Annotated in this window: 54 protein-coding genes (2 of these 54 only partly in view); 45 read left to right on the top strand and 9 right to left on the bottom strand. The window is 54.8% G+C overall.

Annotation, left to right across the window (positions count from 1 at the left end):
- Positions 1 to 240, bottom strand: the beginning of a protein-coding gene (gene flgA, locus RVY89_RS10665; protein ID WP_484827792.1) for a flagellar basal body P-ring formation chaperone FlgA. The gene continues 420 nt to the left of window position 1, outside the view; the window shows 240 of its 660 coding nt (coding positions 1–240); its start codon is at positions 238 to 240; its stop codon lies off the left edge, out of view.
- Positions 241 to 397: 157 nt separating this feature from the next.
- On the opposite strand from flgA, the gene flgB reads away from it, so the two are divergent.
- The 11 genes from flgB (at position 398) to flgL (ending at position 10294) form a co-directional block, all read left to right on the top strand.
- Positions 398 to 814 carry a flagellar basal body rod protein FlgB gene (gene flgB, locus RVY89_RS10660; RefSeq protein WP_023311135.1) on the top strand — a complete coding sequence of 139 codons (417 nt, stop codon included), beginning with the start codon at positions 398 to 400 and terminating at the stop codon, positions 812 to 814.
- A 3-nt stretch (positions 815 to 817) separates the two neighbouring features.
- On the top strand, positions 818 to 1222 hold the full coding sequence (gene flgC, locus RVY89_RS10655) for a flagellar basal body rod protein FlgC (protein WP_008500814.1): 405 nt from the start codon (positions 818 to 820) through the stop codon (positions 1220 to 1222).
- An 11-nt stretch (positions 1223 to 1233) separates the two neighbouring features.
- Complete coding sequence (gene flgD / locus RVY89_RS10650; protein WP_371897761.1) at positions 1234 to 1944, top strand: flagellar hook assembly protein FlgD; 711 nt, start codon at positions 1234 to 1236, stop codon at positions 1942 to 1944.
- 26 nt (positions 1945 to 1970) lie between these two features.
- Complete coding sequence (flgE, locus tag RVY89_RS10645; RefSeq protein WP_371897760.1) at positions 1971 to 3221, top strand: flagellar hook protein FlgE; 1251 nt, start codon at positions 1971 to 1973, stop codon at positions 3219 to 3221.
- A gap of 20 nt (positions 3222 to 3241) precedes the next feature.
- Positions 3242 to 3997 carry a flagellar basal body rod protein FlgF gene (locus RVY89_RS10640; protein ID WP_023311138.1) on the top strand — a complete coding sequence of 252 codons (756 nt, stop codon included), beginning with the start codon at positions 3242 to 3244 and terminating at the stop codon, positions 3995 to 3997.
- Positions 3998 to 4008: 11 nt separating this feature from the next.
- A complete protein-coding gene (gene flgG / locus RVY89_RS10635; protein ID WP_008500810.1) occupies positions 4009 to 4791 on the top strand; it encodes a flagellar basal-body rod protein FlgG in 783 nt (260 codons plus the stop codon).
- 57 nt (positions 4792 to 4848) lie between these two features.
- A complete protein-coding gene (flgH, locus tag RVY89_RS10630) occupies positions 4849 to 5547 on the top strand; it encodes a flagellar basal body L-ring protein FlgH (RefSeq protein WP_024909015.1) in 699 nt (232 codons plus the stop codon).
- 12 nt (positions 5548 to 5559) lie between these two features.
- Positions 5560 to 6657, top strand: coding sequence for a flagellar basal body P-ring protein FlgI (locus RVY89_RS10625; protein ID WP_029740346.1), 1098 nt, complete (start codon positions 5560 to 5562; stop codon positions 6655 to 6657).
- A complete protein-coding gene (flgJ, locus tag RVY89_RS10620; protein WP_484827791.1) occupies positions 6657 to 7610 on the top strand; it encodes a flagellar assembly peptidoglycan hydrolase FlgJ in 954 nt (317 codons plus the stop codon). The genes RVY89_RS10625 and flgJ overlap by 1 nt, the downstream gene beginning before the upstream one ends.
- A 75-nt stretch (positions 7611 to 7685) precedes the next feature.
- A complete protein-coding gene (gene flgK, locus RVY89_RS10615) occupies positions 7686 to 9326 on the top strand; it encodes a flagellar hook-associated protein FlgK (protein ID WP_484827790.1) in 1641 nt (546 codons plus the stop codon).
- A 14-nt stretch (positions 9327 to 9340) separates the two neighbouring features.
- Entirely contained in the window at positions 9341 to 10294 is a 954-nt protein-coding gene (gene flgL, locus RVY89_RS10610) for a flagellar hook-associated protein FlgL (protein WP_484827789.1), read from the top strand.
- Between the two features lie 75 nt (positions 10295 to 10369).
- Here flgL and RVY89_RS10605 read toward each other — a convergent pair whose 3' ends face one another.
- Positions 10370 to 11584, bottom strand: a complete 1215-nt coding sequence (locus tag RVY89_RS10605) for an MFS transporter (RefSeq protein WP_484827788.1) — start codon at positions 11582 to 11584, stop codon at positions 10370 to 10372.
- Positions 11585 to 11729: 145 nt separating this feature from the next.
- Between RVY89_RS10605 and RVY89_RS10600 the strand changes: the two genes are divergently transcribed.
- Complete coding sequence (locus tag RVY89_RS10600) at positions 11730 to 12632, top strand: LysR family transcriptional regulator (RefSeq protein WP_052119531.1); 903 nt, start codon at positions 11730 to 11732, stop codon at positions 12630 to 12632.
- Between the two features lie 41 nt (positions 12633 to 12673).
- Here RVY89_RS10600 and rne read toward each other — a convergent pair whose 3' ends face one another.
- Positions 12674 to 15820, bottom strand: coding sequence for a ribonuclease E (gene rne / locus RVY89_RS10595; RefSeq protein WP_484827787.1), 3147 nt, complete (start codon positions 15818 to 15820; stop codon positions 12674 to 12676).
- 572 nt (positions 15821 to 16392) lie between these two features.
- Between rne and rluC the strand changes: the two genes are divergently transcribed.
- On the top strand, positions 16393 to 17340 hold the full coding sequence (rluC, locus tag RVY89_RS10590) for a 23S rRNA pseudouridine(955/2504/2580) synthase RluC (protein WP_021240761.1): 948 nt from the start codon (positions 16393 to 16395) through the stop codon (positions 17338 to 17340).
- Positions 17341 to 17473: 133 nt separating this feature from the next.
- On the opposite strand, the gene RVY89_RS10585 is transcribed toward rluC, so the two are convergent.
- Positions 17474 to 18058 (bottom strand): Maf family protein, encoded by a 585-nt coding sequence (locus RVY89_RS10585; protein ID WP_484827786.1) that lies wholly within the window; start codon positions 18056 to 18058, stop codon positions 17474 to 17476.
- 140 nt (positions 18059 to 18198) lie between these two features.
- Here RVY89_RS10585 and yceD point away from each other — a divergent pair, with 140 nt between their 5' ends.
- The 14 genes from yceD to ptsG all read left to right on the top strand — a co-directional run bounded on the left by yceD (position 18199) and on the right by ptsG (position 30523).
- Complete coding sequence (gene yceD / locus RVY89_RS10580; RefSeq protein WP_014883375.1) at positions 18199 to 18720, top strand: 23S rRNA accumulation protein YceD; 522 nt, start codon at positions 18199 to 18201, stop codon at positions 18718 to 18720.
- Between the two features lie 16 nt (positions 18721 to 18736).
- A complete protein-coding gene (rpmF, locus tag RVY89_RS10575) occupies positions 18737 to 18910 on the top strand; it encodes a 50S ribosomal protein L32 (protein WP_003857964.1) in 174 nt (57 codons plus the stop codon).
- Positions 18911 to 18990: 80 nt separating this feature from the next.
- Positions 18991 to 20025 (top strand): phosphate acyltransferase PlsX, encoded by a 1035-nt coding sequence (plsX, locus tag RVY89_RS10570; protein WP_484827785.1) that lies wholly within the window; start codon positions 18991 to 18993, stop codon positions 20023 to 20025.
- A gap of 6 nt (positions 20026 to 20031) precedes the next feature.
- Positions 20032 to 20985, top strand: a complete 954-nt coding sequence (locus RVY89_RS10565; protein WP_008500797.1) for a beta-ketoacyl-ACP synthase III — start codon at positions 20032 to 20034, stop codon at positions 20983 to 20985.
- 15 nt (positions 20986 to 21000) lie between these two features.
- Positions 21001 to 21930 carry an ACP S-malonyltransferase gene (gene fabD / locus RVY89_RS10560; protein ID WP_484827784.1) on the top strand — a complete coding sequence of 310 codons (930 nt, stop codon included), beginning with the start codon at positions 21001 to 21003 and terminating at the stop codon, positions 21928 to 21930.
- Positions 21931 to 21942: 12 nt separating this feature from the next.
- Complete coding sequence (gene fabG / locus RVY89_RS10555) at positions 21943 to 22677, top strand: 3-oxoacyl-ACP reductase FabG (RefSeq protein WP_008500795.1); 735 nt, start codon at positions 21943 to 21945, stop codon at positions 22675 to 22677.
- Between the two features lie 153 nt (positions 22678 to 22830).
- The gene (acpP, locus tag RVY89_RS10550) at positions 22831 to 23067 is read left to right on the top strand and encodes an acyl carrier protein (protein WP_003857954.1); all 237 of its coding nucleotides are present in this window, start codon (positions 22831 to 22833) and stop codon (positions 23065 to 23067) included.
- A gap of 91 nt (positions 23068 to 23158) precedes the next feature.
- The gene (gene fabF / locus RVY89_RS10545) at positions 23159 to 24400 is read left to right on the top strand and encodes a beta-ketoacyl-ACP synthase II (protein ID WP_484827783.1); all 1242 of its coding nucleotides are present in this window, start codon (positions 23159 to 23161) and stop codon (positions 24398 to 24400) included.
- A 120-nt stretch (positions 24401 to 24520) separates the two neighbouring features.
- Entirely contained in the window at positions 24521 to 25330 is an 810-nt protein-coding gene (pabC, locus tag RVY89_RS10540) for an aminodeoxychorismate lyase (RefSeq protein WP_484827782.1), read from the top strand.
- A 2-nt stretch (positions 25331 to 25332) separates the two neighbouring features.
- Positions 25333 to 26355 (top strand): cell division protein YceG, encoded by a 1023-nt coding sequence (gene yceG, locus RVY89_RS10535; protein ID WP_484827781.1) that lies wholly within the window; start codon positions 25333 to 25335, stop codon positions 26353 to 26355.
- Positions 26345 to 26986, top strand: coding sequence for a dTMP kinase (gene tmk, locus RVY89_RS10530; protein WP_484827780.1), 642 nt, complete (start codon positions 26345 to 26347; stop codon positions 26984 to 26986). The genes yceG and tmk overlap by 11 nt, the downstream gene beginning before the upstream one ends.
- Positions 26983 to 27987 carry a DNA polymerase III subunit delta' gene (gene holB, locus RVY89_RS10525; RefSeq protein ID WP_484827779.1) on the top strand — a complete coding sequence of 335 codons (1005 nt, stop codon included), beginning with the start codon at positions 26983 to 26985 and terminating at the stop codon, positions 27985 to 27987. Before tmk ends, holB begins: the two co-directional genes overlap by 4 nt.
- A gap of 10 nt (positions 27988 to 27997) precedes the next feature.
- Positions 27998 to 28792 carry a metal-dependent hydrolase gene (locus tag RVY89_RS10520; protein ID WP_371897747.1) on the top strand — a complete coding sequence of 265 codons (795 nt, stop codon included), beginning with the start codon at positions 27998 to 28000 and terminating at the stop codon, positions 28790 to 28792.
- Positions 28793 to 29089: 297 nt separating this feature from the next.
- Complete coding sequence (ptsG, locus tag RVY89_RS10515) at positions 29090 to 30523, top strand: PTS glucose transporter subunit IIBC (protein ID WP_023311158.1); 1434 nt, start codon at positions 29090 to 29092, stop codon at positions 30521 to 30523.
- A 143-nt stretch (positions 30524 to 30666) separates the two neighbouring features.
- On the opposite strand, the gene fhuE is transcribed toward ptsG, so the two are convergent.
- Complete coding sequence (gene fhuE / locus RVY89_RS10510; protein ID WP_484827778.1) at positions 30667 to 32856, bottom strand: ferric-rhodotorulic acid/ferric-coprogen receptor FhuE; 2190 nt, start codon at positions 32854 to 32856, stop codon at positions 30667 to 30669.
- A 350-nt stretch (positions 32857 to 33206) separates the two neighbouring features.
- On the opposite strand from fhuE, the gene hinT reads away from it, so the two are divergent.
- From hinT to RVY89_RS10470, 8 genes are all read left to right on the top strand, one after another.
- Entirely contained in the window at positions 33207 to 33566 is a 360-nt protein-coding gene (hinT, locus tag RVY89_RS10505) for a purine nucleoside phosphoramidase (protein ID WP_008500786.1), read from the top strand.
- A 1-nt stretch (position 33567) separates the two neighbouring features.
- Positions 33568 to 33942, top strand: a complete 375-nt coding sequence (locus RVY89_RS10500) for a YcfL family putative periplasmic lipoprotein (RefSeq protein ID WP_024909034.1) — start codon at positions 33568 to 33570, stop codon at positions 33940 to 33942.
- Positions 33943 to 33952: 10 nt separating this feature from the next.
- On the top strand, positions 33953 to 34600 hold the full coding sequence (gene lpoB, locus RVY89_RS10495) for a penicillin-binding protein activator LpoB (RefSeq protein ID WP_045326975.1): 648 nt from the start codon (positions 33953 to 33955) through the stop codon (positions 34598 to 34600).
- Entirely contained in the window at positions 34581 to 35405 is an 825-nt protein-coding gene (thiK, locus tag RVY89_RS10490; RefSeq protein WP_484827777.1) for a thiamine kinase, read from the top strand. The genes lpoB and thiK overlap by 20 nt, the downstream gene beginning before the upstream one ends.
- An 11-nt stretch (positions 35406 to 35416) precedes the next feature.
- On the top strand, positions 35417 to 36442 hold the full coding sequence (gene nagZ, locus RVY89_RS10485; protein ID WP_484827929.1) for a beta-N-acetylhexosaminidase: 1026 nt from the start codon (positions 35417 to 35419) through the stop codon (positions 36440 to 36442).
- 34 nt (positions 36443 to 36476) lie between these two features.
- Positions 36477 to 37019, top strand: coding sequence for an alpha/beta hydrolase YcfP (gene ycfP, locus RVY89_RS10480; protein ID WP_008500781.1), 543 nt, complete (start codon positions 36477 to 36479; stop codon positions 37017 to 37019).
- Positions 37020 to 37257: 238 nt separating this feature from the next.
- The gene (locus RVY89_RS10475) at positions 37258 to 38562 is read left to right on the top strand and encodes an NAD(P)/FAD-dependent oxidoreductase (RefSeq protein ID WP_024909038.1); all 1305 of its coding nucleotides are present in this window, start codon (positions 37258 to 37260) and stop codon (positions 38560 to 38562) included.
- Positions 38563 to 38755: 193 nt separating this feature from the next.
- Positions 38756 to 39295, top strand: a complete 540-nt coding sequence (locus RVY89_RS10470) for a glycine zipper 2TM domain-containing protein (protein ID WP_008500779.1) — start codon at positions 38756 to 38758, stop codon at positions 39293 to 39295.
- Positions 39296 to 39354: 59 nt separating this feature from the next.
- On the opposite strand, the gene comR is transcribed toward RVY89_RS10470, so the two are convergent.
- Complete coding sequence (gene comR / locus RVY89_RS10465; protein WP_484827776.1) at positions 39355 to 39990, bottom strand: TetR family copper-responsive transcriptional repressor ComR; 636 nt, start codon at positions 39988 to 39990, stop codon at positions 39355 to 39357.
- Positions 39991 to 40234: 244 nt separating this feature from the next.
- Between comR and bhsA the strand changes: the two genes are divergently transcribed.
- The 9 genes from bhsA (at position 40235) to RVY89_RS10420 (ending at position 50366) form a co-directional block, all read left to right on the top strand.
- Positions 40235 to 40492 (top strand): multiple stress resistance protein BhsA, encoded by a 258-nt coding sequence (gene bhsA / locus RVY89_RS10460; protein WP_023616599.1) that lies wholly within the window; start codon positions 40235 to 40237, stop codon positions 40490 to 40492.
- An 830-nt stretch (positions 40493 to 41322) separates the two neighbouring features.
- Positions 41323 to 43836, top strand: a complete 2514-nt coding sequence (locus RVY89_RS10455) for a type VI secretion system Vgr family protein (RefSeq protein WP_484827775.1) — start codon at positions 41323 to 41325, stop codon at positions 43834 to 43836.
- The gene (locus RVY89_RS10450; protein WP_484827774.1) at positions 43833 to 45974 is read left to right on the top strand and encodes a T6SS effector phospholipase Tle3 domain-containing protein; all 2142 of its coding nucleotides are present in this window, start codon (positions 43833 to 43835) and stop codon (positions 45972 to 45974) included. The genes RVY89_RS10455 and RVY89_RS10450 overlap by 4 nt, the downstream gene beginning before the upstream one ends.
- A gap of 3 nt (positions 45975 to 45977) precedes the next feature.
- Positions 45978 to 46673 carry a T6SS immunity protein Tli3 family protein gene (locus RVY89_RS10445; protein WP_484827773.1) on the top strand — a complete coding sequence of 232 codons (696 nt, stop codon included), beginning with the start codon at positions 45978 to 45980 and terminating at the stop codon, positions 46671 to 46673.
- 2 nt (positions 46674 to 46675) lie between these two features.
- Complete coding sequence (locus RVY89_RS10440) at positions 46676 to 47368, top strand: T6SS immunity protein Tli3 family protein (protein WP_484827772.1); 693 nt, start codon at positions 46676 to 46678, stop codon at positions 47366 to 47368.
- A gap of 2 nt (positions 47369 to 47370) precedes the next feature.
- A complete protein-coding gene (locus RVY89_RS10435) occupies positions 47371 to 48060 on the top strand; it encodes a T6SS immunity protein Tli3 family protein (protein ID WP_484827771.1) in 690 nt (229 codons plus the stop codon).
- Between the two features lie 2 nt (positions 48061 to 48062).
- A complete protein-coding gene (locus tag RVY89_RS10430; protein ID WP_484827770.1) occupies positions 48063 to 48722 on the top strand; it encodes a YidX family protein in 660 nt (219 codons plus the stop codon).
- A gap of 10 nt (positions 48723 to 48732) precedes the next feature.
- A complete protein-coding gene (locus RVY89_RS10425; RefSeq protein WP_459920622.1) occupies positions 48733 to 48990 on the top strand; it encodes a PAAR domain-containing protein in 258 nt (85 codons plus the stop codon).
- Positions 48990 to 50366 carry a hypothetical protein gene (locus tag RVY89_RS10420; protein ID WP_484827769.1) on the top strand — a complete coding sequence of 459 codons (1377 nt, stop codon included), beginning with the start codon at positions 48990 to 48992 and terminating at the stop codon, positions 50364 to 50366. Before RVY89_RS10425 ends, RVY89_RS10420 begins: the two co-directional genes overlap by 1 nt.
- 312 nt (positions 50367 to 50678) lie before the next feature.
- On the opposite strand, the gene ldtC is transcribed toward RVY89_RS10420, so the two are convergent.
- The 3 genes from ldtC to RVY89_RS10405 all read right to left on the bottom strand — a co-directional run bounded on the left by ldtC (position 50679) and on the right by RVY89_RS10405 (position 56462).
- The gene (gene ldtC / locus RVY89_RS10415) at positions 50679 to 51644 is read right to left on the bottom strand and encodes a L,D-transpeptidase LdtC (protein ID WP_484827768.1); all 966 of its coding nucleotides are present in this window, start codon (positions 51642 to 51644) and stop codon (positions 50679 to 50681) included.
- A 148-nt stretch (positions 51645 to 51792) separates the two neighbouring features.
- Positions 51793 to 55239: a transcription-repair coupling factor gene (gene mfd, locus RVY89_RS10410; RefSeq protein WP_484827767.1), complete on the bottom strand. Its 3447-nt coding sequence runs from the start codon at positions 55237 to 55239 to the stop codon at positions 51793 to 51795.
- 149 nt (positions 55240 to 55388) lie between these two features.
- Positions 55389 to 56462 carry an acyltransferase family protein gene (locus RVY89_RS10405; protein ID WP_484827766.1) on the bottom strand — a complete coding sequence of 358 codons (1074 nt, stop codon included), beginning with the start codon at positions 56460 to 56462 and terminating at the stop codon, positions 55389 to 55391.
- Between the two features lie 256 nt (positions 56463 to 56718).
- Here RVY89_RS10405 and lolC point away from each other — a divergent pair, with 256 nt between their 5' ends.
- A protein-coding gene (gene lolC, locus RVY89_RS10400; protein WP_484827765.1) for a lipoprotein-releasing ABC transporter permease subunit LolC crosses the window boundary here: on the top strand, positions 56719 to 57671 show its 5' portion. It continues 247 nt past the right edge of the window; the window shows 953 of its 1200 coding nt (coding positions 1–953); the start codon lies at positions 56719 to 56721; the stop codon falls past the right edge of the window.

Raw genomic sequence — 57671 nt, 5'->3', positions numbered from 1 at the left:
GCAGCGTGCCAGCACGTTCACATTCCCCCACAGCCTGGTGGTCCCCGTCACGCTGAATGACGGTTGGTCACAGCCAGGGTATAGATTCGGTGGCGTGCGCACGGTAACGGTAACGTCATCGCTAAAGCCTGCCAGCTTTTCAGCAAAGAAAGTCGTCAACTGATCCTGTAAGCCTTCAGCCTGCACCAGCGGGCTTAACAGCAAGAGAGCCGCCACCAGACCCCGTTTTAACGTTTGCATCGCAAGTTCCACCGTTTCCAGAGTTGAACGAATTCTACCTGCAGTGGTTTTGCATCAACGGAATAAATAGCGACGCATTTTGCGCTTATTCCGTCGATAGGGGAGACCGGGTGAGATTTAAGCTGTGAACTGAAATTTTGCCATCAGCGGAGGAGACATGCTCGATAAACTCGACGCCGCGTTACGTTTTCAACAGGAAGCGCTCAATTTACGCGCCCAGCGGCAGGAGATTTTAGCCGCCAACATCGCTAACGCCGATACCCCAGGGTTTCAGGCGCGCGATATTGATTTTTCCAGTGAACTCAAAAAGGTGATGGAGCGTGGACGTGCCGAAGGAACGGGTGTTGCACTTGCCATGACATCCTCTCGCCATATTCCTGCTCAGGCGATGACTGCGCCAGCGACCGATTTACTTTACCGCATTCCCGATCAGCCCTCACTCGACGGTAACACCGTGGATATGGACCGGGAGCGTACCCAGTTTGCCGATAACAGCCTGAAATACCAGACGGGCCTGACCGTACTCGGCGGACAAATCAAAGGCATGATGAACGTCCTGCAGGGGGGGAACTGATAGATGGCCTTGTTGAATATTTTTGATATTGCCGGTTCGGCGTTAACCGCGCAGTCCAAACGCCTGAACGTGGCCGCCAGTAACCTGGCGAACGCCGACAGCGTAACCGGACCCGACGGCCAGCCTTATCGTGCCAAACAGGTTGTCTTTCAGGTCGATGCTGCGCCGGGCGCGGCGACGGGCGGCGTGAAGGTCTCTGATGTGGTAGAGAGCCAGGCGCCGGACAGGCTGGTGTATGAGCCGGGTAACCCGCTTGCGGATGCCAGCGGATACGTGAAGATGCCAAACGTGGATGTGGTGGGTGAGATGGTGAACTCCATGTCGGCATCCCGTAGCTACCAGGCCAACGTCGAAGTGCTTAATACCGTGAAGAGCATGATGCTCAAAACACTCACTCTCGGCCAGTAAAGGAGACATGCATGTCCATCGCCGTAAATGTGAATGATCCTACGAACTCGGGTGTTAACAACACAAAGAGTACGACGGGTTCTAACTCCCTCACCGGGAGCAATGCCGCCGATCTTCAGGGCAGCTTTCTGACGCTGCTGGTGGCGCAGCTTAAGAACCAGGATCCCACTAACCCGATGCAGAACAACGAACTGACCACGCAGCTTGCGCAGATCAGTACCGTGAGCGGCATTGAGAAATTGAACACCACCCTCGGTTCCGTCTCCGGACAGATTAACAGTGCCCAGTCTCTGCAGGCGGCAAGCCTGATTGGTCACGGGGTGATGATCCCGGGGACTACAATCCTGGCGGGCACCAGCACCACCGATGGCAACGCCACCACGACCACCACGCCGTTTGGCGTTGAGCTGCAGCAGCCAGCAGAGAAAGTTACCGCAACCATTACCGATGGCAACGGCACGGTCGTGCGCACCATTGATATCGGCGAGCTGAAGGCGGGCGTTCACACCTTTACCTGGGATGGCAGCCTGACCGACGGCACTAAAGCACCAAACGGATCCTACAAAGTGGCAATCAGCGCCAGTAACGGGACGACCCAGCTGGTGGCGCAGCCGCTGCAGTTCGCGCTGGTCCAGGGCGTAATTAAAGGAAGTGACGGCAACAAACTGGATTTGGGAACCTCTGGTTCCACCACACTCGACGAAGTTCGGCAGATTATCTAAGCCTTAACACTTATCAGGAGTAAGTCATGGCCTTTTCTCAAGCGGTCAGCGGCCTGAATGCTGCGGCCACCAACCTGGACGTCATTGGCAACAACATCGCCAACTCCGCGACCTATGGTTTTAAATCCGGTTCTGCTTCCTTTGCAGACATGTTTGCCGGTTCCAAAGTCGGCCTGGGCGTGAAAGTTGCGGGCATCACTCAGGACTTTACCGACGGCACCACCACCAACACCGGTCGTGGTCTGGACGTCGCCATCAGCCAGAACGGTTTCTTCCGTATGGTTGATTCCAACGGCTCTGTGTTCTACAGCCGTAACGGCCAGTTCAAGCTGGACGAAAACCGTACGCTGGTTAACATGCAGGGCATGCAGCTGACGGGCTACCCGGTAGCGGGTACGCCTCCAACCGTTCAGACCGGTGCGAACCCTCAGGCGATTACTATCCCGAATACCCTGATGGCGGCGAAATCGACCACCACCGCGACGCAGCAGATCAACCTGAACTCAACCGATCCTGTTCAAACCGCTCCCTTCGATGCGACTAACCCGGATACCTACAACAAAAAAGGGACCGTGACCGTATTCGACAGCCAGGGTAACGCCCATAACATGTATGTCTACTACGTTAAGACAGCTAACAATAAATGGGATCTTTACACTCAGGACGGCAGCGTTGCGGGTTCTACAGCAGCGAAAGCGGCGCAGATGAACTTTGATGCGAACGGTAACCTGGCGGGTGTCTATAACTACGACGCGGCGGGTGTACTGAGCGCAACGCCAAACGCCACTCCGGCCATTAACATCACCACGGGTTCTGTCAGCGGTGCGACGGCGGCGACTTTCTCCCTGAGCTTCCTGAACTCTATGCAGCAGAACACCGGTGCGAACAGCGTGGTGGCAACCAATCAGAACGGCTACAAGCCTGGCGATCTGGTGAGCTACCAGATCAACGACGATGGCACCGTGGTGGGAAGCTACTCTAACGAGCAGTCACAGGTTCTGGGTCAGATCGTACTGGCAAACTTTGCCAACAACGAAGGTCTGAAATCGGAAGGCGACAACGTCTGGTCTGCATCTCAGGCCTCCGGCGTGGCGCTGCTGGGTACCGCAGGCACCGGTAACTTCGGCAAGCTGACCAACGGCGCGCTGGAAGCTTCCAACGTGGATATGAGTAAAGAACTGGTGAACATGATCGTCGCGCAGCGTAACTATCAGTCGAACGCGCAGACCATCAAAACCCAGGACCAGATCCTCAACACGCTGGTTAACCTGCGTTAAGCGGCTAACAGGAAAGCGCAATGGATCACGCAATATATACCGCGATGGGCGCGGCAAGTCAGACGCTCAATCAGCAGGCCGTTACCGCCAGCAACCTGGCAAACGCCTCTACGCCGGGCTTTCGTGCGCAGCTTAATGCGCTGCGCGCGGTGCCGGTAGAAGGGCTTTCCCTGCCGACCCGTACGCTGGTGACGGCATCAACCCCTGGCGCAGATATGACGCCAGGGCAGATGGACTACACCTCACGCCCGCTGGACGTTGCCCTACAGCAGGACGGCTGGCTGGCGGTGCAAACGGCGGACGGCAGCGAAGGCTATACCCGTAACGGCAATATCCAGGTGAGCGCGACGGGCCAGCTGACGATTCAGGGTCATCCGGTGATGGGGGAAGCGGGTCCGCTGACCGTGCCGGAAGGCTCTGAGCTGACTATCGCCGCGGACGGCACCATTTCGGCGCTGAACCCGGGCGACCCGGCCAACACCGTTGCGCCCGTCGGGCGTCTGAAGCTGGTTAAGGCGGAAGGCAAAGAGGTGCAGCGCGGCGACGACGGCATGTTCCGTCTGACCCAGGCGGCTCAGGCGACGCGTGGTGCCACGTTACAGGCCGATCCGAGCATCCGCGTGATGTCCGGCGTTCTGGAAGGCAGCAACGTTAAGCCGGTAGCCGCCATGAGCGACATGATTGCCAGCGCTCGTCGTTTTGAGATGCAGATGAAGATCATCAGCAGCGTGGATGAAAACGCGGGCAAGGCTAACCAACTTCTGGCTATGAGTTAACAGGACTCCTTATGATCAGTTCTTTATGGATCGCGAAAACAGGCCTGGACGCCCAGCAAACCAATATGGACGTGATTGCCAACAACCTGGCAAACGTGAGCACCAATGGTTTCAAGCGTCAGCGCGCCGTTTTCGAAGATTTGCTTTATCAAACCATCCGCCAGCCGGGGGCGCAGTCTTCTGAACAGACGACGCTGCCTTCGGGTCTGCAGATCGGTACCGGCGTTCGTCCGGTGGCTACCGAGCGTCTGCACAGCCAGGGCAACCTGTCTCAGACCAACAACAGCAAAGACGTGGCAATCAAAGGCCAGGGCTTCTTCCAGGTGCAGCTGCCTGACGGTACCTCTGCCTATACCCGCGACGGTTCGTTCCAGGTCGATCAGAACGGCCAGCTGGTGACAGCGGGCGGTTTCCAGGTTCAGCCTGCGATTACCATCCCGGCGAACGCCCTGAGCATCACCATCGGACGTGACGGTGTGGTCAGCGTGACCCAGCAGGGACAGGCCGCGCCGGTTCAGGTCGGACAGCTCAACCTGACCACCTTCATGAACGATACCGGTCTGGAAAGCATTGGTGAGAACCTCTACACCGAGACGCAATCCTCCGGTACGCCAAATGAGAGCACCCCGGGCCTGAACGGCGCGGGCCTGCTGTATCAGGGCTATGTTGAAACCTCCAACGTGAACGTGGCGGAAGAGCTGGTGAATATGATCCAGGTCCAGCGCGCGTATGAAATTAACAGTAAAGCAGTGTCGACGACCGACCAGATGCTGCAGAAACTGACGCAACTTTAAGGTGTAGCCCGGTGCGGTAAACGCCGCGCCGGCTCCCTGTTTTCGAAGATGAAGGCAATGCAAAAAAACGCGGCGTTTCGTTATCCGATACTGACTGTTCTGGCTGTCACCCTCAGCGGGTGTGCTTTGATTCCGTCTAAACCATTGGTCCAGGGTGCGACGACTGCCCAACCCGTTCCTGGCCCCGCGCCAGTGGTAAACGGCTCCATTTTCCAGACCGCGCAGCCGATTAATTACGGTTATCAGCCGCTGTTTGAAGATCGCCGCCCGCGTAACGTCGGCGATACATTGACCATTGTGCTGCAGGAAAACGTCAGCGCGAGCAAGAGCTCGTCGGCGAACGCCAGCCGCGATGGCAAAACCAATTTTGGCTTCGATACCGTGCCACGCTATCTCGAAGGGCTGTTCGGCAACGCGCGTGCTGATGTGAACGCGTCCGGCGGCAATACCTTTAACGGTAAAGGCGGCGCGAACGCCAGCAACACCTTCAGCGGCACGCTGACGGTCACGGTTGACCAGGTACTGGTTAACGGCAACCTACACGTTGTGGGTGAAAAACAGATCGCCATTAACCAGGGCACTGAATTCATTCGCTTCTCGGGCGTGGTTAACCCTCGCACCATCAGCGGCACCAACACCGTTCCGTCCACCCAGGTGGCGGATGCGCGCATTGAGTACGTCGGTAACGGCTATATCAATGAAGCGCAAAATATGGGTTGGCTGCAGCGCTTCTTCCTTAATTTATCGCCGATGTAAGCGAGGTGACCCATGTTTAAATCGATCTTCGCCGTGGCGCTCGCGCTGGTGGCAACCTTTGCCCAGGCTGACCGTATTCGCGACCTCACCAGCGTTCAGGGCGTTCGCGAAAACTCCCTGATTGGCTATGGCCTGGTGGTCGGTCTGGATGGAACCGGTGACCAGACGACCCAGACGCCGTTCACCACCCAAAGCCTGAACAACATGCTTTCCCAGCTCGGCATTACCGTGCCGGCGGGAACCAACATGCAGCTCAAAAACGTGGCTGCGGTAATGGTCACCGCGTCCTACCCGGCGTTTGCGCGTCAGGGGCAGACCATTGACGTGGTGGTCTCCTCAATGGGTAACGCCAAAAGCCTGCGCGGCGGTACGCTGCTGATGACCCCGCTGAAGGGCGTTGACAGCCAGGTCTATGCGCTGGCGCAGGGGAACATTCTGGTCGGCGGTGCGGGTGCATCCGCAGGCGGAAGCAGCGTGCAGGTGAACCAGCTCAACGGCGGACGTATCACCAACGGGGCGATCATTGAGCGTGAACTGCCGACCCAGTTTGGCGCGGGCAACACCATCAACCTGCAGCTTAATAATGAAGACTTCACGATGGCGCAGCAGATTGCCGATACCATCAACCGCAGCCGCGGCTACGGTAATGCAACGGCACTTGATGCGCGTACCGTGCAGATCCGTACCTCCACCGGCAGCAGCAACCAGGTGCGCATGCTGGCGGATATCCAGAATATGGAAGTGAACGTTCCGGTCCAGGATGCGAAGGTCATCATCAACTCCCGTACCGGCTCGGTGGTTATGAACCGGGAAGTGTCGCTCGACAGCTGCGCCGTGGCGCAGGGTAATCTCTCCGTGACGGTAAACCGCTCCGCGAACGTGAGTCAGCCGAACACGCCATTTGGTGGCGGTCAGACGGTGGTGACGCCGCAAACGCAGATTGATATGCGCCAGAGCGGCGGGTCACTGCAAAGCGTTCGCTCCAGCGCCAACCTGAACAGCGTGGTGCGTGCCCTGAACGCCCTGGGCGCAACGCCGATGGATCTGATGTCCATCCTGCAATCGATGCAAAGCGCGGGCTGCCTGCGCGCCAAACTGGAAATCATCTAATGCTGACCGATAGCAAACTGTTGACCAGTGCAGCCTGGGATGCCCAGTCGCTCAACGAGCTGAAAACCAAAGCAGGAAAAGACCCGGCGGCGAATATCCGCCCGGTCGCCCGCCAGGTGGAAGGGATGTTTGTACAGATGATGCTGAAAAGCATGCGTGAAACCCTGCCGAAAGACGGGATGTTCAGCAGCGATTCAACGCGTCTCTACACCAGCATGTATGACCAGCAGATTGCGCAGCAGATGACCGCCGGTAAAGGCCTCGGTCTGGCTGACATGATTGTGAAACAGACCGAAGCCGCGCAGGGCATTCAGCCTCAGGATCGGCCGCAGCAGGTGCCGATGAAGTTCGACCTGGAAACGGTGACCAGCTATCAGAACCAGGCCCTGACGCAAATGGTGCGTAAAGCCATGCCAAAAGCCACGGGCAGCGGCGATGAGCCGCTCTCCGGTGACAGCAAAGACTTCCTGGCGCAGCTTTCTCTGCCTGCGCGTCTTGCCAGCCAACAGAGCGGCGTGCCGCATCACCTGATTCTGGCGCAGGCCGCGCTGGAGTCGGGCTGGGGTCAGCGCCAGATCCGTAAGGAAAACGGCGAGCCGAGCTTCAACATCTTCGGCGTGAAGGCTACTTCCAGCTGGAAGGGGCCAACCACGGAGATCACGACCACGGAATACGAGAACGGTGCGGCTGTGAAGGTGAAAGCCAAATTCCGCGTCTACAGCTCGTATCTGGAAGCCTTGTCCGATTATGTTGGCCTGCTGAGCCGAAATCCGCGCTATACCGCCGTGACGCAGGCGGCGACGGCGGAGCAGGGCGCTCAGGCGCTGCAAAACGCGGGCTACGCGACCGACCCTAACTATGCGCGTAAGCTCACCAGCATGATCCAGCAGCTGAAATCCATGGGCGAGAAGGTCAGCAAAGCCTATAGCACAGATATTGAAAATCTGTTCTGAAAGTTCTCAAGTCCCGGTGGAGGTTGCCGATAACCTTCATCAGGACTCGTGTCTGAACGTATAAAAGGAACCCCCATGTCCAGTTTGATTAACAGCGCCATGAGTGGCCTCAGTGCTGCGCAGTCGGCACTCAATACCGTCAGTAATAATATTTCAAGCTATAACGTGGCAGGCTACACTCGCCAGACCACGGTGCTGGGCGCATCTAACAGCACGCTGACCGGCGGTGGCTGGGTGGGTAACGGAGTTTATGTCTCCGGTGTCCAGCGTGAGTATGACGCCTTCATCACCAACCAGCTGCGTGCCGCGCAGACGCAGAGCAGCGGTCTGACGACGCGCTATCAGCAGATGTCAAAAATCGATGATGTGCTCTCCGATACCACCAACTCGCTCTCCACCACGCTGCAGGACTTCTTCAAAAGCCTGCAAACGCTGGTGAGCAACGCGGAAGATCCGGCTGCACGTCAGACGGTGCTGGGGAAAGCGGGCGGTCTGGTCAATCAGTTCAAAACCAACGATCAGTATCTTCGTGACCAGGATACGCAGGTGAATACCGCCATCTCAAGCAGCGTGTCTCAGATCAACAACTACGCGACGCAGATTGCGAATCTGAACGATCAGATTTCTCGTTTGACCGGCGTCGGTGCGGGCGCATCGCCTAACGACCTGCTCGACCAGCGCGATCAGCTCGTGACTGAACTGAACAAAATCGTCGGCGTGGAAGTCTCCGTACAGGACAGCGGCACGTTTAATATCTCTCTCGGCAATGGTTACAGCCTGGTGCAGGGCAGCAAAGCCAGCCAGCTGGCTGCAGTGAAGTCCAGCGCCGATCCGGCTCGTACTACCATCGCCTACGTCGATGACGTGGCGGGTAATATTGAGATCCCCGAGAAATTTATCACCACCGGCTCTTTAGGCGGTTTACTGACCTTCCGTAATGAAGATCTGGATAAAGCCCGTAACAGCCTGAACCAGATGGCGCTGGCCTTTGCCGATGCGATGAACACGCAGCATGAAGCCGGTTTTGATGCAAACGGTGATGCGGGCGGTAAGCTGTTCAACTTTGGTTCTCCGGCGGTGCTGTCCAACAGCAAGAACGGCGGGTCGGCGGTTGTTACGGCTTCGGTGGCGGACAGCAAACAGGTCCAGGCGACAGACTATAAGCTGCAGTTTAACGGCACTGACTGGACGGTCACCCGCACATCAGACAAAACCAGCTTTACGATGAGCCCGGATGCCAGCGGTAATCTGTCGTTTGATGGTCTTAACGTTAACGTGAGCGGCACGGCAAATACCAAAGACAGCTTTACCGTGAAGCCGGTTACCAACGTCATTATGAACATGGATCTGGCGATCAGCGACGAGTCCAAGCTGGCGATGGCGTCGGTGCAGAACGGCGGCGAGAGTGACAACCGTAACGGCCAGAAACTGCTCGATCTGCAAAACGGCAAAGTGGTGGGTGGGAATAAAACCTTCAACGATGCGTATGCCTCTCTGGTCAGTACCGTCGGTAGCTCAACGGCGTCACTGAAGGTGAGCAGCCAGACGAAAGCCAACGTGGAAACGCAGTTAATCAAGCAGCAGCAGACCATCTCTGGGGTAAACCTCGACGAAGAGTATGGCAATTTGCAGCGTTATCAGCAGTATTACCTGGCGAACGCCCAGGTTCTCCAGACTGCCAGTACGCTCTTCGATGCAATTATCAACATTCGTTAAGGTTGAGGTGAACAATGCGTATTAGCACCCAGATGATGTACGAGCAGAACATGCGTGGGATCACCGATTCCCAGAGCAGATGGCTGAGCTACGGTGAGCAGATGTCCACCGGCAAGCGCGTCAATCGTCCTTCGGACGATCCTATCGCCGCGTCGCAGGCCATCGTTCTGTCACAATCTCAGTCGCAAAACAGCCAGTTTGCGCTTGCGCGTACCTTTGCAACGCAGAAGGTCTCGCTGGAAGATAACGTGTTAAGCCAGGTGAACACCGCGATCTCAAGCGTGCGTGAGAAGCTGGTTTACGCCTCGAACGGCACATTAAGCGATGACGACCGTCTCTCTCTGGCGACCGATATTCAGGGGATCCGCGACCAGCTGATGAACCTGGCCAACACGACGGATGGTAATGGTCGCTTTATCTTTGCGGGATACAAAACCGAAAGCGCCCCGTTTGATGCCGCAACCGGGGATTATAACGGCGGCGCAGAGGCCATCACGCAGCAGGTTGATACGGCGCGAAATATGACCATTAGCCATACCGGACAGCAAATTTTCGAAAGCATTACCAGTAATGCGGAACAGCTGCCGGGCGGTGGATATGGCCAGACCAACATGTTCAAGATCCTGGATTCTGCCATTGCGTCGTTGAAGACACCGATTGAGAACGATCCGGCTGCCGCAACGGCACAAAACCAGGTGATTGCCAATGCGCAAATCGGCATCAAAAATGCCCAGAACAATGTCCTGACGGTCGTTGCGGATGTGGGAACCAAGATGAACGAGCTGGAAAAACTCGATACGCTGGGTGATGACCGCGCGCTGGGTCAGACCAAGCAGATGAGCGATCTGGTGGATGTTGACTGGAACGAAGCGATTTCCTCTTACACCATGCAGCAGGCGGCCTTGCAGGCGTCTTATAAAGCGTTTAGCGATATGCAGGGCATGTCTCTGTTCCAGCTGAACAAATAACATCTTGACCTCTTAGAGCATGTCTTGAAACTGGGCATGTTTTGCTGCCCAATCCGTCTGGATTGGGCATTTTTTTTATGCAACTTCCGCCGGTATGGAGGCGACTCGTGCGCTTTCTATCAGACGGATTGCCAGCGCAATGACGCCACAGACTGTTGCCAGCGCGACCACGCCCGTCCAGCCAGCCAGCGAATAGATATTGCTGCCTAACGCGGAACCCAGCGCCATTCGGATAAAGACCACCGTAAAGAGCAGGGCATTGAGACGACCCCGCGCCTGCGGTTCAAGGCTGTATACCAGGTTCTGGTGAGCGACCAGGCTTGACTGCAGACCCAGATCGAACCCGACGGCGGAGATGGCGATCAGAATCAGCTGTCCATGAACTCCCAGCGCGGGCATCAGGAACATCAGGGCGAAGGAGACGGTCACAAGAACGGCACCAAGCTGCGTGACTTTTCCTGCGCCCAGTTTATCCGCCAGCCCCCCCGCCAGCGGGGCAGCTAATGCACCGGCGGCACCGGCAATACCAAAACCACCCGCTACGGCACTACCCAGGTGATACCGTTCCAGCAGCATGACCGCGAGCGTTGACCAGAAGGCGCTAAAGGCAATCGACAGGAAACCCTGAGCCAGCGCGGCGCGGCGCAGCGCCGGATAGCGACGCCACAGATGTTCCATTGAGCGCATCAGCGCGGGGTAGCTCAGCGTGGAGTGAATGGCAAAACGGGGAAGCACAAACCACATCATCACGCCGATGAACGCAATGCTCGCCGCCGCCAGCTGGTACATAACGCGCCAGCCAAACGCTTCACCCACCACGCCGCTCACGGTTCTTGATAATAAGATACCCATCAGCAGCCCGGTCATTACCGTGCCCACGGTTTTCCCCTGTTTACCTTCCGGCGCGAGGATGGCCGCGGCAGGGACGATATCCTGCGCCATGGTAGCGGCCATGCCGATGAGCAGGCTTGCCAGCAGCAGAGAATGGATCTGCCCGGTCAGGCTACAGCCGAGAAGAAACAGCGCCAGCGCCGCACTCTTTATCAGAATTAACGTCCTGCGGTCATGGCGATCGCCGAGCGGTAGCAGGAACAGGATCCCCAGGGCATATCCCGCCTGGGTGAGCGTCGGGACCATGCCCATTCCTTCGATACTCAGGTGAAGGTCTGCGCCCATCAGCGGCAGCAAAGGCTGGGCATAATAGATAGATGCCACGCTGAAACCTGCACCGATCGCCAGCATTAAGATTACCCAGCGGCTCACGGCATGGGCGGCGGTTGTTGTGTTCATAAGATGTTCCTCATTCGTCGTGTGAGGCTATTTTTTATCAGTACGCCTTGCGACGGTAGCGGGCCCGGTGGTAAAACGCTTATACGTTGGGCGTATAGGTGAAAATGCGATGAAAAGAGCTGAGCGTATAGACAGGGTGGAGTTGATGCGGACGTTTGTTCGCATCGTGGAGGCGGGTTCCCTCTCTGCGGCGGCGCGGCAGCTGGCCACCACCCAGGCCACGGTGAGCAGACGGTTACAGTCGCTTGAGACGATGCTGGGCGTACGCCTGATATTGCGCACCACCCATACGACGCGGCTGACGGATGACGGTGAGCGCTGCTATCAGCACGCCCGTCGGGTGATTGACAGCTGGCTGGCGCTGGAAGATGAGGTGGGGCAGACGGAAGATGAGCCCGTAGGCGTGCTGCGGGTGCGCGCTCCGCACGCGTTTGGTCAGGATCAGCTCCTGAAACCCGTAACCGAATTTTTGCAACGCTATCCGCAGCTTTCGATTGAGTGGATGCTCAACGATCGGTCGGCGGATTTCCTCGGCGACAACCTTGACTGCGCTATTCGGGTGGGCGTGGAGGTCGATCCGGCGACCGTGTCCGTGCTGCTGGCGGAAGTGCCGCGCTCGGTGGTGGCCGCGCCGGCACTGCTGGCACGCTTCCCGGCGGTGAATACGCCGGAAGATTTACAGCAGTTTCCCTGGATAGCCATCAGCTCTTTCTACCAGCGCCACGTGGAGCTTTTTCACGATGCCTCGCCTGCTACCGCGCGGATTGCTATTACGCCACGCCTAAGTACCGACAGCCTGTACGTCGCACGTAATACGGCACTTACCGGCCTTGGCGTGGCGGTGGTCTCCAGCTGGACGGTACAGGACGATATTCGGGAAGGGCGGCTGGTGCATTTGCTGCCGGAGTGGCAGCCAGCGGCGCTACCGGTGCATCTGGTTTATCCCTGGTCCCGTTATTATCCGGCACGCTTGCGGCGTTTTCTGGAGCTGATGCGGCAGGTCATGCCGGAAGTCACCGGGATGAGAAAGCCCGTGCAGCAGCCATAAAAAAAGCCGACCCTGAGGTCGGCTTTTTACTTTCAGCGTCGTTATTCGACAGACTGCGGTCGCGTTGCCGGTGCAGTCGCCTGATGCGTTGCACTGTGGCCGCCTGCAGCGCCTTTACCGTCGAAGCTGAACGCCGGGCGAACCCAGTCGCTGTGACGCGGTGCTTCAGGCACGTAATCCGGCGCCGGAGCGCGGGTCATCGGTGCTGTCGCCACGTGGGCAGCGGCTGGCGCAGAAACAACCGGCTCTGGTTTCACTTCAGGCGCTTTCGGTTCTTCAACAACCGGTTCAACCTCAACCTCAATCTCAACGTCCTGAACGACTTCTTCAGTGGTCGTTTCGACAATGGCTTCAACGGTGTCTTCCACTGCGGCTACAGGTTCAGCTTCTTCAGCGATTTCCTCAGCCACCACCACATCTTCTTCAGCAATAAGCTGCGGTTCGGCATCAACCGGCGCGGCAATTACTTCCGGATGCGTGGTTTCGACCTCAGCTGCCTGAGGTGCTTCCGCTTCAACAACCTGAGGTTCAACCACGGTTGCCGCTTCAGCCACAACGTCTTCTACCGCTGCCGCTGGTGCAATTACCTCTTCGGTTACAGGCTGTTCTTCAACAACCTGCTCCGGACGGGCAACCGGGTAGCGGATCCAGACTTTGCCGGAAGCCATTTCTGGCGAAGCACAGGCAATGGTCAGCGGCATTGGCGACTGAGTCGGGTAACGCTCGTCACGATAGCGACGACGGCGCTGGCCGCTGACGCGCAGATGACGTGGGGAACGACGTGAACGGCGCGGCATGCCTGCGTTATCACGGTTTTCACCGTTTTCATCCTGCTCAACGTTCTGCTCAACGTTGTTATCAACGACCGCTGGCAGGTCAACTTTTGCCAGCTGCGTACCAGTTGCGCTCTCACCGGTCTCAACCGGGACGATTGCTGACTCTTCGGTTGCTTCTGAGGCGAAGCGGACTTTCTGAGCAAGCTGACGCTGTTTACGACGCGGCATGACCTGAGTACGTTCTTCCTGCTCGCCGTCCTGCTGTTCAACAGGCTCTTCGCGGTTCAGGTTTTTGACTTCCTGCTGTGCCTGACGCTTCTCGTCGTTACGGCGACGGTTGCGTTCACGGCGCGGCTGCTGGTCGTCACGCTGTTTGCTCTTCTCAGACTCATCGCCCGCCTGCTGGCGAATTTCACGATCTTCAACATTCTGCTGCTGCTTCTCGCGACGGTTGCGGCGGTTGTCTTCGCGCTGCTCACGGCCTTCGTTATTCTCAGAGCGGTTGTCACGGTTGTCACGACGCTCGCTGCGGTCATTACGATCGCTACGGTCGTTGCGATCGTTGCGGTCGCGGCGGTTGTTCTGACGCTTACGGCGGTCCTGCTGACGTTCAGGCTTGGCCGCTTTTGGCTCTTCTTTCGGCTGCTCTGGCTGAACTTCTTCGCCAGCAAACATCTTCTTCAGCGCGCCGAAGAAGCGGCTCAGCAGACCCGGCTGTGCCGGCTGGGCTTTCTCTACCGCTGCTTCTGGTTTCTGCGCCGCAGGTTTGGCCGCTGGTTTTTCCAGGGCCGCTTCCGGTGGGGCTTCTGGCATGATGAAGGTGGCTAACGCAGGCTGCTCTGGCAGTTTACGCTCGGCTGGCTCTTCATCTGAAGGCAGGGCCATCTCTTCTTCGTGCAGCTTCGGCAGCAGGTAGCTGAGCGTTGACGTCTCTTCGCCTTTACGGACACGCAGCACGTGATAGTGCGGGGTTTCCATCTGGTCGTTTGGCACGATGATGCAGCGAACGCCGCCCTGACGCGCTTCAATCGCGCTTACCGCTGCACGTTTTTCGTTCAGCAGGTAGGAGGCAATTGGCACAGGAACAATCGCGTGAACCTCTTTGGTATTCTCTTTCAGCGCTTCTTCTTCAATCAGACGCAGGATAGAGAGGGACAGAGATTCGTTATCACGCACGGTACCGGTGCCGGAGCAGCGCGGACAAACGTGATGGCTGGACTCACCCAGCGACGGGCTCAGACGCTGGCGGGACATCTCCAGCAGGCCAAAGCGTGAGATATGGCTAATCTGGATACGCGCACGATCCTGACGCACCGCTTCGCGCAGGCGGTTTTCAACCGCGCGCTGGTGACGAACAGGGGTCATGTCGATGAAGTCGATAACAATCAGACCGCCCAGGTCGCGCAGGCGAAGCTGGCGGGCGATTTCATCAGCGGCTTCAAGGTTGGTGTTGAAGGCGGTCTCTTCGATATCGCCACCGCGCGTTGCGCGAGCGGAGTTGATGTCGATAGCGGTCAGCGCTTCAGTGGTATCGATAACGATAGAACCGCCGGACGGCAGACGCACTTCACGCTGGAAGGCGGATTCAATCTGGGATTCGATCTGATAGTGGCTGAACAGCGGGATTTCACCGGTGTACAGTTTAATTTTGCTGGTGAAATCTGGACGGCCCAGTGCGGCGATGTGCTGGCGCGCCAGCTCAAGCACTTTCGGGTTATCGATCAGAATCTCACCGATGTCCTGACGCAGATAGTCACGGAAGGCACGCACGATCACGTTGCTTTCCTGGTGGATCAGGAACGGAGCAGGGCGGCTTTCCGCTGCTTTCTGGATGGCTTCCCAGTGCTTCAGACGGAAGCTCAGGTCCCACTGCAGCGCTTCGGCTGATTTGCCCACGCCCGCGGTACGCACGATAAGCCCCATGCCATCAGGCAGTTCAAGGCTTGCCAGCGCTTCTTTCAGCTCGGTACGGTCATCACCTTCGATACGGCGAGAGATGCCACCCGCACGCGGGTTGTTAGGCATCAGAACCAGATAGCTCCCTGCCAGGCTGATAAAGGTAGTCAGTGCGGCACCTTTGTTGCCACGCTCTTCTTTATCAATCTGAACGATAACTTCCTGACCTTCACGCAGAACATCTTTGATGTTTGGTCGGCCATGGGCGTTGTAGTTTGCAGGGAAATATTCGCGGGCGATTTCTTTCAGAGGGAGGAAACCATGACGCTCAGCACCGTAATCGACAAATGCAGCTTCAAGGCTTGGTTCAATGCGGGTGATTTTACCTTTGTAAATGTTCGCTTTTTTCTGTTCGTGTCCAGGACTTTCGATATCCAGATCGTACAGGCGCTGCCCATCCACAAGGGCGACACGCAACTCTTCTTGCTGAGTTGCGTTGATTAACATTCTTTTCATCGTAACTTACTCGTTATTCTTACATTGACGACAAAGCTGCGGGCAAGGTGACGCTTTCCGGGGTATGAACCGATGGCCTCGTGTCTGTTCACGTCGCCAACCTCACGGTTGTCGCTCGCTTAAGAGGCGCAGAGTGTCGGTTGCCTGTATTTCATACGGAAACACAGCGCAATTATCAGGGGAATTGCCTGGGTAGAACTCTCCAGAGAACAATCCTTATACCGGGAAGTACTGCAACCCGCAGCCCGCTAACTGCCTGAAAGATCAATACGTCTTACGCCATTGCTGCGTGGATGATCGGTCAGACAAAATTGGTCATTCCGTCAACATCCTTACTTAACCAGGATTTAACACGGAAAACAGCCTCATTATTCCACTGCTCGCCGGGTTATAGCAAGATGACTTTTACCAATTATCACCCGGTTACTCACAGTTTCTTCACTTCAGAATGGCGATTGGTTTAATAACCACCAAATCGGTTGCGCGAAACGGGGGACAGGCCGGATAAAAGTAAATATAAGCATAGAAAAATGAGTGGCGCTAATGGCTGTCGATATTTAGAATCGCCAACCATGAAAACAGAGACTCCAGCCGTAAAAATGGTTGCCATCGCCGAAGATGAAGCGGGGCAACGTATCGATAACTTTTTGCGCACCCAGCTCAAAGGGGTGCCAAAGAGCATGATTTACCGCATCCTGCGTAAGGGCGAGGTGCGGGTTAACAAAAAACGCGTGAAGCCTGAGTACAAACTCGAGGCGGGCGATGAAGTGCGTATTCCGCCGGTGCGCGTTGCAGAACGCGAAGAAGAGACCGTTTCACCGAAGCTACAGAAAGTGGCGGCCCTTAGCGATGTCATCCTTTACGAAGATGACCATATTCTGGTGCTAAATAAACCGTCAGGAACGGCAGTCCATGGCGGTAGCGGTCTGAGCTTCGGCGTGATTGAAGGGCTGCGTGCCCTGCGCCCGGAAGCGCGCTTCCTTGAGCTGGTGCACCGTCTGGACCGTGACACCTCTGGCGTACTGCTGGTGGCGAAAAAGCGTTCCGCGCTGCGTTCTCTGCACGAACAGCTGCGTGAGAAAGGGATGCAGAAAGACTATCTGGCGCTGGTGCGCGGCCAGTGGCAGTCCCATGTAAAAGTGGTGCAGGCGCCGCTGCTGAAGAACATTCTGCAAAGCGGTGAGCGTATTGTCCGCGTGAGCCAGGAAGGGAAACCGTCTGAGACGCGCTTTAAGGTTGAAGAGCGCTATGAGTTTGCCACGCTGGTGCGCTGCAGCCCGGTGACCGGTCGTACCCACCAGATCCGCGTGCATACGCAGTTTGCAGGGCACCCCATCGCCTTTGACGACCGCTATGGCGACCGCGAGTTTGATAAGCAGCTGGCGGGAACGGGACTCTCGCGTCTGTTCCTGCATGCGGCAGCGCTGAAGTTTACCCATCCGAATACTGGTGAAGTCATCCGTATTGAAGCGCCGCTGGATGAGCAGCTGAAACGCTGTCTTAAGGTTCTGCGCGGCTAAGGTAAACGTAAAACGGCAACATTCGTTGCCGTTTTTAATGTTTGCTCCCTCTCCCCGTGAGAGAGGGCCGGGGGTGAGGGCATCAGCCCGCAGTCTAGTCGGCCCATGCAAGCGAAGCGCCGCTGGGCAAAAGTCACATGATCAGCGGATTACACTCTTCTCGCCGTAACATCTGACACAAGGCAATCAGCGGTAACCCCACCAGGGTGTTGGGATCCCGACCGTCCAGCTTGTCGAACAGCGCAATCCCCAGCCCTTCACTTTTAAAGCTCCCCGCGCAGTTCAGCGGACGTTCCCGACGCACATAATCCATAATCTCTTGCTCGCTGAGATGGCGGAAGTGTACGTCGAACGGCTCGCATTCGGTCTGCAGATGACCGGAGGCGGAGTTATAGAGCGCCAGGCCGGTATAAAAGGTCACGATAGTGCCTCGCGCACGCAGAAGCTGCTGGCAGGCGTTCTCCTCCGTATGGGGCTTGCCGGTGATTTCGCCGTCCAGCACGCAAACCTGGTCGGAGCCTATAATCAAATGCGAAGGATAGCGTGCGGCCAGCGACTGCGCCTTCTCCTTAGCAAGACGCGTTACCAGATGGCGCGGTGACTCGCCCGGCTGTGGCGTCTCATCCACCTCTGGCGCGGCGCATTCAAACGGGATCCCGAGCTTCTCCAGCAGCATTCGGCGGTAGGGAGAGGTGGAAGCAAGGACGAGATTTGGCATATTTTTATCACCAGATATAGCGTATCGATGCCAGCCATTTTAAACTACAGGCCGCAATGTGTGCGAATAATTGGCAAAAGGCAGCTCTGGTTGCCTTTTTCTTTGACTCTATGACGTTACAAAGTTAATATGCGCGCCCTATGCAAAAGGTAAAATTACCCCTGACTCTTGATCCGGTCCGTACGGCTCAAAAACGCCTCGATTACGAAGGTATCTATACTTCCGATCAGGCTGAGCGTATTGCCGAATCCGTAGTCAGTGTGGACAGTGATGTAGAATGCTCCATGTCGTTCGCTATCGACAACCAGCGTCTCGCCGTTTTAACCGGTGATGCAAAGGTGACGGTAACGCTCGAGTGTCAGCGTTGCGGGAAACCGTTTGTACAGCATGTTCACACAACGTATTGTTTCAGTCCCGTTCGTTCTGACGAACAGGCTGAAGCACTCCCGGAAGCGTATGAGCCGATTGAGGTTAACGAATTCGGTGAAATCGATCTTCTGGCTCTGGTTGAAGATGAAATCATCCTCACCTTGCCAGTGGTTCCGGTGCATGATTCTGAACACTGTGAAGTGTCCGAGGCGGACATGGTCTTTGGGGAACTGCCTGATGAAGCGCAAAAACCAAACCCATTTGCCGTATTAGCCAGCTTAAAGCGTAAGTAATTGAGGAGTAAGGTCCATGGCCGTACAACAGAATAAACCAACCCGTTCCAAACGTGGCATGCGTCGTTCCCATGACGCGCTGACTGCAGTTACCAGCCTGTCTGTAGACAAGACTTCTGGTGAGAAACACCTGCGTCACCACATCACCGCTGACGGTTTCTACCGCGGCCGCAAGGTTATCACTAAGTAATCACGCGCAAGCGTGATTAGGCTTAGTGAGGATTTCCCCGTGCAAACGGGGAATTTACCGAACCAGGCTGCGACGATACCTTGACACGTCTAACCCTGGCGTTAGATGTCATGGGGGGCGATTTTGGCCCTTCCGTGACAGTGCCTGCAGCATTGCAGGCACTGAATTCTAATTCGCAACTCACACTTCTTTTAGTCGGCAATCCCGACACAATCACGCCATTACTCGCAAAAGCTGACTTTGAACAACGTTCGCGTCTGCAGATTATTCCTGCGCAGTCAGTTATTGCCAGTGATGCCCGACCCTCGCAGGCGATTCGCAATAGTCGCGGCAGCTCTATGCGAATAGCGCTGGAGCTGGTGAAAGAAGGGCGAGCTCAGGCTTGCGTCAGCGCGGGGAATACCGGCGCGCTGATGGGGCTGTCGAAATTGCTGCTCAAACCTATTGAAGGTATTGAGCGTCCGGCGCTGGTAACGGTGTTACCGCATCAGCAGAAGGGCAGGACGGTGGTGCTCGATTTGGGCGCTAACGTCGACTGTGATAGTACTATGCTGGCTCAGTTTGCCGTGATGGGATCGGTGCTGGCAGAAGAAGTGGTCGGGATCAACACTCCCCGTGTTGCGTTACTGAACATTGGTGAAGAAGAGACCAAAGGCCTGGACAGCATTCGCGAAGCGGCTGAATTGCTCAAACAGGTTCCCTCCATCAACTATATTGGTTATCTCGAGGCCAATGAGTTGTTGACGGGTAAAACGGATGTTCTGGTGTGCGATGGCTTCACCGGAAACGTAACGTTGAAGACCATGGAAGGGGTCGTGCGCATGTTTCTTTCTCTGCTGAAATCTCAGGGAGAAGGCAAAAAAAGCGCCTGGTGGCTAATTTTATTGAAGCGTTGGTTACAAAAGAGCCTGACGCGGCGATTCAGTCACCTCAACCCCGACCAGTATAATGGCGCCTGTCTGTTAGGATTGCGCGGCATCGTGATTAAGAGTCATGGCGCCGCCAATCAGCGAGCATTTGCTGTCGCGATTGAACAGGCAGTGCAGGCGGTGCAGCGACAAGTCCCTCAGCGGATTGCCGCTCGCCTGGAATCTGTATTAGCTAAAAGTGACTGAGCGTACATGTATACGAAGATTTTAGGTACCGGCAGCTACCTGCCAAAACAAGTGCGTACCAACGCCGATCTGGAAAAAATGGTAGATACGTCTGACGAGTGGATTGTCACGCGCACAGGTATCCGTGAACGTCGTATTGCCGCGCCAGACGAAACTGTGTCGACCATGGGTTACGAAGCCGCACAGCGTGCTATCGAAATGGCGGGCATTGATAAAGAACAGATTGGCTTGATCGTGGTCGCCACGACGTCCGCCACGCACGCTTTCCCAAGCGCTGCGTGCCAGGTGCAAAACATGCTCGGCATTAAAGGCTGCCCGGCGTTTGACGTCGCTGCCGCGTGCGCAGGCTTCACCTATGCGCTGAGCGTTGCCGATCAGTACGTGAAATCCGGTGCCGTTAAATATGCGCTGGTGATCGGTGCTGACGTGCTGGCGCGTACCTGCGATCCAACCGATCGCGGAACGATCATTATTTTTGGTGATGGTGCGGGTGCGGTGCTGCTGGGGCAGTCCGAAGAGCCGGGTATCATCTCTACGCATCTGCATGCTGATGGCAGCTATGGCGAACTGTTGACCCTGCCTAACGCCGATCGCGTTAATCCGGACAACTCGATTTACCTGACCATGGCAGGGAACGAGGTGTTCAAGGTGGCGGTGACTGAGCTTGCACACATCGTTGATGAAACGCTGGAAGCGAATAACCTTGAGCGCTCTGCCCTCGACTGGCTGGTGCCGCATCAGGCGAACCTGCGTATCATCAGCGCAACCGCGAAAAAGCTGGGCATGTCGATGGATAACGTTGTAGTGACGCTGGATCGTCACGGCAACACCTCTGCGGCGTCGGTACCGTGCGCATTTGATGAAGCGGTACGCGATGGACGAATCAAACGGGGCCAGCTGGTCTTGCTTGAAGCCTTTGGTGGCGGGTTCACCTGGGGTTCCGCGCTGGTTCGTTTCTAGTATAAGGAATAAAAAATGACGCAATTTGCTTTTGTGTTCCCGGGCCAGGGCTCTCAAACCGTTGGGATGTTGTCTGAAATGGCAGCACATTATCCGGTCATTGAAGAGACTTTCCGTGAAGCTTCTGATGCACTGGGTTATGATTTATGGGCGCTGACCCAGCAGGGTCCGGCCGAAGAGCTGAACAAAACCTGGCAGACCCAGCCAGCGCTGCTGACCGCGTCCGTTGCGCTGTGGCGTGTCTGGCAGCAGCAGGGCGGTAAAGCGCCAGCGCTGCTCGCGGGCCATAGTCTTGGTGAATACTCTGCGCTGGTGTGCGCCGGCGTGATCGCGTTTGCTGACGCGGTACGTCTGGTGGAACTGCGCGGCAAATTTATGCAGGAAGCGGTGCCGGAAGGCACGGGCGGTATGTCTGCCATCATCGGTCTGGATGATGCTGCAATTGCAAAAGCGTGTGAAGAATCTGCTGAAGGCCAGGTTGTCTCGCCAGTGAACTTCAACTCGCCGGGCCAGGTAGTTATCGCCGGTCATAAAGAAGCGGTTGAACGTGCGGGTGCGGCCTGTAAAGCCGCGGGTGCTAAGCGTGCGCTGCCGCTGCCGGTTAGCGTGCCGTCGCACTGTGCGCTGATGAAGCCTGCTGCTGAAAAACTGGCGGTTGAGCTGGAAAAAATTACGTTTAACGCACCGACGATTTCCGTTGTGAACAACGTCGATGTGAAATGCGAAACCTCGCCGGAAGCTATCCGTGACGCACTGGTTCGCCAGCTCTACAGCCCGGTACAGTGGACTAAAACCGTTGAGTTTATGGCCTCTCAGGGCGTTGAGCATCTGTATGAAGTCGGCCCAGGGAAAGTCCTCACCGGTCTGACAAAACGTATTGTTGACACCCTGACAGCCTCGGCGATTAACGAGCCGGAAGCGATGTCAGCGGCACTCTCGCAATAAAAGAGGAATACCATGAGTTTTGAAGGAAAAATCGCCCTGGTCACTGGCGCAAGCCGCGGTATCGGGCGTGCAATTGCTGAAACACTGGTTGCGCGCGGCGCGAAGGTGATTGGTACAGCAACCAGCGAGAATGGCGCTCAGGCCATCAGCGAGTATCTGGGTGCAAACGGTAAAGGTCTGGTTCTGAATGTGACTGAACCTGCATCTATCGAATCTGTTCTGGAAAATATTCGCGCAGAGTTTGGCGAAGTGGATATTCTGGTAAACAACGCCGGGATCACTCGCGATAATCTGTTAATGCGAATGAAAGACGACGAGTGGAACGATATCATCGAAACCAACCTGTCATCTGTATTCCGTCTGTCAAAAGCGGTAATGCGCGCTATGATGAAAAAGCGTCATGGTCGTATTATCACTGTCGGTTCTGTGGTTGGTACCATGGGAAATGCTGGTCAGGCTAACTACGCTGCGGCGAAAGCAGGTCTGATTGGTTTCAGTAAGTCGCTGGCGCGTGAAGTTGCGTCCCGCGGTATTACGGTAAACGTTGTTGCTCCGGGCTTTATTGAAACGGACATGACGCGTGCGCTGACTGATGAGCAGCGTGCGGGTACGCTGGCGGCAGTTCCGGCGGGTCGTCTTGGCGACCCTAAAGAAATCGCCAGTGCGGTTGCATTTTTAGCCTCTGACGAGGCGGGTTACATCACTGGTGAGACCCTCCACGTCAACGGCGGGATGTATATGGTTTAACCACGATAAAAAAATTTGCGTTATTTGGGTAAAAGGCCTCAAAATAACGTAAAATCGTGGTAAGAACTGCCGGGATTTAGTTGCAAATTTTTCAACATTTTATACACTACGAAAACCATCGCGAAAGCGAGTTTTGATAGGAAATTTAAGAGTATGAGCACTATCGAAGAACGCGTTAAGAAAATTATCGGCGAACAGCTGGGCGTTAAGCAGGAAGAAGTTGTGAACTCCGCTTCCTTCGTTGAAGACCTGGGCGCAGATTCTCTTGACACCGTTGAGCTGGTAATGGCTCTGGAAGAAGAGTTTGATACTGAGATTCCGGACGAAGAAGCTGAGAAGATCACCACCGTTCAGGCTGCCATTGATTACATCAACGGTCACCAGGCGTAAGTGAACATCTCCAGGCGGTCATTCGACCGCCTGAGTTTTATCTTTTTTAGTCCCACGAATCTCTTTTTTTATCCCTCCCTGGAGGACAAACGTGTCTAAGCGTCGTGTAGTTGTGACCGGACTTGGCATGTTGTCTCCTGTCGGCAATACCGTAGAGTCCACCTGGAAAGCTCTCCTTGCCGGTCAGAGCGGCATCAGCCTAATCGACCATTTCGATACTAGCGCCTATGCAACGAAATTTGCTGGCTTAGTAAAGGATTTTAACTGTGAAGAGATCATCTCGCGTAAAGAACAGCGCAAGATGGATGCCTTCATTCAATATGGAATTGTCGCTGGCGTTCAGGCCATGCAGGATTCTGGCCTTGAGATTACGGAAGAGAACGCAACCCGTATCGGCGCCGCTATCGGCTCCGGGATTGGCGGTCTTGGCCTGATCGAGGAAAACCATACATCTCTGATGAATGGCGGCCCGCGTAAGATCAGCCCGTTCTTCGTTCCGTCCACGATTGTTAACATGGTGGCGGGTCACCTGACCATCATGTTCGGCCTGCGTGGGCCAAGCATTTCTATCGCGACCGCCTGTACGTCTGGCGTACATAACATCGGCCAGGCCGCGCGCATTATTGCGTACGGCGATGCAGATGCTATGGTTGCGGGCGGTGCTGAAAAAGCCAGTACCCCGCTGGGTGTTGGCGGTTTTGGTGCGGCGCGTGCGCTGTCTACCCGTAATGATAACCCGCAGGCGGCGAGCCGTCCGTGGGATAAAGACCGTGACGGCTTTGTGCTGGGCGACGGGGCGGGCATGATCGTACTGGAAGAGTACGAACACGCGAAAAAACGCGGTGCGAAAATCTATGCTGAAATCGTTGGTTTCGGCATGAGCAGCGATGCTTATCACATGACGTCTCCTCCTGAGAACGGCGCGGGTGCTGCGCTGGCGATGGAAAACGCGATTCGTGATGCGGGTATTACCCCAGCACAAATTGGCTACGTGAACGCACACGGCACCTCTACGCCAGCAGGCGATAAAGCTGAAGCTCAGGCGGTTAAGTCTATCTTCGGCGAGTCTGCCAGCCGCGTAATGGTGAGCTCCACCAAGTCCATGACCGGTCACCTGTTGGGTGCGGCGGGTGCAGTAGAGTCGATCTACTCCATCCTTGCGCTGCGCGATCAGGCTATTCCGCCAACCATCAACCTGGATAACCCGGATGAAGGTTGCGATCTGGACTTCGTTCCTCACGAAGCGCGTCAGGTGAGCGGTATGGAGTACACCCTGTGTAACTCCTTCGGCTTCGGCGGCACCAACGGCTCTCTGATCTTCAAAAAGATCTGATCCTGACGTCCCGATAGCTTTTAAAAAGGTCCGCTTGCCGGGCCTTTTTTATTAAGGCTAATCTTCTTGTCGGCTGCAAGACATGCTGCCAGACTAAACGCCCACGCATAAGGAGCCACCATGTTTTTAATCAATGGCCTTGAGCAGGAAACGCTGCCTGCCAGCGACAGGGCGATACAGTTTGGTGATGGTTGCTTTACGACAGCGCGCATTCTGGATGGCGGTGTCTGCCTGCTGGATGCGCACATTCGACGCCTGCAGCATGGCTGTGAAAAGCTAATGATCCCCTTTACGCACTGGGACACGTTGCGCCAGGAAATGTGCCTGCTGGCAACCGGGAAGAATAGCGGCGTACTCAAAGTCATCATTAGCCGCGGCAGTGGTGGCCGGGGGTACAGTGCCGCATCGTGTATCAACCCTACGCGTATTCTCTCCGTTTCTGCTTATCCCACGCATTACTCTCGCTGGCGAGAAGACGGCGTCACGCTGACGCTGAGCCCGGTACGACTGGGACGAAACCCGATGCTGGCCGGACTGAAGCATCTCAATCGCCTGGAGCAGGTGCTCATTCGTACTCATCTTGAACAGACGGACGCCGATGAGGCGCTGGTTCTTGACAGCGAAGGGTTCATTACGGAATGCTGTGCGGCTAATTTACTCTGGCGGCAGGGGGGAGAAGTGTTCACTCCATCGCTTGAGCACGCTGGCGTAAATGGGTTAATGCGTCAGTTTTGTCTGCAACAGCTGGCACGCTCTGGCTATCGCGTTGTCGAAGTTAGCGCAGGAGAAGCCGCGCTACAGACTGCCGATGAAGTCATCATCTGCAATGCGCTGATGCCTGTTGTACCCGTCCGTGCGTATGGCCAACAACGCTGGTCTTCGCGCGAGCTGTTTCAGTTTTTAGCCCCGATATGTGAGCAAACCAGATAGTCATGAAAAAAATGTTGCGCTTTGTCCTTATCCTCATCGTTGCGCTGGGCGTCGCTGGCGGAGCTGGCGTATGGAAAGTTCGCCAGCTGGCTGACAGCAAGATCCTGGTTAAAGACGAAACGATCTTTACCCTGAAAGCGGGAACCGGCCGCCAGGCGCTTGGGGAACAGCTCTATGGCGACAAGATTATCAATCGCCCACGGGTATTCCAGTGGTTATTGCGCGTGGAGCCTGAGCTGTCACATTTCAAAGCCGGGACCTATCGCTTTACGCCGGGAATGACCGTCAGAGAGATGCTGCAGCTGCTGGAAAGCGGCAAAGAAGCCCAGTTCCCCCTGCGGTTTGTGGAAGGGATGCGCCTGAGCGATTACCTCAAACAGCTGCGCGATGCGCCGTATATCAAACATACCCTGAAGGATGACAGCTACCAGACGGTGGCCGACGTGCTCAAGTTTGAGCATCCCGAATGGGTGGAAGGCTGGTTCTGGCCAGATACCTGGATGTACACCGCCGGCACGACCGATGTGGCGATACTGAAGCGGGCGCACAAAAAAATGGTCGCCGCCGTGGATGCCGCCTGGGAAGGGCGAATGGATGGTTTACCTTATAAAGATCAAAACCAGTTTGTCACCATGGCCTCGATTATCGAGAAAGAGACCGCCGTTGCCGCCGAACGCGATCGGGTGGCGTCAGTATTTATCAACCGTTTGCGCATTGGCATGCGCCTGCAAACCGACCCTACCGTCATCTACGGCATGGGCGAGAGCTATACGGGCAAGATCTCCAGAAAAGATCTGGAGACGCCAACGGCGTATAATACCTACGTGATTAGCGGTTTACCGCCTGGTCCGATTGCCACGCCGAGCGAAGCGTCACTCAAAGCCGCCGCGCATCCGGCGAAAACACCGTATCTCTATTTTGTGGCTGATGGAAAAGGGGGACACGCCTTTAACACCAACCTTGCCAGCCACAATCGCTCTGTTCAGGACTATCTGAAGGCACTTAAGGAAAAAAATGCGCAGTAAATACATTGTCATTGAGGGACTCGAAGGGGCGGGTAAAACCACCGCCCGCAACGTGGTGGTGGATACGCTCAAAGCGCTTGGCGTGGCGGACATGGTATTTACCCGCGAGCCGGGCGGCACGCAGCTGGCTGAAAAGCTCCGTAGCCTGGTGCTGGATATCAAATCCGTCGGCGACGAAATTATCACTGACAAAGCCGAAGTGCTGATGTTCTACGCGGCGCGCGTTCAGCTGGTTGAGACGGTGATCAAACCCGCCCTGGCCGACGGCAAGTGGGTGATCGGCGACCGTCACGATCTGTCGACTCAGGCGTATCAGGGTGGCGGACGCGGCATCGACCAGACCATGCTGGCCACCCTGCGTAATGCCGTTTTAGGTGATTTTCGCCCCGACCTGACGCTCTATCTGGATGTGACTCCGGAAGTGGGCCTCAAGCGTGCCCGCGCTCGCGGCGAGCTGGACCGCATTGAACAAGAGTCGTTTGATTTCTTTAACCGTACCCGCGCGCGCTATCTTGAACTGGCCGCACAGGACAGCTCAATTTGTACCATCGATGCGACGCAATCCCTGGACGACGTCACGCGCGACATTCAGCAAACCGTGACGCAGTGGGTGCAGGAGCAGCAGGCATGAAATGGTATCCATGGTTGCGCCCACACTTTGAACAGCTGATCGGCAGCTATCAGGCGGGGCGGGGGCATCATGCGTTACTGATTCAGGCATTGCCGGGGATGGGCGATGATGCGTTGATTTATGCCATCACCCGTTTTCTGATGTGCCAGCAGCCGGAAGGGCATAAGAGCTGCGGCAAATGCCGCGGCTGCCAGCTGATGCAGGCGGGCACGCACCCTGACTACTACACCCTTGAGCCTGAGAAGGGGAAAAGCGCGCTGGGTATCGATGCCGTGCGGGAAGTCAGTGAAAAATTGTACGAACACGCGCGACTGGGCGGCGCTAAAGTGGTCTGGCTCAAAGACGCCACGCAGCTTACCGAAGCGGCGGCTAACGCCCTGCTGAAAACCCTGGAAGAGCCGCCGGTTAAAACGTGGTTTTTCCTCTCGTGCCGCGACCCGGGACGCTTGCTGGCGACGCTGCGCAGCCGCTGTCGTCTTCATCACCTGGCGGTACCTCAGGAATCGTGGGCGCTGAGCTGGCTTGAGCGTGAGGTGACCACGTCACCTGAGAGCGCCCTGAGCGCCTTGCGTCTGAGCAGCGGCGCGCCCGCGGCGGCGCTGGCATTACTGCAGCCTGACGTCTGGTCAGAGCGAGAAACGCTTTGCCGGACCGTCGAAACGGCACTGAATAACCACGACTGGCTAAGCGTATTGCCTGCGCTTAACAGCGATCGGGCCGTTGAGCGTCTGCACTGGCTGGCCTCGTTGCTGCTGGATGCACTCAAAATTCAGCAAGGGGCAACGCTGCTGACCAACCCGGACGCGTGGCCACTGGTGAATACGCTGGCGAACCGCCTTTCAGGGAAGATTCTTCATGCGATGCTTCATGAAATTTGCCAGAGCCGAGAACAGCTTTTAACCGTGACGGGTCTTAATCGCGAGCTTTTACTGACCGACCAGTTACTGCGTATTGAACACTACCTGCAACCCGGCGTCACACCGCCGGTTTCCCATCTCTGAGAGAGACATTATGTTTTTAGTCGACTCACACTGCCATCTTGATGGCCTGGATTATCAATCCCTGCATAAAAACGTGGATGACGTGCTGGCGAAAGCCGCCGCCCGCGATGTGAAATTCTGCCTTGCGGTAGCGACGACGCTGCCGGGCTATCGCACGATGCGCGAGCTGGTGGGCGTTCGCGATAACGTGGTGTTCTCCTGCGGCGTACACCCCCTGAACCAGGATGAAGAATATGACGTTGACGATTTGCGTCGTCTGGCCGCGGAAGAGGGCGTGGTGGCAATGGGAGAGACCGGGCTGGACTATTTTTACACGCCGGAAACCAAACCGCGCCAGCAGGAGTCCTTCCGCAACCATATCCGCATTGGCCGGGAGCTGAACAAGCCGGTTATCGTCCACACCCGCGATGCGCGTGCGGATACCCTGGCGATCCTCCGGGAAGAAAACGTGACGGATTGCGGTGGCGTACTACACTGTTTCACAGAAGACAGAGAAACGGCGGGTAAGCTGCTTGATTTGGGGTTTTATATCTCGTTTTCGGGGATCGTGACGTTCCGTAACGCTGAGCAGCTGCGTGATGCTGCACGTTATGTTCCGCTCGATCGCATTCTGGTGGAGACAGATTCTCCTTATCTCGCACCGGTGCCGCATCGCGGTAAAGAGAACCAGCCCGCTATGACGAGAGATGTGGCTGAGTACATGGCCGTACTGAAGGGCGTCAGCATCGATGAGCTGGCCCGCGTGACGACGGAAAACTTCTCCACGCTGTTCCATATCGACCCCGCCCGCCTGCAATCTGTCTGATACACCTGTTTTTTTTAGGCTCGTAATTAATAAGTAAAGCGAGTAAAGTTCACCGCCTCATTTGGGGCGGTGAGGGTGTTTTTAGACACATCCGGACATGCTTTTTGTAAAAAACTGAAAGTTTTTCGACCGCCTTAAGCTGAAACGTGATAGCCGTCAAACAAACTCAGAGGGAATTATTTTACTCTGTGTAATAAATAAAGGGCGCTTAGATGTCCTGTCCACGGCGCGGTACTCCCCCCGGGCCAATGCGTGAAAGCGTAAAAAAAGCACAAATACTCAGGAGCACTCTCAATTATGTTTAAGAATGCATTTGCTAACCTGCAAAAGGTCGGTAAATCGCTGATGCTGCCAGTATCCGTACTGCCTATCGCAGGTATCCTGCTGGGTGTCGGTTCTGCTAACTTCAGCTGGCTGCCAGCCGTAGTCTCCCACGTGATGGCCGAAGCAGGCGGTTCTGTCTTTGCTAACATGCCACTGATCTTCGCGATCGGTGTGGCTCTGGGCTTCACTAATAACGACGGCGTTTCTGCGCTGGCTGCAGTGGTTGCCTACGGCATCATGGTAAAAACCATGGCCGTGGTTGCGCCGCTGGTTCTGCATTTACCGGCAGAAGAGATCGCTGCGAAACACCTGGCAGACACCGGTGTTCTGGGCGGTATCATCTCCGGTGCGATTGCAGCGTATATGTTTAACCGCTTCTATCGCATCAAGCTGCCTGAGTATCTGGGCTTCTTCGCGGGCAAGCGTTTCGTTCCGATCATCTCTGGTCTGGCAGCGATTTTCACTGGCGTGATCCTGTCCTTCATCTGGCCACCAATCGGCTCCGCTATCCAGACCTTCTCTCAGTGGGCTGCTTACCAGAACCCGGTTGTGGCGTTTGGTATCTACGGCTTCATCGAGCGTTGCCTGGTGCCATTTGGTCTGCACCACATCTGGAACGTTCCATTCCAGATGCAGATTGGTGAATTCACCAACGCAGCAGGTCAGGTATTCCACGGCGATATCCCACGTTACATGGCGGGCGACCCAACTGCAGGTAAACTGTCTGGTGGCTTCCTGTTCAAAATGTACGGTCTGCCAGCAGCGGCGATTGCTATCTGGCACTCTGCTAAGCCAGAGAACCGTGCAAAAGTGGGCGGTATCATGATCTCCGCAGCGTTGACCTCGTTCCTGACCGGTATCACCGAGCCGATCGAGTTCTCCTTCATGTTCGTTGCGCCGATCCTGTACGTTATCCACGCGATTCTGGCGGGCCTGGCGTTCCCAATCTGTATCCTGCTGGGTATGCGTGACGGTACATCCTTCTCTCACGGCCTGATCGACTTCATCGTTCTGTCCGGTAACAGCAGCAAACTGTGGCTGTTCCCAATCGTGGGTGCGTGCTATGCCGTTGTTTACTACACCATCTTCCGCGTGCTGATTAAAGCACTGGACCTGAAAACTCCGGGTCGTGAAGATGCGACAGAAGACAGCAAAGCTGGCGCGACCAGCGAAATGGCTCCGGCACTGGTTGCAGCGTTCGGCGGTAAAGAGAACATCACTAACCTGGACGCGTGCATCACTCGTCTGCGTGTGAGCGTTGCCGACGTAGCGAAAGTAGACCAGCCGGGTCTGAAAAAACTGGGCGCAGCGGGCGTAGTTGTTGCAGGTTCTGGTGTACAGGCAATTTTCGGTACCAAATCCGATAACCTGAAAACCGAAATGGATGAGTACATCCGCAGCAACTAAGTTGTGACCTGGGGAGACTAAGGCAGCCGAATGGCTGCCTTTTTTATTTGTGCTGTTTGTCATGCCCGGTGGCGCTGCGCTTACCGGGCCTACGAAATGCAAATGTAGGCCAGGTAAGGCGCAGTCGCCACCCGGCTTAACACTCAGAAGTCGTAGCTCGCGCTCACCGAGACGTTCAGCGGCGCGCCATAAACCACATAAGAGCCGACGTAATCGTAATACTCTTTGTCGAACAGGTTGTTGACGTTCGCCTGAACAGCAAAATCTTTGGTGACCTGATAACGGCTAAAGAGATTAACCAGCCCGTAGCTGCCTTGCTCCGCGCGGGAACGTCCTGCCGGGCCGCCTTCCACGTCCGTCCACACTTTGTTTTGCCAGTTCACGCCACCGCCCACGGTCAGTTCCGGCAGCATTGGCAGTTGATAACGGGTGAACAGCTTCATGGTTGTGCGCGGCTGATCGGAGCTGACGGCGTTGCCATTCTTATCTTCAGCAATGTAGCGGGTCGCGCCGAAGGTCAGCTGCCAGTTATCGGTCAACGCGCCGTTCAGCTCGAACTCAATCCCTTTGCTCACTACGCCGTCCAGCGATTGGTAAATCGACTCACCGCTCGTCATGTAGGTATACGTATTGCTTGCTACGTTATCCTGCTCAATGCGGAAAATCGCCAGCGAGGTGGTAAGACGGGTATTGAACCAGTCTGCTTTCACACCGGCTTCGTAGCTTTTGCCCGTAGTGGGGTCGAGATAGCGTCCGCTGGCGTCCCGCTTGTCCTGGGGCTGGAAGATAGAGGTATAGCTGACGTAGGTCGACCAGTCTTCATTGATGTCGTAGACCAGGCCCGCGTATGGCGTAACGTCATCTTTGGTGCTTTCCAGACGGGTGTCCGGGGAACCCGCCGGGTTATAGCGAATGTTGTAGTTGGTATAACGCGCGCCGAGGATCAGATGCAGGGGATCGGCCAGCGAGAAGCGGGCGGAGGTATACGCTGAGGACTGGCGAATGTCGTCCTGGCTGTAGAGTTTCCACGGCGTCCACTGCGGGTCGGCAATCTTCCCGTTCCAGTTCTTAAAGTTACCCACATCAACCATGCCGTAAACCGCGTCAGGCATTGAGTTGTCGTAATGGTTACGCTGACGACTGAAGCTGCCGCCGAACATCATTTCGTGCTGACGGCCGAAGAGATCGAAATCGCCGCGCAGGAAAGCGTCCACGGCATCCTGTTTACGTTCGCCACGGTTCCAGCCGCCGTAGCCTACCATGCCCGCACCGGTCTCTTTATCCGGATAGCCGGACATATACATCAGCTTAGAGTCGAAGTTGGTTTCAGCATGCATGCCGTTTATGTGCGCTTCCCAGCCATTATCGAAACGCTGAGTCAGGTTAGCGAAGATGCGGGTGCTGTCCTTGTCCGAGTAGGCCCAGTCAGGCGCCACGGTCTGGCTGCGATCGTAATGGGTTTTACTCCCGTCGCTGTACCACGTAGGCAGTCCGCCCCAGGTTGGGTCAGCGGTATGGCTTTCCTGATATTCGTATCCCACCGAGAGGGTGGTGCTGTCGGTGACGTCCGCGTCCATCACGCCATAGAGGAATTTCTTCCGGTAGTGATAGTTATCCACGAAGCTGTCGTTGTCCTGATAACCTGCGATCATCCGGCCCCGTACCTTGCCTGACTCCACCAGCGGCGCCTGCAAATCCAGCACGTAGCGCTGCTTGTCCCAGCTGCCGTAGCTGGCGGAGACGTTACCTTTAAATTCCGTGCTGTCCGCATGCTTACGCACCATGTTGACGTACGCCGCCGGGTTGCCCGTACCGGACATCAGGCCGGTTGCGCCGCGGACCACTTCGATGCGGTCATAAATCGCCGTATCAGCGGCAGTATCACCAAAGTTCCACACTTCGCTGATGGAGGTTGGCAGGTCGTCATAGGCGTAATTACTGACGAAAAATCCGCGCGAGTAAAACACGGTACGGTCGCTGTCCTGCACCTGCGCCGTTACGCCCGTGGTGTTGGTTAACACCTGACCGATGGACTGCAGGTTCTGATCGGCCATGCGCTGCTGGCTAATCACGCTGACGGACTGCGGGATATCGCGGGGAACCAGCAACAGCTTCGTGCCGGTGGTGGTGGTTTTGACGCTGTAATCCCGCTCCTGACTTGCGGAAGGATCCTGCGTTTGGTCAAAACCGCCGTCAACAACAACGGTATCTTCGGCTGTTGATGCAGCGAAAGCGGCGGCTGGCGTCAGTGCCATAGCAATGCAGACTGCCAGCAACGAAGGCGTTGCGACAGGCTGACGTTGCCCATCCCTGGTGTGATGAATGAAAGACATTATTAAACCCTTATGAACGATGAAGAGGGTATGCGTCAGTCCCACGGACACGGGCTGGCGTCGTTTTCTATGTTAAAAATGCGCATGAAAATGCAAATGCGAAATATACGCATTGCTATTAATGCTGTAAACAGATGTGTCGACCGGAACTGAAATAATGTTTCAGCCCGTTAAGGCCCGCGAGCGGTCACTCTTCACTCAGGTGATGAACATTCAGCAAAGAAATCGAGGGAGGAGGTTGAAAGGACAGGAGAAACTCGCTCATACTCTTGAATTGTGTCACACGCCGATCCCGTGAGTGTGTTTACAGTGGACGCATTGCGCCAGATTAAACAAAAAAGGAAAAGGTCATGGCTGAAGAAACGATTTTCAGTAAAATTATTCGCCGCGAAATTCCGTCGGATATCGTCTATCAGGATGAACTGGTAACGGCTTTTCGGGACATTTCCCCTCAGGCTCCGACGCACGTCCTTATCATTCCCAATATTCTGATTCCGACCGTAAACGACGTAAAAACCGAGCATGAAGTGGCGTTAGGTCGTATGCTGACGGTGGCCGCGAAAATCGCTGAACAGGAAGGGATTGCAGAAGACGGTTACCGTCTGATCATGAACTGCAACCGTCATGGTGGCCAGGAAGTGTATCATATTCACATGCATCTGCTGGGTGGACGTCCTCTGGGGCCGATGCTGGCACATAAAGGTCTTTGACATGCGTAAAGGGCGTATTGCAGCGCTGGTAGTGACGATGATGATTGTGGGGTGCAGCACGCGCCCGGCGATCCCCGTGAACGATGAACAGACGCTGGTGATGGAATCCTCCGTGCTTGCCGCGGGCATCACGGCGCAACAGCCCGCGCTGACCATCAGTGAAATCAACTCATCTGCCTCCTCTACGCTCTTTAATGAAAGACACGAACCCGTGACGGTCCACTACCGTTTTTTCTGGTATGACGTAAGAGGTCTTGAAATGCATCCGCTGGAGGCGCCGCGTAGCGTCACCATTCCGGCCAGGTCGTCGGTAACGCTCTATGGCAGCGCCAACTATCTGGGTGCGCATAAGGTGAGACTTTATCTTTATCTCTGAGGGGTGAACCTTGATTAAAAATTTGAGCCGCTATGCGCTCGTGACAGCTTTCGCTCTGTTTCTGGCAGGGTGTGTGACGCGAACTGAACAGCCTGCACCTGTGGAAGAGGCGAAACCGGGCACTGAACAGCCGACGCAGCCAACGCAGCCGCAGCCAACCGTGCCGTCCGTACCGTCTATACCGGCACAGCCAGGCCCGATTGAGCATCCGGACCAGACGTCGCAGCCCACGCCGCGCGTGCGCCATTACGACTGGAACGGGGCAATGCAGCCAATGGTAGGCAAAATGCTGCAGGCGCAGGGCGTGACGGCGGGCAGCGTGTTGCTGGTCGACAGCGTCAACAACCGTACCAACGGTTCGCTGAACGCGGGTGAAGCGACGGAAACCCTGCGCAATGCTCTGGCTAACAACGGTAAGTTTACGCTGGTATCGGCTCAGCAGCTTGCGGTAGCCAAACAGCAGCTGGGCCTGTCGCCGCAGGATAGCCTCGGCACACGCAGCAAGGCGATCGGCATCGCCCGTAACGTTGGCGCACAGTATGTGCTGTACTCTAACGCCACCGGTAACGTGAATACACCGGCCCTGCAGATGCAGCTGATGCTGGTTCAGACTGGCGAAATTATCTGGTCAGGTAAAGGTGCGGTTACGCAACAATGACAGCACGCGTGAAGAGATTCTGACGCGCTATTTTCCTCAGTACCGCATTGTCGCGCCGCAGGCCCACTCCGGGCTTGGCGGCGCGAGTTGCATTATAGCGCAGGGCGAACACCGTCTGGTCTTGCGGCAGAATCACGATCCCTACGCGCCTGCCTCCCATTTTCGTCGTCAGTTTCGTGCCCTGAGGCGTCTTCCGTCAGATCTCGTACCTGCGCCCCGTTTATTCAAAGAGGGCTGGATGGCCGTCGACTATCTTGACGGTGACGTTAAAAGCGCGCTGCCGGACACGCCGGAGCTTGCGGCGATGCTGTATCATCTGCACCGGCAGCCACGTCTGGGGTGGCGAATTACGTTATTCCCGCTGCTAGAACATTACTGGCAGCAAGCCCTGCCGGACAGGCGTACCCCAGTATGGCTGGCACATCTCAGGCGGCTGCGTAAAACGGGCGAGCCGCAGCCGATTCGGCTCGCGCCGCTGCACATGGATGTTCATGCCGGAAATATTGTGCATACGCCAGCGGGCATCAGGCTTATCGACTGGGAATATGCCGGAGATGGCGACGTGGCGCTGGAGCTGGCGGCAGTCTGGACGGAGAGTGACGCCGCGCGCCAGACGCTTATCAGGGACTACGCCGAGGCGGCACACGTTGACGTCGACGCGCTGAGGCGGCAGGTCAAACGCTGGCGACCCTGGGTCGTCATGTTAATGGCTGGCTGGTTTGAAATGCGCTATCGGCAGTCCAGAGACAAACAATTTATTGCGCTGGCAGACGATGCCTGGCGTCAGTTACAAACTAAAGGATAAGAGAGGTGGATGTGGGTCCAGTCATGTTGGATGTAGAAGGGTTTGAGCTGGATGCGGAGGAGCGTGAAATTCTGGCGCATCCGCTGGTGGGTGGCCTGATCCTGTTTACCCGCAACTATCACGATCCGGCGCAGCTGCGAGAGCTGGTGCGTCAGATCCGCGCCGCGTCGCGCAATCATCTGGTGGTCGCCGTCGATCAGGAAGGCGGCCGCGTGCAGCGTTTTCGCGAAGGGTTTACCCGCCTGCCAGCGGCCCAGTCTTTTGCCGCGCTGCTCGGCGCGGAAGAGGGTGGAAAACTGGCGCAGGAGGCCGGCTGGCTGATGGCCAGTGAAATGATTGCCATGGACATCGACATCAGTTTTGCCCCGGTTCTGGACGTGGGGCATATCAGCGCCGCCATTGGCGAGCGCTCCTACCATGACGATCCGCGTGTTGCGCTGGCAATGGCGACCCGGTTCATCGACGGCATGCACGATGCCGGGATGAAAACCACCGGGAAACACTTCCCGGGCCACGGGGCGGTGACGGCGGACTCACATAAAGAGACCCCGCGCGATCCGCGCCCGGAAGCGGAAATTCGCGCCAAAGATATGTCGGTGTTCAAATCGCTTATCACCGACAACAAGCTGGATGCCATCATGCCTGCGCACGTGATTTACAGCGACGTCGACCCGCGTCCGGCCAGCGGCTCTCCGCACTGGCTGAAAACCGTTCTGCGTCAGGAGCTGGGCTTCAATGGCGTGATCTTCTCTGACGATTTATCCATGGAAGGGGCGGCGATTATGGGCAGCTACGCTGAACGCGGTCAGGCGTCGCTGGATGCAGGTTGCGATATGATCCTGGTCTGCAATAATCGTAAAGGTGCCGTCAGCGTGCTGGATAACCTGTCGCCGATCAATGCAGAGCGTGTTACACAATTGTATCATAAAGGTTCATTTAGCCGTCAGGAGCTGATGGATTCGGCGCGCTGGAAGACGGTCAACGCCCGGCTTGAAGACCTGAATGAGCGCTGGCAGGCACATAAAGCCAGCCTGTAAACCCTCCCGGAAGGCGTAGCGTGGTGATAAGACGATGATCATCTATTTACACGGTTTTGACTCAAACAGTCCTGGTAATCATGAGAAGGTGCTGCAGCTGCAGTTTATCGATCCGGATGTACGCTTGATCAGCTACAGCACGCGGCATCCGAAGCATGATATGCAGCATCTGCTCAAAGAGGTGGACAAGATGTTGCAGCTCAACGTCGACGATCGCCCGTTAATCTGCGGCGTGGGGCTGGGCGGCTACTGGGCAGAGCGGATTGGCTTCCTGTGCGACATTCGCCAGGTGGTGTTCAATCCTAATCTGTTCCCGAACGAGAACATGGAAGGCAAAATTGACCGCCCGGAAGAGTATGTCGATATTGCGACCAAGTGCGTCAGCAATTTTCGTGAGAAAAACCGTGACCGCTGTCTGGTGATCCTTTCCCGTAATGATGAAGCGCTCAACAGCCACCGGGCTGCAGAACTGCTCCATCATTACTATGAAATCGTCTGGGACGAAGAACAGACCCATAAGTTCAAAAACATCTCCCCGCATCTGCAGCGAATCAAAGCGTTTAAAACGCTGGGTTAACCCCTTATCCGCAGGCGTCAAAGCCCGGCCGCGAAAGCGTCTCGGGCTTTCTTTTTGACCAGAATTGTCTACTTTTAAGCCATCAAAACTTGATGCATATCAATTTTGGTATGACCAATGCGCCTGACGTGTTATTCTCAATGCACCTGAATGGTTTCAGTGCTGTAACCTGTTGTTAATTAAGGGTTATTTTTATAACTTTTAATTAACAATTGGTTAATAATTTGAGGGGGTCACGTTGACTACGCCATTGAAAAAGATAGTGATTGTAGGCGGTGGTGCTGGCGGGCTGGAGCTGGCTACACAGCTGGGCAAGAAGCTGGGTCGCGGTAAAAAAGCCAAAATTACGCTGGTGGATCGTAACCACAGCCACCTGTGGAAACCGCTGCTGCACGAAGTGGCGACCGGTTCTCTGGATGAGGGCGTGGACGCGCTCAGCTATCTGGCGCACGCGCGCAACCATCATTTCCAGTTCCAGCTGGGCTCGGTGGTGGACATCAACCGTGAAAGCAAAACCATCACTCTGGCAGAACTGCGTGATGAAAAAGGAGAGCTGCTGGTTCCTGAGCGCAAACTGCCGTATGACACGCTGGTCATGGCGCTCGGCAGTACCTCCAACGACTTCAATACGCCGGGCGTGAAAGAGCACTGTATCTTCCTCGATAACCCGCACCAGGCGCGTCGTTTCCATCAGGAAATGCTGAACCTGTTCCTGAAGTACACCAGCAATATGGGTGCGAACGGTAAGGTGAATATCGCCATTGTCGGCGGCGGCGCGACGGGCGTTGAGCTCTCTGCTGAGCTGCACAATGCGGTTAAACAGCTGCACAGCTACGGTTACAAAGGGTTAACGAACGAAGCGCTGAACGTCACGCTGGTCGAAGCCGGTGAACGCATTCTGCCTGCGCTGCCTCCGCGTATTTCCGGTGCGGCGCACAATGAGCTCACCAAGCTGGGCGTGCGGGTGCTGACGCAAACCATGGTGACCAGCGCCGACGAAGGCGGTCTGCACACCAAAGACGGCGAATATATCAAAGCGGATCTGATGGTCTGGGCGGCGGGTATCAAAGCGCCTGACTTTATGAAAGAGATCGGCGGTCTGGAAACGAACCGCATTAACCAGCTGGTAACCGAGCCAACGCTGCAAACCACGCGTGACCCTGAAATCTTTGCTATCGGTGACTGTGCCTCCTGCGCCCGTCCTGAAGGCGGATTCGTGCCGCCGCGCGCGCAGGCCGCACACCAGATGGCAAGCCTGGTCCTGCACAACATCCTGGCGCAGTACAAAGGCAAGCCAATGAAAGCCTATGTCTATAAAGACCACGGTTCACTGGTATCGCTGTCAAACTTCTCTACCGTCGGCAGCCTGATGGGCAACCTGATGCGCGGCTCGATGATGGTAGAAGGGCGCATTGCCCGCTTCGTGTATATCTCGCTCTACCGTATGCACCAGATTGCGCTGCACGGCTACTTCAAAACCGGGCTGATGATGCTGGTGGGCAGAATCAACCGCGTGATCCGTCCGCGTCTGAAGCTGCACTAATCTTTCACTCCCTCCGGGCCCTCCGGAGGGAGTTTTTAGCATTTCATGCTGTAGATCACAGTTTGAGTGCTTAAGAGTTCTCCTAAATACAATATATCTCCTCTGAACGCCCCTTTTTTGATCCTTTATCTGATTGGCGAAGCCGTTCCTCCATAGCAAAATTGTTACCAATAGCAACAAAGGAGGAAGTCCCGTGAATAAATCAATGTTGGCGGGTATAGGGATTGGCGTCGCGGCTGCGTTAGGTGTGGCTGCCGTTGCCAGTCTCAACGTATTAGATCGCGGCCCGCAGTATGCGCAGGTGGTTTCTGCTACACCGATTAAAGAAACTGTAAAAACGCCTCGTCAGGAGTGCCGTAACGTCTCGGTCACGCATCGTCGTCCCGTGCAGGATGAAAACCGTATCGCCGGATCTGTTCTTGGTGCGGTAGCGGGTGGCGTGATTGGTCACCAGTTTGGCGGCGGCCGGGGTAAAGATGTGGCGACCGTGGTCGGCGCGCTGGGTGGCGGCTATGCGGGTAACCAGGTCCAGGGCGCGATGCAGGATAATGATACCTACACCACGACTCAGCAACGCTGTAAAACCGTGTATGACAAGTCGGAAAAAATGCTGGGCTATGATGTGACGTACAAAATTGGCGATCAGCAGGGCAAAATCCGCATGGATAAAGACCCGGGCACGCAAATTCCACTGGATGGAAATGGCCAGCTGGTTCTGAATAACAAAGTGTAAAAAAGATGTTCTCTGAATTTAGCTCCTCATGCGCTCAGGCTGAGGAGCTTTTTTTTGCGTCAGATTTTCAGTAGCTCAGGCCACAGTCGCAGCGTGGTTTCGCTAATATTCTGCAGTTTTTCCAGCGTGGCCCCCTCACGGGCGCTGATCGACATCCCCTGCAAAATACAGCTCAGGTATTGCGCCAGCAGCTGAGGGTTGCAGTGGGCAGGGATTTCACCGCGCTGCTGGCGCTGTGCCAGAAATGCGCTGAGCGTCTCCTCCTGCATCGCATGCCGCGATTTCACCGTATTGGCAATCTCTTTGGAAGACGCCGCAAGGGTGGCAGAGGTGTTAATCATAAAGCAGCCCGCAGGCGTATCTTTACTGGTGAAACAGGTTGCGACGGCGGTGAAATAGTCGCGAAGCGCCTGTTCAACGCTTTTCTCTTCGCAGAACAGCTGGGCTTCGTGTTTCGCCGCAAAGCGCGAAATGTATCTGTCCAGCACCGCCCTGAACAGCCCCTCTTTATTGGTAAATTCGGCATACAGCGTCGGCGCTTTGGCTCCGGTGGCTTCTACCAGATCGGAAAGCGAGGTTGCTTCATACCCATGTTGCCAGAAGAGAGTCATGGCCTTATCAAGCGCTGCATCCCTGTCAAACACTTTTGGTCGGCCACGGCTTTTCTTCGCACAACTCGTGACGTCGGTTGTCATTTGCCGTTGGTCCTCTGTTGGTTTGGTGAACGACCATTATAAAAATAAACGCAACCCACCACCAGTGCAGAATGCTTAAAAATAAATTAATCATATATGTATGAAAAATAACAACTTTAAAATTAAGTTAACGCTCGTTATAAAATTATGTTGACGCGTGACCTGGATCACATTTATGATTTACCTATCGATCGTTAACTTAATGATTAACGACCTCCAAATTCATCTGCTAAAGGTAAACATCATGAAAAACGTAAAAACCCTCATCGCTGCCGCTGTTCTGAGTTCACTCTCTTTCGCAAGCTTTGCTGCTGTACAGGTGCAATCCACCCCTGCTGACCAGCACAAAGTCGGGACAATCTCCGCGTCTGCCGGTACTAACCTGGGTTCCCTGGAAGATCAGCTGGCGCAAAAAGCGCAAGAGATGGGTGCAAAATCTTACCGCATCACCTCCGTGACCGGTCCTAACACCCTGCACGGCACGGCTGTTATCTACAAATAAGCCGGGCATAAACCCTCATTTATGCCACTGCAATAAAAAAGGCCCTCCACATGTGCAGTAATGCCGATTGTTTAAGAACACTTGAACGATCCTGCCAGTAAGAGACAATCCGGGTTCAGCCCCTCTGAGCTCGGATTTTTTTACGTCTGAACACGATATGGACTTCGTTACGGATGCTCTCCCGTCCGAACTGGATACCTTTTCCCGCTCTTTGTATGAGTCCAGCGAGAGTCGTCTGGTCATAATCTGATGCATCAGAGAAAGTGGTGTCTACCAAATAAGTGGTGGGTATCAAAGTGTCATGTATGCGGAAAAATGTGACTCGCGGCAGGCGAAAAGGCTGCCCTGATTATTTTTTGAGTTTAAGCAGCGGCTCTTTGCCGCCTCCTGCGAACCCGGGTATCGGGACGGAATTTATCCTCATATACTGGTGATAGATAAAGTCCCGCTTACGGAAACTGCTGTATATTCTTACCAGGCGGCGACCGGTTTAATATTTATTGCTGCTCTCGAGGGAAGACCGATTTATATCAGGAGAAAGGGCCGAATAACTCTACCCTTCAGCGGTGATTTCTGAATATCTGATTATACGTTCACAGGAAAAACACGTCGTCCATATTGTTTTTACCGACTGAATTGTTATATACGGGCCGGGTATTATTCCTGGTCTTTTATTTATGGTGTGAATATTTTTGTTTTATTTATCTTTAAACTGAATGATATGTATTTTGTAACATTCTGTGATTTGTTACGGAATAGCATTTTGTTCAATGGCCTGTAAGCGTATTGTTATTTAATAAACAGTCATTCTTTATCATGGATATTTGACGATGACAGGACCGTCAGGCATTATTCAGCAACAGAATACGTTAAACCGTTATTTACTGTATATTCCACGAGGCAAATCTGTTTTACCGGATGTTCACTCTTTTACCGGGGAAGAAGAACTCAGTAAACCCTATCGCTACACCATCCGCTTTACCAGCCCGGCATCAAGCATTGCCGTCAACGATGTCCTCAATCAGAGGGTGGAATTTATTCTGCGTGCCCCGAATCCGAAAGCTGGCTGGCACAATCAGGAGCCCTGGCTGCCGGTGCGCCAGATTAACGGGGTGATCACGTCGTTTGCCCGTCTGAAGTCATCTGCCGATGAAACCCTTTACGAGTGTGTGCTGGAGCATGATCTGGCGCTGCTGGACCGGAATTACCGTTCGGCCGTATACATGAATGTGACAGTGCCAGAGCTCGTCACGAAGCTGATGAAGGAGAGCGGGCATTTTCAAGGTTACAACATCGATTTTGACCAGTTAAGCCACAGCTACCCCAGCCGTGAAATGATTATTCAGTGGAAGGAAACCGATCTCCAGTTTATCCGCCGTCTGCTGGCCGAGGTAGGGATCTGGTTCCGCTTTGAAAACCATGACGAAGTACAGGGCGAAACGGTGGTTGTCTTTGGTGACGGTGGCCGCCGCTATGCCTTCAGCGATAAGAAGCTGCCGTACGTTCGCCATTCCGGCATGACCAGCTATGAAGAATACATTACCGAGCTCGAAGAACAATACGAACTCATTCCCGAAAGCGTACTGGTGCGTACGTATAACTACCGCAATCCATTTTCGCCACAGGTGGATAAAACCATTTTCGATAATGATATTCCCGACGGGATAACCAGCGGCAAACAGTATCACTATGCCGATCATTATCTGGAGGACGGCGATTTTTACGGTGAAGAGGCGGAAACAGCCACGTTTTACGCGCGCCTGCGCTATGAGCGTCTGCTGAACAAGCAGAGTGTGCTGGGAGGGACAACCAGTGACCCGGCACTGTTGCCGGGTGTGATGTTCCACCCGACAGGGGATATTCCTGACGGGTTTAAACACGGTTTTCTTGTCACCACAATGACGCTATCCGGCAGTCGCGCACAGCACTACCGCGCCATCCTGAAGGGGATCCCTTATCTGAACGGTTACAGCTATCGTCCGGACTATCTGTCGCGCCCGGTGATAGCCGGAACCGTACCCGGCCGTGTGGCGGCCATCAATCGGGATCACACTTATGCCGGAGTCGATGCGCATGGCCGCTACCGCGTGAAGTTTGATTTTGACCTCGACGAGAAACGTGACGGCTTTGAAAGTGCTCTAATGCGCTTAGGCAGACTGTACGGTGGGGATGTGTTTGGTTTTCACTTCCCGCTGCTGGACGGCACAGAAGTGGCTGTAGCCTTTGAAGGCGGCGATCCGGACCGGCCCTTTATTGCGCATGTCATGCATGACGGCAAACACCCTGATCTGGTTACAAACCGCAACGACACCCGCAACGTGATCCGCACGGCAGCGTCAAACAAAATCCGCCTGGAGGACCGCCGCGGTCAGGAACACATCAAGATTTCCACGGAGTACGGCAAGAGTCAGGTCAGCGCTGGCCACCTCGTTGATGCAGAGGGAAAGCAGCGCGGTGAAGGTGTGGAAGCGCGTACTGACAATCACATGGCGCTCCGTGCCGCGAAAGGGGTGATGATCACCACGGAGGCGCAACCGCGTGCTGCGGGTAAGCAACTGGATATGACGGCCGCCATTGCGCAGCTGGAGAAAGCGTTGTCGCTGGCAATGACGCTACAACAAAGCGCACTGACTGCCGGGGCCAGTAATGTGGAAACCGATCAGCAAAGTCAACTGAGCCAGACACTGACTAACCTTACCGGCGCGGGTCTGCTGACCTATGCCGACAAAGGTCAGGCGCACGTCACGCCGGACAGTCTGCAGCTGTCCGCCGGGAAAGACCTGATCGCAACAGCAGGCCAGGATACCAGCGTAAACGTGGTGAAAAAATTCTCGCTGGCCGTGGGGGAAAAACTCTCGCTGTTTGCCCGCAAGCTCGGCATTCAGATGATTGCCGGTGCCGGGGATATCACGACGCAGGCCCAGCGCGGGGAAGTGCATATGCTTTCGCTGAAGGATTTCACGATGGCGAGTACCGACGGACAGCTGAACGGCAGCGCCAAGCAGGGCATACAGCTGATCTGTGGCGGTGGTGGGATACGCGTCAGTCCGAACGGACTGGTCACCATCTTCTCGCCAACGGGAATCGAACTGAAAGGACCCAATCTGAAGTATGACGGCCCGGAAAGCGCACAGGTCACGGTCCCGCCTTTCAATCAGGGCGCATTTAAACTCCGCTACCAGCTGCACGCCGGAGACGACCCGGAGCAAATTCTCGCAAACAAAAAATTCCGGCTGACCAGCACTGCCGGGAAAGTGGTGGAAGGCGTGACGGACAGCAACGGCCACTCATCGTTGCTCGATGCCGATGACCTGGACACCTACAAAATGGAGTTAATGGAATGACGGAAGCCAAAAAAAGCCCGTACGCGCCACGGGTGATTTCTGAAGGGGATATCCCGGTACACAAAAGTCTGGGTGAGGTTGCCCAGACGCGTCGCGTAGGTGTACCGCGCCCGATGCCGGGGATTGTGATTCTGATTCACGGAGTGAACGACGTGGGCGAAGCGTACCAGAACCAGGAGAAGGGCATTCTTGCGGGGCTGAGTAAACGTCTTAATCGTCAGGATTTTTACACGCATGAATGGGGGGAGTACAGAATTGCGCATCCGGGACGTTCGCCTGTTATCCCGTTCTACTGGGGGTACAAGCCGGTAACGCATGAGGATTACGTTGCAGACCAGAAGCGATATAGGGATGAAGTCGGAAAACTGTCTTCCGGTGCCCATCTGCCGTATGACGCCTATCAGGAAGATAACGAGACGAACAAGGCCGCGCTGGGTAATGACGGTAAGGGTTCGTTTAAGTACCAGAATGACAGCCTCAAGAATGGTCTTGATTCAAATTTTGCAAAAGGTGGCGGGACGTTTGCCAATGCGACTACCAACATTCCCGATATGCTGGGGCCAGGTGCTGGAGGTTTTGGGGTGGCAGCGGCGGGATTTGCATCACTGCATATGAACGACGGGGATTACACTCACCCCATTTATGAAAACCCGCACCGTATTTACCAGTTTTTTGCTGCCCAGCGTCTTGCAGATTTGATTATTCAGATTCGAAGTGAACCTACTACAACGAAAGATGTGATTAATGTGGTGGCTCACAGCCAGGGCACCATTATCACCATGCTGGCAAATATGCTGGTGAAGCAGGCGGGATATGATCCAGTTAACTGCGTCATTCTGAACCATTCCCCTTATTCACTGGAGTCCCGCGTGGCTGAAAATATTCAGCCCGGATACCAACAGACGGATGCTGCCAGGCAGAAGACATTCAAAAATTTCTGTAGCCTGATGCATACGCAGTGGAAAGGGGGAGGGAGATTAGGCGAGGATGAATTACTGACCCTGGAAGCCTCCTGTACGCTGCGCAAACCCTCTGATAATCCGTTGCGAGCTGATGATCGCTATGGACGCAACAATAACGGTAAAGTGTATAACTACTTCTGTCCAAATGATGGCGTTGTATCGCTGGAAAATGTACAGGGATTTGGCTGGCGAGGGATCCCTCAGAAAATTGCAGATGGCATTCCTAACCTGTTCCAGCGAGTTTTTTATCAGCACGGCGAAGTCGGGAAAGCACCTGACACTAAACCCTTTGAGTTGCCACAACGAAAAGAGGGGGATGCAAAATATGCGTTTCTCCCGAATGCCAGCTACCGCGCCCATGACGTAGTGGTAAACGGTGAAGAATTGCCGGAACCCTTTATTTTCAAACTACAGGGTCAGGATAACCATCCGGATAATGACCCTAAAACGAGTGACAAGCCGTATACGTATTATATCGATCCGGATAGCCCGGATGCCTACATATCCTATTCGGCTAAAGCCAGTGCCATCAAGCGCACGGATTCTGCGATGTATATGCTTAACAGTTATCAGCGTATTAGCTGGAAGCCTGGGCATGTTTTAACACCAGATGAACTGAATGTAGAAAGCCATGACCGGGGGCATACCGTTATTCACGGGGACGTTACTGGTTCTAAAGAATATCCTGTGTTGTCCATTACCTGGCTGAAAACCCGTGAAGAACTTGAAAAAGAATGGAAAAAAACTGACCCGGTAAGCTACAGCCAGCATTCGTCAATTGTCATGAGTGAGTTCGCGCCATCGCACGCGATGGCATTCGACCTTGCAATTGGTCAGTGTAAGTCGTTTGACTACAAAGCCGGTAAATTCTGGGAAAGCTTGTTACATCGTGCTGACTGGCGTGATCCGCAGAATGGCTTCCCGGCCGCAAAAAAATATTACCAATCAGGCCAGTTACCAATAGCACCAACAAAGGATTTTATGAATAAACCGGAGGATGTGCTGCCAAAGGGCGATTTTGGTGTGGAAAATGATTATGCCGGTGTTCGGCCTCGCTCGCGTAACCTGATGGATATTGAGACGGGAACTGTCAGGCCTGGAGATTTCCAGGAAATAAAGCTGCTGCAATGGGAAATGCCGAAAGCTAAAAGCGACAGCCAGTTGGCTAAAGGATAAGACATGAAAGGACTATGTGTAGGAGTTATTACTATTTCCGTTTTATTTGCGGCAGCGTGTAAGGCTTCAGAACCGCCTACGCAAGTAGTTTATCGTTTTGATGATCACCGCTATCTGGAACTGAAAGGCTGGGACTGCGAAGGAGAGCTTTGGTACACCGATACGCAAAGGGCTATCCATTCTCAAGTTTATTTACAGTTTTATAGGATCTTCACCCGTAAATTTATTCATCCTTCAGAAAAATATATGTCTATCCCTATTTGGGGGGCTGATGGATTTAGGGTTTCGAAGGATTATGGTCGAACATGGAAACTTGCACAATTTGCACCAGGGGAAAATGAACCTAACGGCGATGATTACGCGCCTTATGAGGACGTTCTTTCTTTCACTGTCGTCAACGATCAGGGATTTTTACAGACTAAACACAGGCTGTATATGTCATCCAAACCATTTGAAGATCCTCGTGTATTAGCTAATGGTCCAGGGATTCCCTATAAACTGGATGATGGAACAGAGCAAATATTGGAGGCTCGCTCACCTGGTTGGGCTTGGGGGATGGTCTACATGACTAAACAGATATTGGAACATAGTACGCAGCAGTATAAAACAAACTGGCAGGGCTTACCCAATAAAGTACCGGAAGTGAAAGATTATACCGGCTGGGACCATATGCAGTGCAATATGGATGCAGGGAGATAGCCATGAAAGGACTTTATTCATTGCTGACCGCGCTGTTGCTGGTGGCCGCAGGTTGCAAGGCTTCAGAGCCACCGACTCAGGTGGTTTATCGGTTTGACGATCAACGCTACCTGGAGCTGAAGGGCTGGGACTGCGAGGGCGAGCTCTGGTATACGGATACCAAACGAGGCATTCATACGGAGCCAGTCAGTCAGTATTACCGATTATTTACCCGCAAGTTTATACATCCGTCAGAACGATATATTGCAATAACAGGCTGGGGTGCCGGTGGATTTATGGTTTCTAAAGATTACGGACAAACCTGGCGTTCTGTAGGTATTGCACCTGGTCGTAATGAGCCAAATGGTGATGATGGTCCTCCTTATGAAGACGTTCTTTCTTTCACTGTCGTCAACGACCAGGGTTTTTTGCAGACCAAACATCGACTGTATATGTCGTCCAAACCGTTTGATGATCCTCGTCTCGCTACGGGTGGACCCGGCATTACTTACAAGCTACAGGACGGGACTGTGCAAGTTCTGGAACCCCGTTCACCTGGTCCAGCCTGGGGGCTGGACTACATAACTAAACAAGGTCTGAAAGAGGATATAGCCCAGTTTAAGGCTAACTATCAGGGCTTACCCGACAAAGTACCGGAAGTGAAAGATTATACCGGCTGGGACCATATGCAATGCAATATGGATGCAGGGAGATAGCCATGAAAGGACTTGTTTCAGTGCTGACCGCGCTGCTGCTGGTGGCCGGTTGCAAGGCTTCAGAACCGCCTACGCAAGTAGTTTACCGTTTTGATGATCACCGCTATCTGGAACTGAAAGGCTGGGATTGTGAAGGGGAACTCTGGTATACGGATACAAAACGGGGAATTCATACCGAGCCTGTGAGTCAATTTTATCAGATATTTAGCCGAAAATTTATTCATCTCTCTGAGCGTTATATTGCAATTCCCACTTGGGATTCTCCCGGTTCTATGATTTCGAAAGATTATGGAGCAACCTGGTTTCCTTCCGCATTCTCTCCTGGAGAAAATGAGCCTAACGGCGATTCTTCGCCTCCGTACGATGACATTCTTTCTTACACGGTAGTCAACAATCAGGGATTCTTACAGACGAAACACAGGCTGTATATGTCGTCAAAGCCGTTTGATGACCCTCGTTTATTGCTGGGTGGGGTGGGGATTCAATATAAACTTGGCGATGGAACAAAAGGATATATTAAGTCCGGTTCTGGAGGGTGGGCTTGGGGCATGGTTTATATGACTAAGCAAGGGCTTAAAGGAACAGTTCAGGAACTTCAGTCCAACTGGCAGGATCAGCCGGACAAAGTGCCGGAAGTGAAAGGCTACACCGGTTGGGATCATATGCAGTGCAACATGGATGAAGGTTGTTAGTTATGAATATATTAAGAATGATTTTTGTTGTTTCCTTTTCGTTTAATTTAACTGGTTGTTTTACAATTAGTTTATCAAATGCCATTAAAGATAGTAAATATAGCACAGAAAAAGTCTTATCTGATACAATAACTGATGTTTATATTGATGAAAACTCCCCTCATTATATTCAACTGGGTGGGGTGAATAGCTCTTTTCTGGTGTTTGATGATTCGGGTGGGTTGAAAAAAATTCTATTTTCATCTTTGATGAATGTTGATTACTTATCATTAAGGCAAAATGGTGGGTTTATTTTGTATGACGAAGGTGATTATACAAAAGTTTATGGGAAAGTAGATTTTGTTTATTCATTTAAAAACTTAGATAAAACTAATGAATTGCTTTCTAACACAAAATGCCAATTAAATGAGATGAATGAATGTGTTTTTGAAATCAGTGAGTTATCTGGCGATTACAATCAGAAGCCTGTGAGAGTTGAAGAACAAAATATTATCCACTTACAAAAACCAGTAATATTGGCTATGAAAAAGTATACTGAGCACACGCCTCTCAGCTCTTATGCTTTAATGTTGCTTTATCCTGTGACTATTCTCCTTGATGCTGTGACCATTCCAGTGCAGATTTTCATCATTCCATTTGGGATGGGTACCGTAGGTAAATAAGGACATAACCATGAACGGTGTAATTCGACTGAATGACCCGCTGGTGAGCGGCGGAAAAGTAATTAAAGCGTCCGGCGCAGACTTTATGGGAAAACCTGTGGCCCTGAAAGACGATCTTGTGACGTGCCCTGAGCATAAAGGAACGTTTCCTATTAACGATTGTCACCCAACCTGGACGATGAACGGCCGGGGCGTGGTCGTGGATGGCTGTAAAGCGGCGTGCGGCTGTGCTATTCGCACCACACTCCCCACTGCGGGGGCTGTGTGATGGACTGGTGGCTTTACCCTAAGCAGAACGAATTTAAACATGACTTCCCCACTATTGGTGTGTGTCTTGTCTATGTGCTCGTGGTGATTGTTTGTATTGGTATCCGGGCTGTCACCTGGCCGGGTAATAAACATGTTGATTCAAGTTTTCTTGTTGATGCCGTAGTAATACCTGTCGCTGCAGTAACTTTTATAGTACAGGCGTTCTGTATGGCGTATAACGCAAACAGACACTACATAGAAACGCGGATATTGATTGCGGCACGGCAGGAGTACAAGGTTGTCAGCTATGCCAGGAGTAACATCTTCCTGGCTGGCTGGTCGATACTGACCCCGCCAAAGGCAACAAAGGAACTGGCACTCAACATGTTGAAACTGGAGGGGGAGTTTCCGCTGGCCGCCAAAATGCCGTTGAAAATTGACCTGGATAAATCATTCGATTTCACGCGGGCCGGGCAGGCTATTATCCACGTCCTGGAGCCGATGAAGGAAAAACTCTCCCGGTACAGGCAGATTGAAGCGCTTGTATGGGTGCGAGGTGGGGATGAATCCTGTAGCGATGAACTCCGGCGTGTGCTTGAACGTTCCGGGATCTCGACCAAAAAAATCACATTTTTGCCTGAATGCCCGGACTATACGTTAGTCACAGAGTGGATAAAACAGACGAACGGCTACGTCGTTGAACGCCTGCTTATCTGTGTAGATTTGCATTCTGAAGAAGGGGAATGCAAGTGGATGGAGAATGCTACCGCGCTTTTCCTGACGAATTACTACGTTAAAACGGAAGGAGAAAAACCTGTTTATGTTTATCAACCGATGACGGGGGTTATTGACGTAGAAAGAGCAGTTCCTGTTTATCTGCGTGCGGAGGTTGTCAGTAAACCCAAACAGATCTGGTATACCGGTTTATCGCGAACAGAGAAGTATCCGCTGCTGGAAGTGCTGGACGAAAAAAAAGTCGTACCGGATCGACTGGAGCTTGAAAAGTCGCTCGGTGAGCATTCAGCAGGGTATCCGTGGCTGGCGCTGGTGCTGGCATCAGATGCAGTAACGTATGCACAGGGCGACCAGTTTGTAGCGGCATCCGAACAGAAAAAGTTCTCTATTACGGCGGTATCATCCAGATTAACCCATCAGCCCGATTATCCGGTGGAAAAAATGTATACTCCACCGTGGTCTTCCGCCGGAATATCCGGAATGATGTTATTTTTCGCTGTTATATTAACTATGTGTAGTTTCAGCGGTAACGAGGGTAAAGATATTTCAGGCTGGTTCCTGGTTATTCTGTTTGTAATATGTACTGGATTGTTTACGGCTGCAGGGGTATTTATCACCTGGCTACAGGGTGATAAGGCTTACCAGCACATGGGGATGTAATGATGAATGAACGAATCGCTCTCATTTTATATGTAGCTGGCTTTGTGCCCGCCGTCTTTACATGTCTGAAATAGCAGACTTCCTGGTGTCCCAGGTACGGGGCTGTGGCAAAAGTGCGACGGGAAAAATCCATAAGCATTTGAAAATAATGAGGAAAATGTTAAAACCTTTATCCTGCCAGAAAAAAGAAAGCACCGACGATAAGATCGTTCAGTGCTTTATGTGCCGCCTAAGTATCCGTTCAGCTTTAAGTCACGCTAGCCTTAAGTGAATGGCATTACTGCACACGTGCAGGGCGTTTTTCTTTCTGATTTACATCGACTGCTGGGCGACATCGTGATGCCGGGTGACATCGGTCGGCATGCCTGAGCGTGCCTCCATCGCGCGCTCCATCACCACGCTGTCGGTATTCGCATTCGTTTTGAAGCTTACCATTGCGGCATTCAGGTTAATGGGCAGCGTCTGCGGGTCATCGCCAATGTTTTTCGATAGCGGCTGATGAATCTCAACCAGCCGCACGCCGCCCGGCTCTTCTGAAACCTTAATCGGCGTATTGATAATATTCACCTTTGTTCCCGGCGTAACGACGTTAAACAGCGTTTTGATATCGTCATCGCGCAGACGAATACAGCCGGAACTGACGCGCATGCCGATGCCAAAGTCCGCATTCGTGCCGTGCAGCAGGTAGACGCCACCGTATGCCGCGAGGCGGATCGCGTGGTGTCCCATTGGGTTATCCGGGCCTGCAGGCACTACGGCAGGAAGATCGATCCCCTGGGCCTTATAGCGGGCACGAATGTTGGCCGTTGGAGTCCAGGTAGGATTCGCGCGTTTATCCGAGACGGTGGTGACCATCGTCGGCGTCAGCGTGTCGCCGCCCAGCTGACCAATACCGATAGGGTAGACGGTGACTTCATTTTTACCCGGCGGGTAATAGTACAGGCGTAGCTCCGCCAGGTTTATCACCATCCCCTCGCGCGGGGCGTCCGGCAGGATAGTCTGTAACGGGATAGTCAATACGCTGCCCGCGCGCGGGACGTATGGGTCGACGCCGGGGTTCGCCTGCAGCAGGGCCAGAAAACCGACGTTATATTTTTTGGCAATCGCTTCCAGAGAACCACCGTTGTTTTCAACCACATGAAAGCGGTTTTCACCCACCACCTTGCTGCCGGGAGGGGGAAGGGGCCAGGTGTTTGCCCGAGCGGGAAGCGCAACCGCGACGGTGGCTGCCAGCGCAAACAGGGTTAACCAGCGAGTAAAACGCGAAGAGGTCATCATCACCATAATCCATGTAAATGATAAGGTTATTGTTTTATAAGGCGTTAAACATAATTATGGCGAATGGGTGTGTCGGGAAGATCGGGTGAAATGCAAAGAGTTTGTAAATTGTCCCCCGTTAGCGCTGAGCTAACGGGGGGAAGGGAGGTCAGGCGATCGCGTTCTCTTCCAGCTGGCGCATAAAGTTACGCACCCAGTCCATGCGGGTTTTGCGCTCCGTCAGCTCCTGAGTAAATTTCAGACGCGTTGGACCATCCAGACGGAAATGCTGCGGCTGCTTTTGCAGCAGACCGATAAGCCACATCGGGTTGACGTGATTCTTCTCCGCGAACTCAATCACGCCGCCTTTTTCGTTGCCTTCAAGCTTGCGAATGCCCAGCTTCTGCGCCTGCTGGCGCAGGCGTGCGATATCCAGCAGATTTCGCGCCGCATCGGGCAGCAGACCAAAGCGGTCGATCAGCTCAACCTTAATCTCTTCCAGCTCGTTCTCCTTCTTCGCGCTGGCGATGCGTTTGTAGAACGACAGTCGGGTATTCACGTCCGGAATAAAATCGTCCGGCAGCAGGGAAGGCATACGCAGCTCAACCTCGGTCTGCTGGCTGGTGAGATCTTCCAGCGACGGCTCGCGTCCGGCCTTCAGAGCATCAACCGCGTTTTCCAGCAGTTCCATATAGAGCGAGAAGCCGATGGTCTCCATGGAGCCACTCTGGTCTTCACCCAGCAGCTCGCCGGCACCGCGGATCTCAAGATCGTGCGTGGCCAGCGCGAAGCCTGCGCCGAGGTCTTCCAGCGAGGCGATGGCTTCCAGACGCTTTTGCGCGTCGGTGGTCATCGCTTTTGGATGCGGCGTCAGCAGCCAGGCGTAGGCCTGATGGTGCGAGCGCCCGACGCGGCCGCGCAGCTGGTGAAGCTGCGCCAGGCCAAAGTGATCCGCACGTTCAATGATGATGGTGTTCGCCGTCGGAATGTCGATCCCCGTTTCGATAATGGTGGTGCACACCAGCACGTTAAAGCGCTGGTGGTGGAAGTCGTTCATCACCCGTTCCAGCTCGCGCTCGCGCATCTGCCCGTGGCCGATAGCAATGCGCGCCTCCGGCACCAGCTCCGCCAGCCTGTCGGCCGCTTTCTGGATATTTTCCACGTCGTTGTAGAGGTAGTAGACCTGACCCCCGCGCAGCACTTCACGCAGAATGGCCTCACGCACCACCAGATTATCGTACTCGCGGACGAAGGTTTTCACCGCCAGACGGCGCGCCGGCGGCGTGGCAATAATCGACAGATCGCGCATGCCGCTCATCGCCATGTTCAGGGTGCGCGGGATCGGCGTTGCGGTCAGGGTCAGGATGTCGACGTCGGCGCGCATCGCTTTGATGCGCTCTTTATGACGCACCCCGAAGCGGTGCTCTTCATCGACGATCAGCAGCCCCAGGTCTTTCCACTTCACGTCGCTTTGCAGCAGCTTGTGGGTGCCGATCAGAATATCGATCTTGCCTTCACTTGCCTGCTCCAGGATCTGCGTCTGCTCTTTGGTGCTGCGAAAACGCGACAGCATCTCGATGCGTACCGGCCAGTTGGCGAAACGGTCGCGGAAGTTGTCGAAGTGCTGCTGAGCGAGCAGGGTGGTCGGCACCAGCACCGCTACCTGCTTGTTGTTTTCCACCGCAAGGAAGGCGGCGCGCATCGCCACTTCCGTTTTACCGAAGCCGACGTCGCCGCAGACTAAACGGTCCATTGCCAGCGGCTGGCACATGTCGCTCAGCACGGCGTTGATGGCCTGGGCCTGATCCGGCGTGGTTTCAAACGGGAAGCTGTCGCAGAACAGCTGGTACTGTTCTTTATCATGCTTAAAGGCGAAGCCCTGTTTGGCCGCGCGCTGGGCGTAGATATCCAGCAGCTCGGCGGCAACGTCGCGTACTTTTTCCGCGGCCTTCTGGCGCGCGCGCGCCCAGGCATCGCCGCCCAGCTTGTGCAGCGGCGCGTTATCTTCGGCACCGCCCGCGTAGCGGCTGATCAGATGCAGGGACGACACCGGAACATACAGTTTGGCGTCGTTAGCGTAGGTCAGCATCAGGTATTCACCTTTAATGCCGCCCGCTTCCAGCGTGGTCATCCCCTGATAGCGTCCAACGCCATGCTCCAGGTGAACAATCGGCTGGCCCGGATGCAGTTCGGCCAGGTTACGGATTAGCGTGTCCGGGTTGATGGTCCGACGGCTGTCCTGACGGCGACGCGCGACGCGCTCACCCAGCAGGTCGCTTTCGCAAATCAGCGCCAGGTTGTTGAGCGTGTCGATGAAACCGTGCTCGGCGGCGCCAATCATCAGGTAACGACCGTTTCCGGTCGCTTCGCTCAGGCGCAGGATGCGCTTTGGCGCCACCTTAATGCGTCCCAGCAGCTCACCTAACGCTTCGCGGCGGCCTTCACTCTCAACGGAGAACACCACCGGGCCGGTAAAGGACTCCAGAAACTTGCGCAGATTATCCAGCGGGGATTTCTGCTGCGCCTGGACGGCCAGGTCCGGCAGCGTCCGGAAGGCGAGGTTGGTGTTGGCGGCCTTATCGGCAAGCGAATCGGTTTTCAGCTGCATGCGCGGCCAGCGCTTCAGCTCGGCGTTGAGCTCGTCGGTGCGCAGCCACAGCGCTTCCGGCGGCAGCAGCGGACGCATCGGGTCAACGCCCCGGTTTTCGAAGCGCGCGCGGGTTTCACTTTCAAAGCGGCTGGCGCTGGCGTCAATATCCCCGGTGTTAACAATCAGCGTATTCGCCGGGAAGTAGCTGAACAGGGCAGGGAGCGGCTCGTTGAAGAACAGCGGCTGCCAGTATTCGATCCCGGCAGGCAGCGTGCCTTTGCTGACCTGCTGATAAATATGTTCCGCGTCGCGCTTCACCTCGAACTTATCGCGCCACTGGCTGCGGAACAGTTCGATAGCGGTTTTGTCCGTCGGGAACTCATGTGCGGGCAGTAAATTGATGGACTCCACTTCTTCCAGCGTGCGCTGCGTGTCGGCGTCGAAAACGCGCAGGCTGTCGATTTCATCATCGAAGAAGTCCAGACGATACGGCTGGTAGCTGCCCATCGGGTAAAGGTCGAGCAGCGCGCCGCGGGTTGCGTATTCCCCGTGCTCCATGACCTGATCGACATGGCGATAGCCGGCACCGTCAAGCTGCGCCCGCAGGGCATCACGGGACAGGCGCTGGCCTTTTTTCATCACCAGCGCGTGACCGTGCAGGTAGCTGTGCGGACAGACGCGCTGCATCAGGGTATTCACCGGCACAATAAGCACGCCGCGCTGCATGGTCGGGAGTTGATAGAGCGTCGACAGGCGCGAGGAGATGATCTCCTGGTGCGGAGAGAAGCTGTCATACGGCAGCGTTTCCCAGTCGGCCAGGCTGAACACCAGGCTATCGGTGAACTGGCGAATTTCGTCGTGCAGGCGCAGGGCGTTTTGCATATCCGGGGCAACCAGGATCACCGGCCCAGGATGACGCTCGGCGATTTCCGCCACCAGCGTGGCGCACGCCGCGCCCGTGAGTTCACCCAGCTGGCGCTGGTCGCCCGCTTTGACAGGCAAGGAATAACGATAGTGTTCAGGCATGGCTATGTCAGAGTCTCTTATGGATATACCAACAGTATTGGGGCATATCACTGATACGCAATGTCTTTATTATCCTCGATCGTTTTACATAAGCAAATCGTAACCGCACGGCAGGGCTAAACGCCCCCGAAACGGGGGCGGTTAGGGCATTAGCGCGTTGAAGGTGACGGGACCAGCGTTGCGGGAGGAGAGAAGAAAATGTCGCCAAACAGCGCGGTGGAGATCTTACGCACCCCCAGCCCGGCCAGGGTACAGATCAGCAGGCTGGCAAACGGATAGACCAGGATTAAGCCCAGTTCGGCCCAGACCGGCCAGTAAGCGGCATTCATCTCGCCAATCAGGAACAGGCTGAAGGCCTCAATTAATATGCGGTGGGTGGTATAAATCGCAATCGTATTGGAGCCAATCACGTTCAGCAGGTTGTTAGGGTGAACGGCGTAGCGCTGCTCAAGGCTATAGAACAGCTTCATGATCAACACAATCGACAGCAATGAGAGCAGCAGCGGAACGTTAGCAAACCACAGCACCACGGAGACGGCGGCGAAAGCGCTGGTTGTCAGCCAGATGCGGCGCAGGTTGACGCTTTTCATCCACGCCATCAGCTCTGCGCCATACCACGCCCCGAGGCTGTAGTAGATCATGTTGCGTACCACGCTGTTCATTCCCCACCACGGCAGCGGCAGGAAGTTGATCGCGATGCTTGCCAGCGCCAGCAGTCCCAGTACCGGCAGCTTCCAGCGGCTCAGCAGTTTACACAGCGTGAAGTAGACCACCAGAGCATACAGATACCACAGGCTGGTGCTGGCGGTGACCATCCCCAGCACAAATCCTGAGAACGAGTCGGCGTAGGCCGCGTTCGACGAGGTGGCAAGCTCACGATCGGGCGCAAGCCAGGCGTTGAGGTGGGTCAGCGCCTGCCATTGCAGAATCCCCCACAGCGCCAGCACCCAGACAATGCTCCAGATCCGCTTGTCGAGGCTGGTTCGCCAGTCCACTTCGTCTATATAACGACGGATCAGATAGCCGGAGATAAAGAAGAAGACCGGCATACGAAACGGTGCGAGATAGAGGTTAAAATAGACCCAGCATTTGGCGAGAAGGCCGGAGAGCGGGTGTTGCAGCCCGATCAGATGCGGATAAAACGTGATAACCGAATGATAGATAACCACCAGGCATATACACAGCCCTTTTATCTGGTTAATCCATAATGCTTTTTGCTTCATTGTTCGCCACTACCTTATTGCCATAAACGAACGAGCAATTGTTGTAAAACGAAGCCAGGATGTAATGGGTAACAGTCTGTATCAGGAGGTTTTTCGGAAAAGGTGGAGGTTGCGAGGTGAGTATTCGGACAATAGCACCCTGATTTATCTGAATTTTTCGGAAAAATGATTACCAAAGCTTACTGTTTCAGTCATTTACGCTTAACGGATTCGCTTATATACTCGTGGGTCTGCTATCAGCAAACAGACGGACTTCATGTATCAACCTGTCGCACTCTTCATAGGCTTACGTTACATGCGTGGGCGCGCCGCGGACCGCTTCGGTCGCTTTGTCTCCTGGCTTTCGACTATTGGCATTACGCTTGGCGTGATGGCACTGGTGACGGTGCTTTCCGTCATGAATGGCTTCGAACGCGAGCTGCAAAACAATATCCTGGGTCTGATGCCGCAGGCCGTTCTCTCATCATCCAACGGTTCGGTTAACCCGCAACAGCTGCCGGAAAGCGCGGCGAAGTTACAGGGCGTCACGCGCGTAGCGCCGTTGACCACCGGCGACGTGGTGCTGCAAAGCGCCCGCAGCGTGGCGGTCGGCGTGATGCTGGGTATCGACCCGGCGCAAAACGATCCGCTGACGCCGTATCTGGTTAACGTGAAGCAGACCGATCTGGAAGCCGGGAAATACAACGTGATTCTGGGCGAGCAGCTTGCCGGTCAGCTTGGCGTCAACCGTGGCGACCAGCTGCGCGTTATGGTGCCTTCTGCCAGCCAGTTTACGCCGATGGGGCGCCTGCCAAGCCAGCGCCTGTTCAACGTGATTGGTACCTTTGCCGCCAACAGCGAAGTGGATGGCTACCAGATGCTGGTTAACATTCAGGATGCTTCACGCCTGATGCGCTACCCGGCCGGAAATATCACAGGCTGGCGCCTGTGGCTCGATGCGCCGCTGAAGGTCGATACTCTCAGCCAGCAAAAACTGCCGGACGGCACCAGGTGGCAGGACTGGCGCGAGCGCAAAGGCGAGCTGTTCCAGGCCGTGCGGATGGAGAAAAATATGATGGGGCTGCTGCTGAGCCTGATCGTGGCCGTGGCTGCATTTAACATCATCACCTCGCTGGGCCTGATGGTGATGGAGAAGCAGGGCGAAGTCGCCATTCTGCAAACCCAGGGGCTCACGCCGCGCCAGATCATGGCGGTCTTTATGGTGCAGGG

The sequence above is a fragment of the Enterobacter sp. 3U4 genome (genome assembly GCF_057224565.1).
This window is presented reverse-complemented; position numbering and strand designations above follow the sequence as displayed.

Coding starts and splice junctions, on each gene's coding strand:
- flgB (WP_023311135.1), top strand. CDS start 398: ATGCTCGATAAACTCGACGCCGCGTTACGTTTTCAACAGGAAGCGCTC.
- flgC (WP_008500814.1), top strand. CDS start 818: ATGGCCTTGTTGAATATTTTTGATATTGCCGGTTCGGCGTTAACCGCG.
- flgD (WP_371897761.1), top strand. CDS start 1,234: ATGTCCATCGCCGTAAATGTGAATGATCCTACGAACTCGGGTGTTAAC.
- flgE (WP_371897760.1), top strand. CDS start 1,971: ATGGCCTTTTCTCAAGCGGTCAGCGGCCTGAATGCTGCGGCCACCAAC.
- RVY89_RS10640 (WP_023311138.1), top strand. CDS start 3,242: ATGGATCACGCAATATATACCGCGATGGGCGCGGCAAGTCAGACGCTC.
- flgG (WP_008500810.1), top strand. CDS start 4,009: ATGATCAGTTCTTTATGGATCGCGAAAACAGGCCTGGACGCCCAGCAA.
- flgH (WP_024909015.1), top strand. CDS start 4,849: ATGCAAAAAAACGCGGCGTTTCGTTATCCGATACTGACTGTTCTGGCT.
- RVY89_RS10625 (WP_029740346.1), top strand. CDS start 5,560: ATGTTTAAATCGATCTTCGCCGTGGCGCTCGCGCTGGTGGCAACCTTT.
- flgJ (WP_484827791.1), top strand. CDS start 6,657: ATGCTGACCGATAGCAAACTGTTGACCAGTGCAGCCTGGGATGCCCAG.
- flgK (WP_484827790.1), top strand. CDS start 7,686: ATGTCCAGTTTGATTAACAGCGCCATGAGTGGCCTCAGTGCTGCGCAG.
- flgL (WP_484827789.1), top strand. CDS start 9,341: ATGCGTATTAGCACCCAGATGATGTACGAGCAGAACATGCGTGGGATC.
- RVY89_RS10605 (WP_484827788.1), bottom strand. CDS start 11,584: ATGAACACAACAACCGCCGCCCATGCCGTGAGCCGCTGGGTAATCTTA.
- RVY89_RS10600 (WP_052119531.1), top strand. CDS start 11,730: ATGCGGACGTTTGTTCGCATCGTGGAGGCGGGTTCCCTCTCTGCGGCG.
- rne (WP_484827787.1), bottom strand. CDS start 15,820: ATGAAAAGAATGTTAATCAACGCAACTCAGCAAGAAGAGTTGCGTGTC.
- rluC (WP_021240761.1), top strand. CDS start 16,393: ATGAAAACAGAGACTCCAGCCGTAAAAATGGTTGCCATCGCCGAAGAT.
- RVY89_RS10585 (WP_484827786.1), bottom strand. CDS start 18,058: ATGCCAAATCTCGTCCTTGCTTCCACCTCTCCCTACCGCCGAATGCTG.
- yceD (WP_014883375.1), top strand. CDS start 18,199: ATGCAAAAGGTAAAATTACCCCTGACTCTTGATCCGGTCCGTACGGCT.
- rpmF (WP_003857964.1), top strand. CDS start 18,737: ATGGCCGTACAACAGAATAAACCAACCCGTTCCAAACGTGGCATGCGT.
- RVY89_RS10565 (WP_008500797.1), top strand. CDS start 20,032: ATGTATACGAAGATTTTAGGTACCGGCAGCTACCTGCCAAAACAAGTG.
- fabD (WP_484827784.1), top strand. CDS start 21,001: ATGACGCAATTTGCTTTTGTGTTCCCGGGCCAGGGCTCTCAAACCGTT.
- fabG (WP_008500795.1), top strand. CDS start 21,943: ATGAGTTTTGAAGGAAAAATCGCCCTGGTCACTGGCGCAAGCCGCGGT.
- acpP (WP_003857954.1), top strand. CDS start 22,831: ATGAGCACTATCGAAGAACGCGTTAAGAAAATTATCGGCGAACAGCTG.
- pabC (WP_484827782.1), top strand. CDS start 24,521: ATGTTTTTAATCAATGGCCTTGAGCAGGAAACGCTGCCTGCCAGCGAC.
- yceG (WP_484827781.1), top strand. CDS start 25,333: ATGAAAAAAATGTTGCGCTTTGTCCTTATCCTCATCGTTGCGCTGGGC.
- tmk (WP_484827780.1), top strand. CDS start 26,345: ATGCGCAGTAAATACATTGTCATTGAGGGACTCGAAGGGGCGGGTAAA.
- holB (WP_484827779.1), top strand. CDS start 26,983: ATGAAATGGTATCCATGGTTGCGCCCACACTTTGAACAGCTGATCGGC.
- RVY89_RS10520 (WP_371897747.1), top strand. CDS start 27,998: ATGTTTTTAGTCGACTCACACTGCCATCTTGATGGCCTGGATTATCAA.
- ptsG (WP_023311158.1), top strand. CDS start 29,090: ATGTTTAAGAATGCATTTGCTAACCTGCAAAAGGTCGGTAAATCGCTG.
- fhuE (WP_484827778.1), bottom strand. CDS start 32,856: ATGTCTTTCATTCATCACACCAGGGATGGGCAACGTCAGCCTGTCGCA.
- hinT (WP_008500786.1), top strand. CDS start 33,207: ATGGCTGAAGAAACGATTTTCAGTAAAATTATTCGCCGCGAAATTCCG.
- RVY89_RS10500 (WP_024909034.1), top strand. CDS start 33,568: ATGCGTAAAGGGCGTATTGCAGCGCTGGTAGTGACGATGATGATTGTG.
- ycfP (WP_008500781.1), top strand. CDS start 36,477: ATGATCATCTATTTACACGGTTTTGACTCAAACAGTCCTGGTAATCAT.
- comR (WP_484827776.1), bottom strand. CDS start 39,990: ATGACAACCGACGTCACGAGTTGTGCGAAGAAAAGCCGTGGCCGACCA.
- bhsA (WP_023616599.1), top strand. CDS start 40,235: ATGAAAAACGTAAAAACCCTCATCGCTGCCGCTGTTCTGAGTTCACTC.
- RVY89_RS10455 (WP_484827775.1), top strand. CDS start 41,323: ATGACAGGACCGTCAGGCATTATTCAGCAACAGAATACGTTAAACCGT.
- RVY89_RS10450 (WP_484827774.1), top strand. CDS start 43,833: ATGACGGAAGCCAAAAAAAGCCCGTACGCGCCACGGGTGATTTCTGAA.
- RVY89_RS10445 (WP_484827773.1), top strand. CDS start 45,978: ATGAAAGGACTATGTGTAGGAGTTATTACTATTTCCGTTTTATTTGCG.
- RVY89_RS10440 (WP_484827772.1), top strand. CDS start 46,676: ATGAAAGGACTTTATTCATTGCTGACCGCGCTGTTGCTGGTGGCCGCA.
- RVY89_RS10435 (WP_484827771.1), top strand. CDS start 47,371: ATGAAAGGACTTGTTTCAGTGCTGACCGCGCTGCTGCTGGTGGCCGGT.
- RVY89_RS10430 (WP_484827770.1), top strand. CDS start 48,063: ATGAATATATTAAGAATGATTTTTGTTGTTTCCTTTTCGTTTAATTTA.
- RVY89_RS10425 (WP_459920622.1), top strand. CDS start 48,733: ATGAACGGTGTAATTCGACTGAATGACCCGCTGGTGAGCGGCGGAAAA.
- RVY89_RS10420 (WP_484827769.1), top strand. CDS start 48,990: ATGGACTGGTGGCTTTACCCTAAGCAGAACGAATTTAAACATGACTTC.
- ldtC (WP_484827768.1), bottom strand. CDS start 51,644: ATGATGACCTCTTCGCGTTTTACTCGCTGGTTAACCCTGTTTGCGCTG.
- mfd (WP_484827767.1), bottom strand. CDS start 55,239: ATGCCTGAACACTATCGTTATTCCTTGCCTGTCAAAGCGGGCGACCAG.
- RVY89_RS10405 (WP_484827766.1), bottom strand. CDS start 56,462: ATGAAGCAAAAAGCATTATGGATTAACCAGATAAAAGGGCTGTGTATA.